This is a genomic window from Longimicrobium sp. (genome assembly GCA_036377595.1).
Taxonomy (GTDB): domain Bacteria; phylum Gemmatimonadota; class Gemmatimonadetes; order Longimicrobiales; family Longimicrobiaceae; genus Longimicrobium.
Map to the genome: position 1 here is coordinate 1 of DASUYB010000120.1, position 51,867 is coordinate 51,867.

Sequence of the window (51,867 nt, forward strand, 5' to 3'; positions counted from 1 at the left end):
AGCGTCACGAAGCGCATCCGCTCCGTCTCCGGGTCCGAATGATTCCACGGCATTTCTCCCCCTGGGGCTCGGGTACACTTCGTTCTGCCGTGTCAATCATCCTCCCGGTCTGATCTGTCAACAATCTACCCGGTCCGGACCTTCCCGGCCCTCCGGGCGCGCATCCCTCATGCAAGGTGCTCACCCGCAGAAAAAGCGAGACGAACCATCGCCTCGCTTTCCCATTGACCGAATCCAACCCGTGCGCACCGACGCCGCCGCGGGAGTCCGCGAAGGCGGACTTTGGGCGTTGTTGCCGCGAATTCCATTCGCCCGTCCCCGAGGTTCAAACCCGCAGCTCCGGCGCGGCCTCCGCGGCGGCCTCGGGGTAGCGGGCGAGGGCGGGGGCGACCCACTCGGCCAGGAACTCGTCGACCTGCTCGGGGGCGCGGCCCACGTACAGCTCGGGGCGCAGGTCCTCGTCCAGCTCCGCGCGGGTGATGCCGAACGCCGGGTCCGCGGCGATGCGGTCCATCAGGTCGTTGGGGCGGCCGTGCTGCTTCACCTGGCGGCCGGCCTCGATGCTGTGCACGCGCACGCGCTCGTGCAGGTCCTGCCGGTCGCCGCCCTTCTTCACCGCGCGCATCATCAGGTTCTCGGTGGCCATGAACGGCAGCTCGTCCATCAGCCGCCGCCGGATCATCTCCGGATAGACCACCATCCCCCCGGCCACGTTGTGCATCAGCAGGAGCACGCTGTCGATCGCGAGATAGGCCTCGGGAACGGCGATGCGCTTGTTGGCGCTGTCGTCCAGCGTGCGCTCGAACCACTGCTGCGCGGCGGTGAAGGCCGGGTCCAGCGACAGCACGATGGCGTGGCGGGCCAGCGCGTTGATCCGTTCGCAGCGCATGGGGTTGCGCTTGTATGGCATCGCGCTGCTGCCGATCTGGTGCTCCTCGAACGGCTCCTCGACCTCCTTCAGGTGCGAGAGGAGCCGCACGTCGTTGGCGAACTTGCTGGCGCTCTGGCCGACGCCGGCGAGCGTCGCCAGGCAGGCGTAGTCCGTCTTGCGCGTGTACGTCTGCCCGGTGACGCCGTAGACCTGCTCGAATCCCATCTTCTTCGCCACGAGCCGGTTGAGCTGCTCCACCTTCGCGCCGTCGCCCTCGAACAGGTCCATGAAGCTGGCCTGCGTCCCCGTGGTCCCCCGCACCCCGCGGAAGCGCAGCGTGGCGATGCGGAACTCGACTTCCTCCAGGTCGAGGAGGAGATCCTGGATCCAGAGGGTGGCGCGCTTGCCGACGGTGGTGGGCTGCGCGGGCTGGAAGTGGGTGAAGCCGAGGGTAGGGAGATCGCGGTGCTCGCGCGCGAAGCTCGCCAGCGCGGCGACGACCGCGGCGATGCGTTGCGCGACCAGCTTCAGCGCCTCGCGGTGCTGAATAAGGTCGGTGTTGTCGCCCACGTAGGCGCTGGTGGCGCCCAGGTGGATGATGGCGCGCGCCTCGGGCGCCTGCTCGCCCAGGTGGTGCACGTGCGCCATCACGTCGTGGCGGAGCTGGCGCTCTAGCTCGGCGGCGCGCCGCAGGTCGAAGTCGTCCAGGTGCGCGCGGATGGCCTCGACCGCCTGGTCGGGGATGGGCAGCCCCAGCTCGCGCTCGGCCTCGGCCAGCGCCAGCCACAGCCGCCGCCAGGTGCCGAACTTGAAGTCGGACGAGAAGATGCGAGACATCTCCGCCGACGCGTACCGCTCCGTGAGCGGGTTGGAATAGCGATCCGAAGCCATTTCGCTGACCTGATCCTTGTGCGTTAGTCTGGTCGGAGGTTCGGCCATGTATCCCTATCGAATTCGGAGCTCAGCTCACGCATTCGCTGTCTAACTCGCTCGAACTTTGATTGATCATATGCCTCGAATGAATCAGCGACCGATCCAGTCAGATCATGAATCAAGCTCTCGTGGTCAGAGAAGCGGGAGCTCTGCGAAAGTAGCCAAGATCGGATCGATTGTTGTACCCAAACTGTCGCTGAATTGTAGTCGTAGTCGATTGCGAGTATTGGAAGTCTGAAACTGCGTGCCCACGACAAAACCTCTTCGAGTTCCACAAGGAGCTCAAATGGATTGTCACAACGGATATACTCCGGATCAGAAAAGCAGGAATCCAGTGTCAAATCACCGGGATTGGCTGGAAGTGCATCGAGAACATCTGTTCTCTCTCGTAGATCACCGCTTGACACTGTCCGACCCGTGCACAGATCCCACACGGGGTCGACGAATTCATTCCGTCGAAGAGCTAGGTTGATGGTGGCTACTATCTGCGAGAGTCTCGTTGGGTTTTCACCCGCCGGTATTTCCGTGGCATTGGATTCGAGAAAGCCCGCAAGGTCTGCCGCCCAGCGTTTGGGTGCTCCACTTAACGCGAGCATCGCTTCAGAAACACGCAGTAAATGAAGAGGCGATGATTCGGCGCGATGTACGGCGACCACTGCTCGCGGCCAATGGGGATCACTTAGAAAGAGAACAATGTGAGTGGCATTCCATTCGCTGCTAAACTCGGCACCCAAGTCGGTCACCGAGAACGCCTGCCGGTGTGTTCGTAAGCCACTCGGCAGAAGCGGGCGAAGTTCGCTAGGCATGGACGAAAGGTTCCATAGGTTGTTCACTCCACCAACCGCAGCCGCATACGTCGCGGCGGCTTGATCCCCGCGTCGGCCGGTAGGCGACGGCGGAGCAAGAGGCCCGCGGGCATCGCGGGCGGGCTCATCTCCAGCCCCGGCGTGCCGTCCAGTGAGGATGCTCTCCGGAATGAACGGTGGACGATCATCTGTCGCCGCTTACGACAGATTGAGCTGCCACGACACGCCGAAGCGGTCGTTGACCCACGCGAACATGCGGCTGAACCCGTAGTTGCCGAGCGGCATGAGCTCGGCGCCGCCCTCGGCCAGCGCGGTGGCGAGGCGGCGGACCTCCTCCTCGCTCTCGCACTCCACGAACAGCGAGGACGAGGGGGTGAAGGTGAATCCGTGCTTCACGAAGCTGTCGGAGCACATCACCGCCTGCCCGGCGACGGTGAAGGTGGCGACCATCACCGAGCCTTCCGGGCCGGGCTGCCCCGGGCCGTAGCGGGAGATTGAGGTGATCTCGCCACCGGGGATGAGGGAGACGTAGAAGTTCATCGCCTCTTCCGCCTTCCCCTCGAACATCAGGAACGGCCGTACGCTCTTCGCCACGATCCATCCTCCGTTGAACCGTCGTGAATCCGTCTGGAGACGCTTACCCCCCGCACGTCATCACTCCAGCGTAGATGCGGGGGATCGAACCAGCCGCAGCGTCTCCAGCATGGCGCGGACATCGGCGTCGTCGCGGCCGGCGGCGGAGAGCGGGCAGGTGTAGGTCACGTCGAGCGGAAGGCCGTCGCACTCGAGCATCCACCCGCGCAGCCAGCGGTCGTCGTCGCCAGGCGGATCGCTTCCACCCAGCGATCCGAACTCGGTCCGATACCCGCTGAAGTCACCGCAGCGCACTTCGACCAGCGGCCTTCCCTTCGGTGGATGCACGCTCGCGGCCATCTCCACCCACTGGCGCGCCGTCAAGCCGGTCGTGGCCGGATGGAACGCCGTCAGCCGCAGCAGGGTGCCGGGATTCGCGTTCAGCACCGCCACGTGGTCGCCGCGCTGCTCCGCGCGCCATCCGTCCGCCAGCCGCATGGTCCAGAACGGAGCGGCCGACTCCATCTCCATCACTCCACCAGCCGCAGCCGCGTTCTTCGCGGCGGCTTCGTCCCCGCGTCGGCGGGGTAGGCGACGGAGGAGAGGAAGAGGCCCTCGGGCGGCGCCGGGGGCGAAGTCTCCAGCCCCGGCGCGCCGTCCAGCAGGTCGGCGACGTGGTCGGCCGGGCGCTCGCCGAGCCCCACGTCCACCATCGTCCCCACGAGATAGCGGACCATGTGGTGGAGGAAGCGGTTGGCGGTGACGTGGAACTCCAGCCCCAGCCCCTCCCACGGCGCCCACTGCGCCTCGGTGACGGTGCAGCGGTCGCCGCGCTCTTCCTGCCCCGCCTTGGCGAACGCCTTGAACGAGTGGTCGCCGACGATCATCTCCGCCGCGCGCGACATCTCGCCCAAGTCGACGGGGCGGAGGAGCGGCCAGCACCAGGGCGCGTGGAAGGGCGAGTCGGCGTGCTGCGCCAGCCCCACGCGGTAGACGTAGGAGCGGCTCGACGCGTCGTAGCGCGGATGGAAGTAGGGCGGCGCCAGCACCGCGTCGGCCACCCACACGTCGTCGGGGAGGAGGGCGTTCATCGCCCGGCGGAGCGCGTGCGCCGTCCACCGCTCGGGGACGTCGGTGGCCGCGACCTGGCCGGTGGCGTGCACGCCGGCGTCGGTGCGGCCGCTCCCGATCACCGTGGCGGGGCGGTTGGTGAGGCGCGAGACGACGCGCTCCAGCTCGCCCTGCACGGTGCGCTGCTCGGGCTGCACCTGCCAGCCGTGGAAGGCGCGCCCGTCGTAGTGGAGCGTGAGTCTGATGCGGTGGAGTCCGGGCTCGGTCACGCGCGACAACCTGCCCGGCGCCCCACGCGGTGTCAAGCGATTTCCGCGTCCCGAAAGGGCTTGGGCTGATTGACAGCGGGCGCGCAGGAGCGTACCCTTCAACCTCCGCCGACAACCAGAGTTGAGGGTCCGCAGTGGCGCCCGCCGCGCCACCGCACTCGCTGTCCCCTGTCCCCCGCAGTTCCAGATGAACCTGCTGGTCCGCCTGCACGACGCGGTCGACGACGAGACCGTGCTCCGCCGCCTCCTGCCCGTGCTGGCGCACGGCGGCCGCCGCGTGGCGTACGCCGCGTACGACGATGCCACCGCGGTGCTCGTCCACCGCTGGGCCAGCACCGACGACGGCGGGGTGGACGAGGCGCCGCTGGAGCTGGAGCCCGGGCGGCTGCACGCGCTGCTGGGCGACGATGCCGGCGGCGACCGCCCGCTGCGCCCGGTGGACAGCGCCGCCGCCTGGGTGCTGAAGGACCTCCTTCCCGGCCTGGAGCCGGAGAAGTACTGGGTGCGCGCCCGCGCCGTCGCGCACGACGGGCGCTGGCTGGGCGTGTTCGTGGTGGCCGAGCCGCGGCGGCGGATGCTGGCGCGGCGCAGCGACGACTCGATGGACGCCGGCGGCGACGTGCTGGAGCTCTGCCTTTCGCGCGCGCTGCTGCTGCGCGAGCGTGAGGCCGCCGAGGAGGCGCGCGCACAGGCCGTCCGCTCGCTGGCGATGGCCTCCGCCACGCAGCCGGCGCCCGCGGAGCGCCCCCTCCCGCACGAGGAGGAGACGGCGCTGGTGGAGGCGCGGCGCGACCTGGAGGGGATGCGCGCGCGGATGGAGGCGCTGGAGGCGGCCGCGGCCAGCGCCACGGAGATGCTGATGGAGGCGCACGTGGAGATCGACCGCCGCGCCCAGCGCCACCAGCGGCAGACGCGCGTCCTCTACCTCCTGCGCAAGCTGATGGAGCGCAGCGCGCAGGGGCTCCCCCCGGCGGAGCTGGCGGACGAGATCGTGAAGACCGTGTCCGAGGCGTTCGGCGGCAACCGCTGCTCGCTCCTGCTGATCGACGAGGGCGGCGACGGCCCCGAGCTGCGCCTGTGCGCCGCCGTGGGGCTGCCGCCGATGATCGAGTCGGACCGCGTGCGCGTGCCGATGGGGCGGGGGATCTCCGGCACCGTCGCCAGCTCGCGCATGCCGCTGGTGGTGCGCGACCCCGACGAGGGCGTCACCCACCCGCTGATGCGCGACGCGTGGTACACGGGCCCGGCCTTCGTCTCGCTCCCGCTCCTCTGCCGCGGGCGGCTGCTGGGCGTGCTGAACCTGAGCAACTTCCGCGCGGGCACGGTGGACGACTACGAGGTCGAGCAGCTCCGCCTCGTCGCCCTCTGCGTCGGCCTGCTGGCGGACCACGCGGGGCTCGGCGAGCGCCTGTTCGCGGGGCAGCCGGCGTGACCGTGGCCGGGGATGCGCCGGAGCTGGGCGCGCTGATCCGGCAGGCGGCGCTCCGCCCGCTCAGCGCGGCGGAGGCCGAGGCGGCGTTCAACGAGGTGATGGAGGGGCGCGCCACGCCGGTGCAGATGGCCGCGCTCCTGGTGGCCATCCGCGTGCGCGGCGCCGTCCCCGCCGAGGTGGCGGGCGGCGTGCGGGCGCTGCGCCGCGCGATGGTCCCCGTCCCCGCCGACGCGGCCGGGCTGGTGGACACCTGCGGCACCGGCGGCGGGGCGATGACCACCTTCAACATCTCCACCGCCGCGGCGCTGCTGGCCGCGGGCGCGGGGGTGCGGGTGGCCAAGCACGGCAACCGCTCGTTCACCAGCCAGTGCGGCAGCGCCGACGTGCTCGAGGCGCTGGGCGTGCGGCTGGAGCTGGCGCCCGACGAGGAGGCGCGGGTGCTGGAGCGGACGGGGATCGTGTTCATGTTCGCGCCGCTGCATCACCCCGCCATGAAGCACGTGGGCCCCATCCGCCGCGAGCTGGGGATGCCGACCATCATGAACGTGCTGGGCCCGGTGACGAACCCGGCGGGCGCGCGGCGGCAGGTGGTGGGCGTGAGCGATCCCGCGCTGCTGGAGCTGATCGCCGGCGCGCTGGCCGAGCTGGGGCACGAGCGCGCGCTCGTCGTCCACGGCCAGCCCGGGCTCGACGAGTTGAGCCCCATCGGCACGACGGAGGTCATCGAGGTGGCCGGCGGCCGCTGGGAGAGGCGGACGTTCGACGCGGCCGCGGAACTCGGCTGGGAGCGCTTCGAGCCCGGCGGCCTGGCCGGCGGCGACCGGCGCGAGAACGCGGAGAAGGTGGAAGGCGTGCTGCGCGGCCGGGTCGCCGGCGCCGCGCGCGCCGCGGTGGTGCTGAACGCCGGCGCCGCCATCTACTGCGCCGAGCTGGCTCCGACGCTCGTCGACGGCGTCCGCGCGGCGGAACAGGCGCTCGAGCAGGGCCGCGGCTGGACGAAGCTGGAGGAGCTGCGCGCGGCCGTGCATGCGGGGTGAACCACAAGAACCCGCAACAGATTTATCTCACGCAGAGTCAGCAGGGTCAGCAGAGAACTGCAGTTCCACTGCTCACTCTGCTGACCCTGCGTGAGACCCTTCTGTGATCAGTTCCCTCGGAATCGGACGCATCGCCGCGGTTGACCGTCGGAAGGCGGAACATCATATTCCGTGCGCCATTTCGTGCGTTTCCGGGCCCATAGCTCAGCGGTTAGAGCAGGGGACTCATAATCCCTTGGTCCCAGGTTCGAATCCTGGTGGGCCCACTCCGCCGGATCTCATCTCCCTGATGAGATCCGGCTTTTTCGTCTCTCTTGCGAATGCAAGGACCTTGAAGGGCGGCTCGCGGCCCGGTGTCACTTGCGCCGGGGCGGCGCTGTTCTTACATACCGTGCCGCCGCCGCCCGACCGGGTCCGGAGGGGGCGGACTGCTACCGGGTTCCGTTGCTGTTGAAGTAGTGTAAGTCGCGGATGGAACCTAACTTACGCAGTGGTGTCGAAAGGCCCGGAGTTCGCGCCGCCGACCGCCCCCGATCCGGGGCGGCCGGCGCAAGGTTTCGCATCCTGGTGGAGTAGGAACAGTGCAGAAGAGCACCCGCATCGCCGTTCTGGCCGCCGCCGCGCTGGCCCTTCCGGTCGCCGTGTCGGCGCAGACCACGCCGGCGCCGGCGCAGCCCGCCGCCCCCGCGGCCGCCGCCCCGCAGAACGAGGCCGCGCAGCTGCAGGCCAAGCTGGGCCAGCTGCAGCAGCAGGCGCTGCAGGACCCGGCGATCAAGGAGGCGCAGGCCACCCTGACCGCCGCAGTGAATGCCGGGATGGCGAAGCTGGACCCGGCCGCTCCGGCCAAGCTGGCGCGGGTGCAGGCGCTCCCCGCCGAGGAGCAGGCGGCGCGCACCGCCAACGACAACGCCAAGCTGAACGCGCTGGCCGCCGAGGCGCAGCAGCTGCAGGCGTACTTCGCCGGGCTGCAGCCGCGCGTGGTGGCGCTTCCCGAGGTGCAGGCCGCGCGTCAGGCGTTCACCGAGCAGCTGTTCGCGAAGATGAAGGAGCTCGATCCCAACGCCCAGCAGTACGTCGACCGCCTCACGCAGCTGCGCAGCGGCAGCGGCCGCTGAGCCGATCACCCGCTGACGAAAAAGACGCGCCGCCGAGGACCTTCCCCGGCGGCGCGCCTTCTTTCCCCTTCGCACTCGGCACTGAGCACCTTCATCACAGCATCACCTCGTCCACATAGCACCAGCTCCAGCTCTCCCCCGGCTCGGCGGAGCGCACGATCGGGTGCTGGGTCGCGTGGAAGTGCTTGGTGGCGTGCTTGTTGGGTGACGAGTCGCAGCAGCCCACGTGGCCGCAGGTGCGGCACATCCGCAGGTGCACCCACCAGCTGCCGGTCTTCAGGCACTCCTCGCACCCCTGCGTGTTCGGGTGGACGTCTCGGATCTGGTCGGTATGCGTGCACTGCGTCGCCATCTTCCCCTCCCGGGCTCTGAAAAAGCTGAGAAACTGCTTGTGATCTGGGCGTGTCCCTCCGCTGCGCTCCGGGCCGGGCTGCGCGCGCGGTAGGGCACGATACAACTGTGCCCAACCGCGCCGGGCCCCCGCCGCGCCCCGCCATCCCCGCGGACGCCTGGCGTCGGCGCGCGCGCGGCGGGTTCCCGGCCCTCCGGGCGCGCATCCCTCACGCGTCCGTCGCACTCGCCGAGTCTGCCACGGCTTCGAGGATTGCGCAACGCCGTCGCCCATGCGATGCCGATCGCGCGCGCCGAAGCGTCGCCGGCACCGGCGCCAGCAGTCCGCGAAGGCGGACTTCGTGTGGTTGTTGCCGCGGTTTCAACCGCCCTTTCCCAGCCCGATTCCGCGCCGATTCTCACCCGGCCGCGGGCGCCATCTCCTCCGCTCCCGCCGCGGGCTCGGCCGCTGCTGCCGCCGTCTCCTCGGCGGCCTCGGAGGCGGGGCAGGGGGCCAGCGCGTAGCGGGGGAGCTTCATCACCAGCGTCTGCAGCCCCTCGGCGAAGGTCGGGTGGATGAACTCGGTGTCGACCACCGCGCGCGCCGAGGCGCCGGCCTGCATCAGCACGGAAAAGACGTGCACCAGCTCGCCCGCCTGCGCGCCGACCAGGGAGACGCCTACGAAGCGCTCCGTCCTGCGGTCCACCATCACCCGCATCACTCCCGCGGGCACGTCGGCCTCCACCGCGCGGGCCACGTAGCCGAACGGCATCTCCGCGATCTCCACCTCCATCCCCTGCTCGCGCGCCTCGCGCTCCGTCAATCCCACGCGGCCGACCTGGGGATCGGTGAACATCGCGTAGGGCACCAGCCGCCCCTCGCGCCCGCCGCTGCGCCGCCCGGTGAGGATGTCGACCAGGATCCGCCCGTCGTCCCACGAGCGGTGGGTGAACTGCGGGCCGCCGGTGCAGTCGCCGATCGCGTACACCCCCTCCGCCGAGGCGCGGAACCCGTCGTCCACGGGGATGAAGCCGCGCTCGTCCAGCCGCACCCCGGCCGCGTCGCACCCCAGGTCGCCCGTGTTCGGCGTGCGCCCGGTGGCCACCAGCAGGTGCGATCCCTCGATCTCGCTGCCGTCCTCCAGCGCGACGACCACGCCGTCCCCGCGCCGCTCCACGCGCGCGGGGCGGACGCCCTTGTGCACCTCGATCCCCTCCGCCGCGAAAGCTTTTTCGATCTCCTCGGAAACCTGCGGGTCCTCGCGCGCCAGCAGCCGCTCGTTGGGGTCGACGATGGCCACCTCCGCGCCCAGCCGCCGGAACGCCTGCCCCAGCTCGCACCCGATGTAGCCGCCGCCGATGGCCACCAGGCGCCGCGGCAGCTCGCGCAGGCCGAACACCGAGCCGTTGGTCAGGAACGGCACCGCGTCCAGCCCGGCGATCTTCGGCACCGCGTGCCGCGTCCCCACGTTGATCACCACCACGTCCGCCTCGTGCGTCTCGCCGCCGACCTCCACCCGCCGCGGGGCGACGAAGCGCGCGTGAGCCTGGACCACCGTCAGCCGCTCACCCGCGCGCGCCAGGCGGCCGCGCACGCCGTCGCGCCACTGGTGGATGATGCCGTCCACCCGCTCCATCACCGCGCGGAAGTCCACCTCCACCGCCGCGCGCACGCCCAGCCGCCCGGCGCGTCGCGCGTCGTGCGCCGCCTGCGCGCTGGCGATCAGGCTCTTGCTGGGCGTGCAGCCGCGGTTCACGCAGGTGCCGCCCACCTCGCTGCGCTCCGCCAGCAGCACGCGCCGTCCGCCCTCGGCCAGCAGCGCCGCCAGCGGCACGCCGCCCTGCCCGGCGCCGATCACGATCACGTCGTATCTCATCGGGTCCACACTCGTCCGTCGTGCGGGGGGATGGATGGTGGAGCACAGGTGAGATGGTGGCCGGTTACGGGGGCGCGGACAAGACCCGCGTCCTCGCCGGCCGAAACTGTTGCACGCGCGCCACAATCCGCCTCTCCAAAGCCTGAATTCGCCGCGATTCCGGCGTCGCATGGCTCATTCGGAGTCCGTCGACGCGTCCGTTCCTGAAACTGCAACTCTCTCACGTATCACCATTTATAAAACTGCAACGTAGAATTGTATCAGGAACTCTTGCGCGATCCGGCGGGGAGGGCTTAGACTTTTGCCACGACGGAACCGGGGCAATTTCCGGCCACCCGTCCCGCCCCCCACCTCCGCAGGTCCCGATAAAGGCACCCCGGTCGCGAGGCCGGTCCGCAAAGCCCAGGGGTCTCCCCGAGACAGCCCGGCCGCCGAAGGATCGTCGTTCCGTCCCGAAAAAGGCACCCCGGCCGCGAGGCCGGTCCGCAAAGCCAGGGGTCTCACGCAGACAGCCCGGCCACCGAGGACGCCCCACGCGATCACAAAGCTTCGCGGCAAGGCGCCCATGTCTTCCAAGGCACTTCGGCGGTATCTCGCGCACACCCCGGCGCTGCTCGGCGCCGCGCTGGTCCTCGTCTCCGCGGCCTGCTCCGACACCGCCGTCTCCCCGTCGGCCACCTCCGCCGCCCGGGCCGCCTCGCGGCTCGCCCCGACGACGACCGGCTCCGCCTCCCGCCTCGTCTCCAACTCCGTCAAGTACCACGACGGCAGCGCCCCGCACGCCACCGGCCGCTCCGGCTCGGCGCGGCTCGAGGCGCTGGCGGTGACCGACGCGCACGGCATCACCACCCTCACCCTCACCACCGGCGACCTGGACCACCTGGATTCCGCGCCCGGCGAGATCGTGAAGGTGCAGCTCAAGGTGTTCGGCCCCGACGGCGAGCTGATCTCCAGCCGGAACTACAACCAGCTCCCACGCGGCGGCACGCAGACCTTCGAGCTGGCGGGGCTGCCGGCGGACAGCCGCATCCAGGTGCAGGCCAACGTGCGCGGCATTGACGGCCGCCGCACCGACGTGGTGACGCTGACCGAGACGGTGAAGTTCGGCCCCGCGCTCGACGTGGACGTCCACGTTCCCGACGGCGCGCTGGTCGGCGCCCCGGTGGTGATCACCGCGACGGTGACGGAGACGAACGGGCAGGTGGGCACCCGCACCGACTGCGTGCTCTACATCGACGGGCAGCCTGTGGACCGCGCCGACGACATCTGGGTGGACGCGGGCGACGCCGTGAGCTGCGCCTTCACGTACACCTTCCAGCGCACGGGCACCTACCAGGTGGAGGTCCGCGCCGGTGCCGGCAGCGGCGGCGGCGCGCTCCTGGCCAACGTGGGCGACAGCGAGCTCCTGGAGGTGACCGGCGCGCACCGCGCCGCCTGGACCGCCTCGGTCGAGGACCGGTCGCCCAGCACCACCACGGTGCTCGACTACACCTGGACCCGGTCCGACGGCAGCCACAAGGAGTACTCGAACACCGAGACCACCACCACGCGCGCGCAGACCATCACCCTGCAGGGCACGCTGGAGAGCGCCGCCACCTTCCCGCTGGCGGCGGTCGGCTTCTCAGTGCAGTCCAGCGGCGTGCGCTGGGAGGAGGAGAGCTGGACCGGCCTGGCGTCGGCGACGGACGCGAACGGGCAGGAGTGCGCGAGCCGGATGAGCGGCCAGGGCGCGATGTTCTTCCTCTGCAACGGCCGGCTGGGCGGCGCCACTTACGGCTACACGCGCTTCGCGGGGACGGTCACGTACCACGGCGAGGGCTTCTCGAACGTGTTCGACGGCCCCACCGCCACGCAGAGCGTGTACTCGTGGAACGACAGCTACGGCACCTGGGCCAGCGACTTCCAGGTCCGTCCCCTCGGCACCCAGGTGACGGTGACGCTGGGTGTGAGCGACGCGCGGGGCAGCTGGACGATCAACCCCACGGTGGCGCTGTCGTCGTACAGCAACGCGGTCGAGGTGACGCAGCCGCGCAGCTGCGAGACGACGAACCCGTACTGGCTGGACGGCGGCTCGATGACCGCCTGCACCACCGCCACCCGCACCGAGACCGGCTGGACGGGCACCGCGGCGGGTTGAAGCGGGTTCAGCAGGGAGAGACAGGAATCGCCCGTCCCCACATCATCGCGGGGACGGGCGATCTTTTGTCTCACGCAGAGTCAGCAGGGTCAGCAGAGAACTGCGATTCAACTGCTGACCATGCTGACTCTGCGTGAGCCTTGTCATCCCAGCTGTTCGCACCACGCCAGCACCTCGGCGAAGCGGCGGTCCTCCAGCGCGCCGAAGAGCGGGTTGCGGCCCAGGCGCGCGCGGCTGACCGCCGGGCTGGTGAGGCCGCACAGGAAGCGCGCGAGCTGGCGCGGCGCGCCGAGCGCCTCCGCCTGCTCGTCGCGCAGGCGCCGCACCGCGGCCGCGTCCACCCGCCGCTCGACCGGCGCCGGCGCGGGCGGGGCGGGGAAGACGGTGGCGCGGCCCGTCTCGCAATACGTGCAGTGCCCGCACGGCTCGTCGCGCGCCTCGCCGAAGTGCGCCAGCAGGCCATTGGTGATGCACCCGTCGCGGCCGGCCAGCGCCACCACGTCGCCCACGCGCGCGACCTCCTGCGCCTCGCGCCGCTCGAACCGCTCCATCAGCTCGCGCACCAGCGCGTCCGCGTCGACGTGGGTGGCGGTGCGCGTGAAGCGCAGCCGCGCGTCGCTGGCCTGCACTTCCGCCAGATCCTGCTCGCCGAGGTACTCCACCGCGCGGCAGACGCGCCCGCGGTCCGAGCCCAGACGCAGCGCCACTTCCTCGGGGTTCATCGTGTACAACGTGCGTCCGAACGACGCCTCGCGGAAGATCCCGTCCACGAAGTGCCGCCGCTCGCCGGTGAAGCGGTCCAGGATGTCGCGCAGCCCGGTCTTCAGCCGGATGCGGTAGCCGGCGTAGAACGGCGTCCCCTGGCGCACGACGCCCAGCAGCTCCAGGTAGGTCAGCGCCGTCTTCACCACCAGCTGCCGGATGTCGTGGCGGCTGGACAGGTCGAAGATCGAGACGTCGAACGCCGCGCCCGCGCCCAGCAGCTCGGCGACGAACGAGCGCACGGCCCCCTCCGTCGGCGTGTCGCCGAAAGCGAAGTTCTCCAGCGTCGCCACGTCGTCCATCCCGCCCAGCATCTCCACCACCGATGGCTGGCCGTCGCGCCCCGCGCGGCCGATCTCCTGGCTGTAGCTCTCCAGCCCCTTCGGCAGGTTGTAGTGGTAGACGTAGCGCACGTCCGCCTTGTCGATCCCCATCCCGAAGGCGATGGTGGCCACCACGGTGCCGTGGTCCGACGCCTTCCACCACTCCTGCACCTGCGCGCGCACGTCGTCGTTCATCCCCGCGTGGTAGGCGCGCGCGGGGATCCCCGCCTCGTCCAGCAGCTTCGCCACGCGCTCGGCGGTGCGCTGGAGCGTGACGTAGACGATTCCCGGCCCGGGCGGCCGCGATCGCATCCGCCGCACCAGCTCGGCGTCGCGCTCCTCCGGCCGCGTGGGGTGGACGGAGAGGAAGAGGTTGGGGCGATGGAACCCCGTCACCACCGCGCAGTCGCGCGGGATGCGGAAGCTCTCGCAGACGTCCACCACCACCTGGGGCGTCGCCGTCGCGGTGAGCGTCAGGACGCGCTCGGCGCCCATCTCGCGCGCGGTGTCGGCCAGCTTCAGGTAGTCGGGGCGGAAGTTGTGGCCCCACTCGGAGATGCAGTGCGCCTCGTCGACCGCGAACAGCGCCACGTGCACGCGGCCGAGAAGCTGGAGGAAGCGCTCGTTGTTGAACCGCTCTGGCGAGACGTAGAGAAGGCGCAGCTCGCCGGAGAGGAGCCGCTTCTCCACCGACTTGGTCTCGTCGAAGGTGAGCGAGCTGTCCAGCCGGGCGGCATCGATCCCCAGCGCGCGGAGGGCGTCGATCTGGTCCTTCATCAGCGCGATCAGCGGGCTGACGACGAGGGTGACGCCGTCCAGCAGCAGCGCGGGAAGCTGGTAGCACAGGCTCTTCCCGCCGCCGGTGGGGAACACCGCCAGCGCGGCGCCGTGCTCCAGGATGGCCCGGATCACCCGCTCCTGCCCCGGCCGGAACGCGCCCAGCCCGAACCGCTCGCGTAGCACCGCGCCGATATCCGCCTTCCCGCTCGCGGAATCGCGCCCCGCTTCCGCCGCAATCGTCATCGAGACGCCCCGGATCGAATCGTTTCCTCTGTCTAAGTTCAGCGGAAGCTATACGAGCTCACGCTGCCGGGCAAGCTCCGGCGGCGTCCATTTCTCGTCCAGAGTCGTATCCCTCGAACTCGCTCGCCTAACGTGATCCGGCCGTGGCGGAAACGGACCGGGGTCGCGATCGCGTAGACTCCGCGCCGGATCTCGCCGAATCGCGTGCCCGGTGGGTTCGCTCTGCGTCTGTTTGTCCACCCTCGAGCAGCGATGGCCGTTTTCACGCGGCCGGCGCTCGACGTGGGCTACGCCGCCTCGAAGAGCGCCAGCTGGCCGCGGGCGTCGTGGGGGCGGCGAAAGTGCGCGGTGGAGAGCGCCGGCATCTCGCCGCCGAGGCCGGCCTTGCGGCGGGCGGCCTGCCAGAGCGTGCGCAGCTGCTCCGCGTACTGTCCCTCGCCGCGCATCCGCGAACCGAAGCTGGGGTCGTTCAGCTTCCCGCCGCGGATCTCGCGGACGCGGTGCAGCACCTTCTCCTTCCGCTCCGGGAAGTGCGTCTCCAGCCAGGTCTCGAACAGCTCCTTCAGCACGAACGGCAGACGCAGCGGGATGTAGTGCACGTCGCGCGCGCCCGCGTCGGCCGAGGCCTGGATGATGGCCGGCAGCTCGTGGTCGTTCAGCCCGGGGATCATCGGCGCGGCCAGGACGCGGACCGGAACTCCGGCCTTCGCCAGCGTCTCGACGGCGGCGAGGCGGCGCTTGGGCGTGGAGGTGCGCGGCTCCATCACCCGCTGCAGCTTCTCGTCGAGCGAGGTGATGGAGACGTTGACCGCGGCCCCGTTCCACGCCGCCATCTCCGCGAGAATGTCCACGTCGCGGGTGACGAGGTGGTTCTTCGTGATGAGCGCCGTGGGATTCCGGAACTCCGCCAGCACCTCCAGGCAGCCGCGGGTGAGCCGCAGCTTGCGCTCGACCGGCTGGTAGCAGTCGGTCACGCCGCTCATCGCGATCACCTCGGGCTCGTAGCGCGGCGAAGCCAGGGCGCGGCGGAGGAGCTCCGGCGCGTCCTCCTTCACGAAGATCTTCGTCTCGAAGTCCAGCCCGGCGGAGAGGCCGAAGTACTCGTGCGTGGGCCGAGCGAAGCAGTAGATACAGCCGTGCTCGCAGCCGCGGTACGGGTTCACGCTGGCGTCGAATCCCACGTCCGGGCTGTCGTTGCGGGCGATGATGCTGCGCGTGTGGTCGCGCAGGAACACCGTCCGCGGCGCCGGCTCCTCGTCCGGATCCAGGTGCTCGTAGTCCGGCACGAAGTCCATCTGCACGAAGCGGTTGGGCGGGTTGTGCGCCGCCCCGCGCCCGTGGATCTGGATCAGCGGCCGGATCTCCGTCTCCTCCATCTTGCTCTCCCGCTCGGTTCCCGCGTCTCGGACCGGTGAAAATAAAACCGAATGAATTCCGAAGCAACCTTCGCGCCGTGGACCGGGTGAATCCGGCGCATCGTCCAACTCCGTATCTCCGTGACGATGAAGACGATTCGCATGCGCTCCTTGCCCGCGCTCCGGCGCGGTGGTATTCGCTGCTGTGCGGCGCTGGCGGCGATCTTCGCCGCCACCGCCTGCGCGGGCCAGCGGACGAGCGAGGGAGGGCGGGTGAGCGAGGGGATGCGGTACCTGGCGCTGGGGGATTCGTACACGATCGGCGAGGGCGTGGCGCCGGAGGAGCGGTGGCCGGCTCGGCTCGCGGTCATGCTGCGCGAGCGCGGCCTCGACGTGGCGGACCCGGTGATCATCGCGACGACTGGGTGGACCACGGACGAGCTGGACGCGGGGATCGGCGCGGCGGCGCCGAAGGGGCCGTATGCACTCGTTTCGCTGCTGATCGGCGTGAACAACCAGTACCGCGGCCGCCCGGCGGACGAGTACCGCGAGCAGTTCACCGCGCTGCTGCGGCGCGCCATCGGCTTCGCGGGGGGCGATGCGTCGCGCGTCGTCGTCGTCTCTATCCCCGACTGGGGGGTGACGCCGTTCGCGGAGGGTCGGGACCGCGCGCAGGTGGCGCGGGAGATCGATGCCTTCAACGCGATCAACCGCGACGTCGCCCGCGAGCTCGGCGCACGGTGGGTGGACGTGGCGCCTTCGTCGCGCCGCGCGCCCGCCGCCGTCGTCGCGGACGGGCTGCATCCGTCGGGCGAGCAGTACCGCGAATGGGCGGCGCTGGTGCTTCCGGAGGCGCTGGCGGCGCTGGGCGCGCCATCCAACTGATCGTCATCCACTGGAACGAAGAAGGCGCCTCCGGAGCGGGGGCGCCTTCCTCGTTCTGGCGATGGCGAGAGCCGTCAGTGGCTCGCGGCCGTGTCGATCTGCGCGCGGCTGCCGTTCACCTTCAGCGGCACGTGCTCGCCCACGCGGTGGCCTGTGAACTGGTCGAGCGGCACCTCGGGCGAGTACGAGTCGCCGTCGCCGTCGCGGAAGGTGATGACGTAGCGCTGCTTCTTTTCGCCCTCGCGCGTGGTGTCGTCCACCTCCGTCGCCGGCCAGCGCGGCTGCGTGGTGTCGCCGCGCTCGGTCAGCAGCTGGTCCGGCACCCAGCGCTTGATGCGGTACTCGTACTTGGTGTCCCAGATGGGCTCGCGGCGGTAGATCGGCTCCTGGTACGTCTCCGTGTGGTAGCGCGTCTCGTACACGGGGCGCGTGCAGGTGCGGTCCTCGAAGTAGCCGTTGCCGCGGTCCACCGAGCCGCAGGTGTACGATTCCGTCCCCGTCTGCACGCGGTCGCTGACCTGGCGCGTGCGCGTCTCGTAGTGGTCGAGCACGCGGCGGTAGTCGCGGATGGCGCGGTACGAGCGGACGAGGCGGCCGCCCTGCGGCAGGTCCCACCCCTCCTCGGTGACGGTGCGGTAGGCCTCCACCTGCACCGACCGCTCCCACTGCTTGGCCGTGACCACGCCTTCCACGTGGCGCGTACGGTTCGACCACCCGAACCACCCCAGCACCGCCACGAGCAGCGTTAGGAAGACGTTGCGCCCGAAGTGCGACCGTCTGGCCGGGCGCGTGGTGGAGGGCGGCGGCTGCATGGCGCGGCGCGGCGCGTCCGCCGGTGGGCCGCCCGCGCGGGGGATGTCGGCGGTGTCGTACTCGTGCACCTGCCGCTCGGCGCTGGAGCCGCGCGGGGCGCCGCAGCCCGGGCAGTCCACGTCGGTCGCGCGCGCGCTCCCGCCGCAGTGCTCGCAGACCCAGTCCGCGCCGGCGGCGGCCTGCGCGAGCTGGCCGGCGTCGGTCACCGCCTCCGCGTCTTCGGGAAGGTAGAAGCGGATTTCCTTGGGGCGCGGCGCGCCGCACCCGATGCAGTAGACGTGGCGTCCGAGCTGGGCCTTCGAGCCGCAGCTCGGGCAGTCCCACCGTCCTTCGCGAATGGCCATGTGCGGGGCAGGGTATCGATTCGATTCGGCAGATGCGGCGCGGGGCCGCCGGCGTGGCGAGTGCACGTAAGATGTGCAATCGCAACGCTTCAGGCAACAGGTCACATGGAAAATCGAACACAAATAGACGATCTTTACAATCGGAGCTTCGTTACGCTATTTTTGATCTCCCGCCCTCGTTCCAGCGCTGGAGGGAGCGCGATGAAGGCCGAGGACGTGTTTGCGCGGATCAATGCCGATCACCCGGAGATCGCCGAGATCGCCCACGAGGTTGATCCGCCATTCATCCTTGCCGGGAATGTCATCCGAACCTGTACGTTGCGTGGGCTCACCCCGGAGCAACTGGCGGAACGCACGGGTCTCACGCTGCGGCAGATCCGGCGGATCCAGTGTGGCGACTCGAACCCTCGACTGCTTACGATCGCGAAGATCGCTCACGTCCTGGGGTTGACTTTGCCCGAACTGCTGGGGGAGCAGCCCTGAACCGAAGCGGCCGGAACGCTTCGGCCACCCGGGAGGAAAGATGAACTGGCGCGATCATATCAGCGTTGACCCCGAGATCTTGGCGGGGAAGCCCGTCGTGCGCGGCACACGGCTCGGCGTCGATCTTCTGCTCGAGCTCTTCGCGGCCGGCTGGACCGTCGAACAGGTGCTGACGAACTATCCCGTCCTGACGCCTGACGCGGTCAAGGCGGTGTTCGCGTATGCGAGCAGCAGCGGGTCCTCGTCACGCTCGATCGTGATTTCGGCGAGCTGATCTACCGCGATCTCGCCCCCGTACCGCCCGGCGTGCTGTACCTCCGCATCTTTTCCTCTCCCGAAGCTCCCGCGGAAATCCTCATTCGACTGCTGGGTGATCCGGGGTTTGTCATCGAAGGCCGGTTCTCTGTCATCTCTCGCGACGGCGTGCGCCAGCGTCCACTGCCGTAGAAGCCCGCCGCGGTTGACGCCGGGCGCGCGGACGGCGTATCGTGCCGGCGCATCCTCCCCTCTCCATCTCCTCACCTGGCGAAGCAGATGAACCGCCGAGAGTTCCTTGCGCGCGGCGCCGCCACGGCCGCGGGGGTGTCGCTCCTGCCGGGCGTCGCGCACGCGGCGCGGCTGCCGCTGGACGACCCCGAGTACCGCGAGCTGGCCCTGCGCGCGCTCGACGCCGCCCGCACCGCCGGCGCCACCTACGCCGACGTGCGCATCGTGCGCAACCGCAGCCAGTCCGTCTCCACGCGCGAGCAGCGGGTCACCGGCTTCCAGGACGGTGAGACCTTCGGCTTCGGCGTGCGCGTGCTGGCCGGCGGCGCCTGGGGGTTCGCCGCCAGCCGCGAGCTGAGCCTGGACGAGGTGCAGCGCGTGGCCCGCGAGGCGGTGGCGCAGGCCCGCGCCAACGCGGCCATGCGGCGCCAGCCGGTGCAGCTGGCCCCGGCGGAGCGCGTGGCCGAGGGCACCTGGCGCTCGCCCATCCGCACCGACCCGTTCGACGTGGCGGTGGAGGAGAAGGTGGCGCTGCTGCTGGCGGCCAACGACGCGGCCATGAAGGCCGGCGCGCGCTTCGCCACCTCGTCGATGTTCTTCCTGAAGGAGGAGAAGACCTTCGCCAGCAGCGAGGGGTCGTTCATCACCCAGACGGTGTTCCGCTCGTATCCGCAGATGACCGTCACCGCGGTGCGCGACAACGACTTCCAGAGCCGCATGTCCACCCCGGTGCAGCCGATGGGCCTCGGCTACGAGCACGTGCGCGACGCGCGCCTGGTGGAGAACGCGGCCGTCTGGGCGCGCGAGGCGGTGGAGAAGCTGTCGGCCAGGCCGGTGCAGCCCGGGCGCTACGACCTGGTGCTCCTCCCCTCGCACCTGTTCCTGACCATCCACGAGTCCATCGCGCACCCCACGGAGCTCGACCGCATCCTGGGCGAGGAGGCCAACTTCGCGGGAACGTCGTTCATCTCCCCCATCCAGGACTACCTGGGGAAGTTCCGCTACGGGCCCGAGATCTTCAACATCCAGGCGGAGCGCTCGGCGCCGGGGAGCCTGGCCACGGTGGGGTGGGACGACGAGGGGGTGCGGCCGGAGGAGTACCTGATCGTCCGCAACGGGATCCTGAACGACCTGCAGACCACCCGCGAGCAGGCGCCCATGCTGGCCGACTGGTACCGCAGCCAGGGCCGCCCCGTGCGCAGCCACGGCAACAGCTACGCGGAGAGCTGGTCGGCGGTGCAGTTCCAGCGCATGCCGAACGTGAACCTGCTGCCGCACCCCTCGCGCGACGTGACGCTGGAGGAGCTGGTGGCGGACGTGAAGGACGGGATCATGATCGAGGGGCGCGGCTCGTACTCGATCGACCAGCAGCGCTACAACGCGCAGTTCGGCGGGCAGGTGTTCCACGAGATCAGGAACGGGAAGGTCGGGGGGATGCTGAAGGACGTGGCGTACCAGATGCGCACCCCCGAGTTCTGGAACTCGCTGGACCTCCTCGGCGGGCGGAGCAGCTACTACGTGGGCGGATCGTTCAACGACGGCAAGGGCCAGCCCTCGCAGTCCAACGCCGTGTCCCACGGCTGCCCGCCGGCGCGCTTCCGCCAGGTGAACGTGATCAACACCGGGCGCACGGGCGGCTGATCCGCACGGCATCAATCACGTGGAGGCTCGCGGAGGTGGATGGAGATCCCCTCCGCGAGCCTCCGCGTTCTCCGTGTCCTCCGCGTGAGGTTTGTCCCCCTCGGCACGCCGCGCGACGGCGTCCATCGCACGCTCTCCACGAAGCAGGCGACGATGCGGGATCTTCTTTCCATAGAGCGGTTTACAAGCAGAAGCCCACCCCGCCGCCGATGGCCCGCAGAGCACCCGAAAGGGGGCCGCGCGCGGTTGACAACCCCCGGTGCGGGGGGATAGCTTTGCAAGTTTCCGTAAGACAACCTGTTCCGTCTTCTCGGGCCCTCTCAACCCCTCTCCGGGAGTTCTCGGCTTCCGATGTTCCAGAACCTCAAGGTCCGCCTGGGCCTGATCGCAGGACTCACCGTCCTCAGTATTCTCGCGCTCATCTACAAGCCGATCACCCTCGGCCTGGACCTCCAGGGCGGGGCGCACTACGCCATGGAGATCGACGAGTCGCGCACGGTGCTCACGCCCGAGGCGCGGCGCGACGCCATCGACCGCGCGCTCAAGGTGGTGCGCATCCGCGTGGACGAGCTGGGCGTGTCGGAGCCCGTGGTGCAGAAGGCCGGCGAGGACCGCATCATCGTGGAGCTGGCCGGGCGCACCGACCAGTCGCGGGCCAAGGAGGTGCTGCAGAAGTCGGCCTTCCTGGAGTTCAAGATCGTGCGCCCCACGAGCGAGCTGCAGGGTCTGCTGCCGCGCATGGAGGCCGCCGTCGCCGCCGCCTTCCCCAACGAGGCGCGGCCGGCCGGCACCCCGGCGGGGAACGCCGCGGGTGGGCTGCTGCAGACCAAGACGGGGCAGGACTCCACCCGCCCGGCCGACTCGCTGACCACGGCGCGCCCGCTGGAGAGCAAGTTCGCCGGCGTGGGGTCGGGGCAGCAGATCCTGATCGACACCGCGAACGTGGCCACGGTGCAGAAGTACCTGGCGCTGCCGCAGGTGCAGGCGCTTCTTCCGCGCGGCGCCCAGTTCCTGTGGGGAATGCCCTCGGCCGAGGAGCAGAAGGGCTTTGCCAGCCTCTGGTACGTGAACCGCGACGCCATCATGACCGGCGAGCACCTGCAGAACGCGCAGGCGCAGACCGACCAGTTCAACCGCCCGATCGTGGCGTTCGAGCTGTCGCGCCGGGCCGGCCGCCGCTTCGAGAAGGCCACCAGCGACCACCTGCACGAGCAGATGGCCATCGTGCTGGACGACCGCGTGTACACCGCGCCGGTGATCAACGGCGCCATCAACACGCGCGGCCAGATCGAGCTGGGCAAGGCCAGCATGGAGGACGCGTCGGACCTGGCGCTGGTGCTGCGCGCCGGCGCGCTTCCCGCGCCGCTGCACATCGTGGAGGAGCGCAGCGTGGGCCCCTCGCTGGGCGAGGACTCCATCAAGAACGGCCAGATCGCGGCCATCGTGGGGATCGGCGCGGTGATCCTGATGATGATCGCCATCTACCACTTCTCGGGCGTGCTGGCCGTGATGGCGCTGGCGATCTACGTGGTCCTGTCGCTGGGGATGCTGGCGGCGCTCGACGCCACGCTCACCTTCCCCGGCATCGCGGGCCTGATCCTCTCCGTCGGCATGGCGGTGGACGCCAACGTGCTGATCTTCGAGCGCATCCGCGAGGAGCTCGACCACGGCCGCAGCATCCGCGCGGCGGTGAACGAGGGCTTCCACCACGCCATGCGCGCGATCGTGGACTCCAACGTCTCCACGCTGATCACCTGCGCGATCCTGTTCTACACCGGCACCGGCCCCATCCGCGGCTTCGCGGTGACGCTGGCCATGGGCGTGATCGCCTCGTTCTTCACGGCCGTGTTCACCACGCGGACGTTCATGCAGCTTTACCTCGAGCGCCGGCGGGCGCAGAGCCTCTCGATCTGAGGGACGGGACCATGAGATTCTTCCAGAACGCCAACTACCCGTTCCTGCAGTGGCGCAAGCGCGCCTACCTGGTGACCGCCGCGCTGCTGGTGATGGGGATCGGTTCGATGATCTACCACTCGCTCAAGGGCGAGGGGTGGCTGAACTACGGGGTCGACTTCACCGGCGGCACGGTGGTGCAGGTGCACTTCAACCAGCCGGTGACCGCCCAGCACCTGCGCGACGCCACCAGCGCGGCGGGGCACAGCGACTGGGAGATCACCCAGTTCGGCGGCGAGAACGACTACACCGTGCGCACCCCGCGCTTCGGCCAGGAGGCGGGGCAGGACGCGCAGTCGCGCGTGCGGCAGGCGCTGTCGACGCGCTTCCAGCCGGCGCAGTACACCATCGTGCGCACCGAGGCGGTGGGCCCCAAGGCGGGCGCCGAGCTCGAGCAGCGCGCGCTGATCGCCATCCTGCTGTCGTTCGCGGCCATCCTGGTGTACCTGGCGGCGCGCTTCGAGTGGCGCTTCGCGCTGGCGGCGGTGATCGCCACGGTGCACGACATCGTGGTGACGCTGGGCTTCCTGGCGCTGACCCGCACCGAGATCTCGCTGGGCACGGTGGCAGCGGTGCTGACGGTGGTGGGCTACTCGATGCACGACACCATCATCGTGTTCGACCGGGTGCGCGAGGACCTGGGCAAGCCGCGGCACGGGCGCACCTTCCTCGATATCCTGAACAAGGCCATCAACGAGACGCTGCCGCGCACCACGCTGACCGTGGCCACGGTGATGGCCACGCTGCTGGCGCTGCTGGCGTTCGGCGGCCCGGTGATCTTCGGGTTCGCGCTGGTGCTGGTGCTGGGCATCGCCATCGGGACCTTCTCGTCGATCTTCGTGGCCAGCCCGGTGCTGTACGAGATCGAGCGGCATTTCCCGCGCAAGGAGAAGAAGGAGCAGGCGGTGCGCTCGCACTCGGCGCGCCGGCCCAACGGCAACCGCCCGCCCACCGCGCGCCGCGCCGAGGTGCCGCGCTGAACCACGGTGCGAGAGTGCGAAGGTGCGAGAGTGCGAAGGTGCGAGAGTGCGTGATCGCTCACGCCGCGCGCCGCCGGCGCTAACACGATGCAGTTGCGAAGCGAGCCGCCGCGGATACCTTCCGCGGCGGCTCGCGTTTGCAGGTGCGCTGTACGCATCGGAGATGGGGACGATGCGAGTGAACTCGCGGCTACAACGACACGCAGTCCGCCTTCGCGGACTTCTCCGGACGATGTGTCGGCGCTGATTCCAACGCACTGACGCACTTTCGCACTGACGCACTCACGCACTTTCGCACTTTCGCACTTTCGCACTTTCGCACTCACTCCGATGCAGCTGATCGACTCGCACGCGCACCTGGCCGACGAGCGCATCCTCCCCGACGTCGACGCGGTGGTGGAGCGCGCGCGGGCGGCGGGGCTGGCCGGCGTCGTCACCATCGCCACCGACGCGGAGGACGCGCGGACGAACCTGGCGCTGACGGAGCGCTTCGACTGCGTCTGGTCCACCGCCGGCATCCATCCCCATTCCGCCAGCACCTCGTCGGAGGAGACGCTGGCGGCGGTGCGCGAGCTGATCGCCCATCCCCGCGTCGTCGCGCTCGGCGAGACGGGGCTGGACTACCACTACGACTTCTCGCCGCGCGCGGCGCAGCGCGCCAACTTCGCGCGGCACCTGGAGATGGCGCGCGAGACGGGGCTGCCGGTGATCGTCCACTCGCGCGAGTCGGACGACGACCTGCGCGCCATCCTCCGCGAGGCGGGGCAGGGCACCGTGGGCGTGCTGCACTCCTTCTCCAGCGGCCGCGAGCTGCTCGATGACGCGCTGGCGATGGGATGGTACGCCTCGTTCTCGGGGATGATCACCTTCAAGAAGTTCGACGGGCTCGACTTCGTCCGCATGGTCCCCGCCGACCGCATCATGGTGGAGACCGACACGCCCTACCTCGCCCCCGTCCCCCATCGCGGGAAGACGAACGAGCCCGCCTTCGTCACCCACGTCGCGATCCGGGCCGCCGAGATCCGCGGCGAGGACCCCGCCGGGTTCGCCGCGCGGACGCTGGAGAACACCCGCCGGTTCTATGGGAAGATCGGATAGGGAAACTTCCGTTTTCGATCGATTGTGGATATTTTGCGACGAATTTTCTGCGGTCGGTCGATCCCCATCAACCCCGGAGGGCAGGATGAAGAAGCTGCACCTGGAGATCGCGGAGCTGAGCGTCGAGTCGTTCGATCCGGTGCGGGACCCCGCCTCGCCGCGAGGCACCGTGGCCGCGCGCGAGTTCACCGAGTCGACGTGCAACCAGTTCACCTGCGGCCAGACCTGCGACATCAACGACTTCAGCTGCAACAACCAGTTGACCTGCTACGGGCCGCGGTGCCCGGCCAGCCAGTATGCCACCTGCTTCCCCGTGTGCCAGACGGGCTCCATCTGCTAGGCCGGACCGGCCGGGGCGGCGGCGCGCACCGCCGCCCCGGCATCCCGCTCGACGGAATGTCGAGGCGCACTGTCGGGGCCATCGGGAGATCCACTTGCTCCTCCGGCGCGTAATGGGAGCGGCCGATCGCGATCGGGCCGCAACCCACAACGCCTGGAGGAGACGATGAAGAAGCTGAGGCTGGACCCCGAGTCGCTGCGCGTGGATTCGTTCGCCCCGCGCGCGGACGAGGACGGGCGCGGAGGGACGGTGGTGGGGCACCTCCTGCTGACCGTGGCGGAGACGTGCTACCGGCAGTACACCTGCGGCAAGACGTGCTTCGACGCGCAGACGTGCCGCATCGAGTGCCAGAGCGGCGGATACGCGTGCCCGGACACCTACTACGTCACCTGCATCCCCGTCTGCAACACCGGCGAATTCTGCTGACGGTCCGACGGGAGGCAGCCGCTGGTGGCCGCCTCCCGTCTCCAATTTTTCCTATCGCGTGATACCAACCCCCGGTGGAGTATTGGTGCCTCCAGCGAATATCGAGCTGCCGCGATGATAGATCCTTCGGCCTGCAACTGCTTGCACAGACGCTGATTACGGTCTGGCCGGCCTCGGGATGACGTCAGCGTGGAATCCGTCAGGGTGCATCAACCTCATTCGAGAGTGTGTCGGACGCCTGTGAACACGCGCCGGTTCTACGCGCCGGCGCCGGGGTGACGCCCGGCGGGGGCGAACTCGCAGCGGAAGCAGGGGATCGGCGCCCGCACGCTCTTCACGGCCACCTCGCCGGCGGCCACCAGCCCGTAGCGCTGCGGCACGCGGAGCGCGGCCACGGCGTGCGCGCTCAGCAGCACGCGGCCGGCGCCGGCGGCCGCCTCGAGGCGCGAGGCGATGCTGAGGGTGTCGCCCACGATGTCGCCGTCGCGGCCGCGCGCCACCACGCCACGGTGCACGCCCACCTGGATCTCGGGCGGCGCGATCCCCACCGCCCCGGCGGCCTGGTGGAAACGGCTGCGCAGCTCGGCCGCCGCCTCGAGCGCCTCGTCGGCGGCGGCGAAGGCCAGCACCGCCCCGTCGCCCACCGCCTTCAGCAGCTGCCCGCCGTGGTGCTCGGCGGCGCGCCGCGCCGAGGCGTGGAACACCGACGCCAGCGTGAGCGCCGCCGACTCGTCCACCGCGCGAATGCGCGTGTAGCCGAAGATGTCGGCGAACACCACCACCGCCTCGCCCTCGGCCAGCGCGGACGCGGGGATCAGCCGGTCCAGCACCCGGTCGCTGCGCGCCTCCACCCGCCGCCACACCGGCCCGCAGGCCACCGCCACCGCCGTTCCCGCCAGCCACCCGCCCAGGTTCTCGGGGAGGTGCAGCATCCCCATCAGCGCCGACGAAGCCACCCCTTCCACGGCCACGAAGAGGGAGAGGAGGATGAGCCCCACCACGCCGTAGACGGTGGCCGCGCGGATGGCCAGCCGCGGGTCGAGCGCGCCGGCGTAGAAGACTCCCACCGCCAGGCACACCGGCAGCAGCAGCACGCCGATGGAGATGAGCGACAGGAACACGATGTCGGTGACGGCCTCGGGAACGCTGGCGAACAGCGAGCCGGCCGCGTAGATCGCCACCCCCGCGGGAAACGCGAGCACCAGCGTCCAGAAAAGCGCGTAGAAGCCGGCGACCAGCCAGAGGATGCGCCGCCGCTGGACGGGTGCCGTCCGGCGGTACGCCGCGCGCAGGTTGAGCACGGCCAGCCCGATGCCGCCCAGCAGCGGCAGCAGCGTGGTCACTTCGGCGCCCACCAGCGGCAGGAGGAGCAGGGCCCAGGCGGTAAAGGCGATGGCGATGGCGGCCAGCGGCAGCGGCTGGTGCAGGGCGCGCAGCCACTCCGGCGGCCACCCGGGCGCGCGCGGGGGGATCGGCTCGGGGAAGAGCACGGTGAAGCGGAGGAGCACCGCGATGGCGGCCGGGATCAGCAGCGCCGAGAAGGTGTCCGCCGCCTGCGGCGACAATCCCATTCCGGCCGGCCAGCTGGCGCCCGCCACCGCCAGGAACAGCGCCAGCACCCGGCTCGCCGGGCGGTCCCACGCGCGCCAGACGATGCAGAGCCCGACCACCGCGATGACCAGGTCCATGACCGTGCCGAGCGCCACCGGCACCATCGCCAGCCCGCCCACGCCGTCCAGGTAGCGCGGGTTCGCGGCGAGCTCGCTGGCGTACCACTCCCTGGTGGCCCGGGCGGGGTGGGCGAAGAAGGCGATCTCCTCGAGGGTGCCGGCCAGCAGGAGGGCGGCGACGGCGGCGCGGGCGGGTCCGCGGGTGGAGAGCATGGCTGGCTCCGGGCTGAAGCGGGGCCGGACGGGGGTGGCTACACGAGAACGATGCGCCCGCGCGGCCGCGGCGGCAAGCGTTTCCGCCGCGCCCGCGGGCGGTTGCTGCGCCGGTGCGGGAACCGTAGCTTGCGACCGGTAAAACCGAATCTCGCCCGAACACGCGCCGGACCGAATGCCACGCCGTATCCACATCCTCCCCGAGAAGCTCGCGAACCAGATCGCCGCCGGGGAGGTGGTGGAGCGGCCCGCGTCGGTCGTGAAGGAGCTGGTGGAGAACGCGCTCGACGCGGGGGCGACGCGCATCGAGATCACCGTGCGCAACGGCGGGAAGACGGAGATCCGCGTGGCCGACGACGGGCACGGGATGGGGCGCGAGGACGCGCTCCTCTCCGTCGACCGGCACGCCACGAGCAAGATCCGCAGCGAGGCGGACCTGGCCGCCATCCGCACCCTCGGCTTTCGCGGCGAGGCGCTCCCCTCCATCGCCTCCGTCTCGCGCTTCGCGGTGGAGACGGCGGAGCGCGACGGCGACGGCACGCGGGTGATGGTCACCGGCGGCCAGGTCGCCGGCGTGGAGGAGTGCGCGCGGCGCCGGGGGACGACGGTCTCCGTCCGCTCGCTCTTCTTCAACGTTCCCGCGCGTGCCAAGTTCCTGCGCTCCACCGCCGCCGAGAACCGCGCCATCGGCGAGGTCGTGACCATGCTGGCGCTGGCGCAGCCGCACGTGGCCTTCACGCTGGACTCGGGCACGCGCGACGTCCTGGCCCTCCCCGCCGCGGCCACGGTGGCGGAGCGCATCGCCGCGCTGTGGGGCGGCGACGCGGCGGACGAGCTGATCCCCGTGGCCCACCGCGACGGGAGCGTCGCCGTCACGGGCCTCGTCCAGCGGCCGCACAACTCGCGGCCGGGCGGGCGCAAATCCTATCTCTTCGTCAACGGCCGCGCCTTCACCGACCGCTACCTGGTGAAGGCGGTGGACCGCGCCTACCGGACGACGATCCCGCAGGGCGTCTATCCCTCGCTCTTCCTCTTCCTCGAGGTGCCCGACGGCGAGGTGGACGTGAACGTGCACCCCGCCAAGGCCGAGGTGCGCTTCCGCGACCGAATCGGCGTGGAGCGCGCCATCGAGGAGGGGGTGCGCGCCGCGCTCGCCGGGCTGGAGAGCACGCCGGCGATCGGCCGCCGCGCCGTCGCCGAGCCGGAGCCGGGCGGCTACGGGGTCGCCCCCGGCTACGGCGTGAAGCACCTGCGCGAGGCGCGGGCGGCGTTCGGCGCCGCGCCGGCGTCGGTGCCGTCTGATGGGGACGGGGGGGTGGCGCCGGCCGAGCCGTTCGAGCCGCAGATGGCGCTGTTCGTCACCGGCGGCGGCGCGCCCGCGGCTCCGGCGTCTCCCGAGGCGACGTCCCCCTCCGCGCCGGCCGAGCTGATCGGGCCCGCGGCGATGATGTGGCAGGTGCACAACACCTACATCCTCGCGGAGACGCGCTCCGGGCTCATTCTCGTCGACCAGCACTCGGCGCACGAGCGGGTGCTGTACGAGGAGATCGTGCGCGGCTTCGACCGCGGCGAAGCGGCCAGCCAGCGCCTCCTCTTCCCCATCACCCTGCGCCTGTCGCCGGCGGAGTATGCGATGGTGGAGCAGGTGCGCGGCGTCCTCGAGCGCGCCGGGTTCGAGGTGGAGCCGTTCGGCGGGCGGGCGATCATCGTGCACTCCGTTCCCAATCCCCACCCGTACTTCGACGCGGAGCGCTGCCTGCGCGAGATGATCGCGGAGCTGACCGGCGGCTCGCCGCTGGTGGACAGCGCGCGGACGCAGCACCAGCGGATCGCGCTGACGATGGCGTGCAAGGGCGCCATCAAGGCCGGGCAGAAGCTGACGCAGCGGGAGATGACGGAGCTGTTCGACCGCCTGTTCGCCACCGAGCTGCCGTACCACGACATCCACGGCCGCCCCACGGTGATCCAGCTCTCCATCGCCGAACTGCACCGCCGGTTCGGGCGAAGCGGGTGAGGGGAGCGATGTCGATCCGGGCGAGATTTCGGTGCAACCTGTCGAATCGCGTGCGGGGCCGGCTATAGATCCTTCGGCCTGCAACCTATTGCGCGGACGCTGGTTACGGTCTGGCCGGCCTCAGGATGACGTCGAAGGAACTTCGAGTGGAAGGGTGATTGGTGAACGAGGCGACGGAGCGGCCGCAGGCGCTGGCCATCGTCGGCCCCACGTCGTCGGGGAAGACGGCGCTGTCGATCGAGGTCGCCGCGCGGCTGGATGGCGAGGTGATCTCGATGGACTCGCGCGCCGTGTACCGCGGGATGGACATCGGCACCGCCAAGCCGTCGCCGGAGGAGCGCGGCGCGGTGCCGCACCACGGGATCGACATCGCCGAGCCGTCGGAGCGCTTCAACGCCGGGCGCTGGGCCCGCTACGCGCGCGAAAAGATCGCGGAGATCCGCGGCCGCGGGCGCGTGCCGATGCTGGTGGGCGGCACCGGCTTCTTCCTGCGCGCGCTGACGGACCCCATCTTCCGTGAGCCGGAGATGGACCCCGCGCGCCGCGCCGAGGTCGCGCGCGAGCTGGCGGAACTGCCGGACGCGGAGCTGCATCGCCGGCTGGCCGAGAAGGACCCGGAGACGGCGGGGCGGCTGCGCGAGTGGGGCGGGCGGCAGCGCCTGCTGCGCGCGCTGGAGGTGCCGCTGCTGACGGGAAAGCCGCTGTCGTGGTGGCACCGCAACTCGCCGCCCGAGGCGCCGGGCGTGCCGGTGCTGGCGTTCGCGCTGGACGTCCCCCGCGAGCGCGTGTACGCCACCGTCGACGCGCGCGTGGACGCGATGGTGCGCGCCGGGCTGGTGGACGAGGTGCGGTCGCTCGTTTTGCGCTACGGCGAGGACGCGCCGGGGCTGAACGCGCACGGCTATGCGGAGCTGATCCCCCATCTCCGAGGGGAGCGGACGCTGGATGAGGCGCTGGAGCTGGTGCGCCGCAACACGCGCGCGTACACGAAGCGCCAGCAGACCTGGAACCGCCGCCAGCTCCCCGCCAGCGCCGTCCACCTCGACGCCACGCGCCCCCGCGCCGAGCTGGTCGACGAGATCGCCGCCGCCTGGCGTGCCGCCGTGGGGACCTGATCGCGCCACGCCGGGTACGCGGGCAGACCGGCAGGTCAGCCGGCGCCACGATCCGACGCTGGATGATGAGCCGAACAGCCTCGCGCAGTCTGCGAGGCTTCCCGTGAGTCGTAGCCGCGGCTTCAGGCGCCTGTTTGAGGTCGGCGCGGATGTCTTTCTGCAGGACTGGGCACTGGGCACTCGGCACTGGGCACTCTTGATGAAAATCGGCATCACCTGCTACCCGACGTACGGCGGCTCGGGCGCCATCGCCACGGAGCTGGGGATCGAGCTCGCCGAGCGCGGGCACGAGATCCATTTCATCTCCTACGCCCAGCCCTTCCGCCTTCCCCACTTCATGGAGCGCGTCTTCTTCCACGAGGTGGAGATGGTCCACTATCCCCTCTTCGAGCACAACAACTACTCGCTGGCGCTGGCCGCGGTGATGCACGAGGTGTCGCTGCGCGAGGGGCTCGACGTGCTGCACGTGCACTACGCTATCCCCCACGCCACCAGCGCGTGGATCGCCAAGGAGATGCTGGGCCCGCAGCACCCGGTGAAGCTCGTCACCACGCTGCACGGCACCGACATCACCCTGGTGGGCCAGGAGCGCAACTTCTGGGAGATCACCCGCTTCTCCATCCAGAAGTCCGACGGGATCACCGCCGTCTCCGACTACCTCAAGCGCGAGACGGTAGATGCCTTCCGCCTCCCCGACGACTCGATCGAGGTGATCCCCAACTTCGTCGACCCGGAGCTCTATACGCGCCAGCGCTATCCCTGCTGGAAGACGGCGTTTCTCCGCGACGGCGAGAAGCTGGTGCTGCACGTCTCCAACTTCCGCGCGGTCAAGCGCGTGCGCGACGTGGTGCGCACCTTCGCGCGGCTCACGCGCGAGGTCCCCAGTCGCCTGGTCTTCGTCGGCGACGGGCCCGAGCGCCCCGAAGCGGCCGACGAGGCGCGGCAGCAGGGGATCACCGACCGCGTGGTCTTCCTGGGGAAGCAGGACTCCGTCGCCGAGATCATGGCCTGCGCCGACCTGCTGATCCTGCCCTCGCAGAACGAGTCGTTCGGCCTGGTCGCGCTCGAGGCGATGGCCAGCGGCGTGCCGGTGATCGCGTCGCGCGTGGGCGGGCTGCCGGAGGTGGTGGACCACGGCGAGAACGGCTTCCTGGCCCCCGTGGGCGACGTGGAGGCGATGGCCGACGGCGCCGCGCAGATCCTGCGCGACGAGGAGACCTGGCGCCGCTTCAGCGAGGCCGCGCGCCGGAGCGCGGTGGAGCGCTACAGCGTCGAGAAGGTCATCCCCCACTACGAGCGCTACTACGAGCGCATCGTGAACGGCGCGAAGCCGAAGGAGCCCGCGATCGCGCTCGCCGGGGCGGGGGAGGGGTGATGGAGATCGGTTCGGCGGATGCATTTACCGATCTGCGCCATGGTGATGCGACGACGCTGCCGGGCGAGGCGCTGTGGCTGATCGAGGCGGCGCTGGCGGAGGACGTCGGGCCTGGCGACTTCACCACGCTGTGGACCGTGCCCGCGGAGCGCCGGGCCGTGGCGCGCATCGTGGCCAAGGCGCCGGGGGTGATCGCGGGAAGCGAGGTGGCGGTGGAGGTGTTCCGCCGCGTCGATCCCTCGCTCGCCGTCAAGGTCGTGGCGGGCGACGGGACCGCCGTCTCGGCGGGGGACGAGGTGATGCGCATCTCCGGCCCGGCGCGGTCGATCCTGACGGCGGAGCGGACGGCGCTCAACTTCCTGCAGCAGCTCTCCGGCGTGGCGACGGTGACGCGCCGCTACGTCGACGCCATCGCGGGCACGGGCGCGCGGGTGATCGACACGCGCAAGACCACGCCGGGGATGCGGTGGCTGGAAAAGGCCGCGGTGGTCGCGGGTGGCGGGGCCAACCACCGCGGCGGCCTGTACGACATGGTGATGATCAAGGACAACCACATTGCCGCGGCGGGCGGGATCACCGCGGCGGTCGAGGCCGTGCGCGCGGGGAACGACCGCCGCCTGCGCGTGGAGGTGGAGACGACGGATCTCGCCGAGGTGCGCGAGGCGCTGGCCGCGGGCGTGGACCGCATCATGTTCGACAACATGACGCCGGAGGCGATGCGCGAGGCGGTCGATCTCGTCCGGTCCGTCGACGTTGCGCGGCCGGAGACGGAGGCGTCGGGCGGGATCACGCTGGAGACGATCCGCGGCTACGCGGAGACGGGCGTGGACTTCATCTCCGTGGGCGCGCTGACGCACTCGGCGCCGGCGCTGGACCTGTCGCTGCGGCTGGAGGCGGCCCGGGCGTGATCGAGCTGCGCGCCGACCGCTGGGAAGGCGCCACCGCCGGCGAGCTGGCGGCGCGCTGGGGACTTCCCGCGGTGCACCTCTTCGCCCGCGCCGGCTCCACCAACGACGTGGCCCGCGCCTTGGCGGAAGAGGGCGCGCCCGCGGGGACGGCGGTGCTGGCGGAGGAGCAGGTCGCGGGGCGGGGACGAGGCGGGAAGGGATGGCAGTCGCCGCCGGGGCTGGGGATCTGGCTGTCGGTGATCCTGCGCCCGGGCGCGCTGGCCGCGCCGGGGCTGCTGCCGATCCTGGTCGGCCTGGCCGCGGCGGAGGCGCTCGATCCCTTCCTCCGCCCCGCGCGCGTGGCCATCAAGTGGCCGAACGACCTCCATCTCGCCGGCCGCAAGCTGGCGGGGATCCTGTGCGAGGGAAGCTGGGACTCCGGCGTCCCCGGCCACGTGGTCGCGGGGATCGGCATCAACGTCCTCCACTCCCTCGGCGACTTCCCCCCCGAGCTGCGCGAGACGGCGACCTCGATGCGCATCGCCGCGGGGTGGATGCCGCCGCGCGCCGACGTGGCGGGCGCCGTGGCCCACGCGATCGTCCGCCGCGTCGCGGAGCCGCCGCCGGAGCTCGGCGGCGCCCTGCTCGACGCGCTGCGCGAGCGCGACGCGCTGCTCGGCCGGCGCGTGCGCGTCACCGGCGCGGAAGCCATCTCCGGCACCGCCATGGGCGTCACCCCCGCCGGCGCGCTCCTCGTCCGCACCTCCGCCGGCGCGCTGAAGACGGTCCGCTCCGGCACCGTCCGCCTGGCGGAGACGGCCGCGGCACCCGAGTAGCGCCGCGGATCTCCCCGCCGCATCCCCCGTCTCCCCTCAGCCGGTGCAGGTCGTGCCGGTGCACTGCGGCGCGAACACCGTCTCGCACAGCAGCGGCACGGTGGCGCAGAACTGGGTCGGGCAGCCGTTGTGCGTCGCGTCGCACGGCAGGCCCGAGGCGCCGTGCGCGTGCATCGTCCCGCGCAGCGCGTGCGTCTCGCGCCCGGTCGCGAACGAATCCACACTCACCGAATCGAGCTCCAGCCTCAGCTTCCTCATCGTCTCCTCCTCGTCTTCGTCGGGTCGCCGTGATGCGGGCGGAGCCCGTCGCGCCGCAAACCGGGGGCCGGGCGCGGGCGGCTGGCACCCGGCCTGCGTAGGTTCGCGCGCAAAACCACGCGGACGGAGACGGAGAATGGCGGAGCACGCGCGGAAGAATCACCGGCCCCAGCGGACGCCCCGGCAGGAGCGCTCGGGAAAGGCGCTGGTCGACGGCTCCAACGTGGCGCACAGCAGCGAGGGCGGGCAGGGGCGCCTGCGCAACATCGAGCTGGTGGTGGAGAAGCTGAAGGAAGACGGCTTCGAGCCCATCGTGGTTGCCGATGCGGCGCTCCGCCACCAGATCGACGACACCGCGCGCTACGAGGCGCTGATCGACGCCGGCGAGATCCGGCAGGCGCCCGCGGGGACGGACGCGGATTTCTTCATCCTCTCCTTCGCCCGCGAGCTGGACGCCAACATCGTGTCCAACGACCGCTTCCGCGACCGGCTGGAGAGTTTCCCCGACGCGCGCGACCGCATCATCCGCTACATGATCGTGGAGGACGAGGTCGTGTTCGAGAAGCGCAACCGCCGCCGCCGCAAGCAGTAACAGAATCTGGCCCACGCAGAGCAGCAGAGGCAGCAGAGATGAGTTCTCCGCTGCCTCTGCTGCTCTGCGTGAGCCCTGTTTTCTTCCGTTGCTTCGCGATCAGACCGGCACGGCCGAGCCGCGGAAGGCGGCCAGGCGCTGCTCCACCTCGGCGCGGTCGGGCGCGGAGGGCATCAGCTCGAGGTAGCGCTCCAGGTCGCACGCGGCGTCGTCGGCGCGCTCCAGGTCGGCCAGCGCGGCCGCGCGGTTGCGGTACAGCACCGGGTTCGACGGCTCCAGCGCCACGGCGCGGTCCAGGTCGGCCAGCGACTCGGCCAGGCGCCCGGCGCGGTAGAGGAGCGCCGCCCGGTTCGAGAGGAGCACCGCCTGCGCCGGATCGAGCGCGAGCGCGGCGTCGTACTCCTCCAGCGCCTCGTCGGTGCGGCCCAGCACGTCCAGCGCGTGCGCCCGGCCGGCGTGCGCCAGCTTCACCCCCGGGTCCAGGTCGATCGCCCGCGCGTAGGCCGCCTCGGCCTCCTGCATGCGCCCCAGCCGGCGGAAGCACTGGCCCAGGTTGGTCCACACCTCGGCGTAGGGCGGGCTCAGGCGGATGGCCTCGTGGTAGTCGCGGATCGCCTCGTCGTACCGGCCCAGCTTCAGGAGCACGTTCCCCCGCTCGTTGAAGTACTCCGAGTAGTTGGGGTCCATCTCCATGGCGCCGCGGAAGTACTCGATCGCCTTCTCGTAGTCGCGGGTGGCGGTGTAGACCTGGGCGATGTTGTAGAGCAGCACCGAGCGGTGCAGCCGGTGCCGGTCGCCCGGGACGTACTCCTCGAGCTGGTCGAACCCCGCGCGGCAGAGCTCCACGGCCTCGGCGGGGCGGCCCTGCCGGTGGCGGACCAGCGCCAGCCCGTTGTTCAGGAAGACGCGCAGGAAGTGCCGGGTCTCGGGAACGATGGAGGGTGCGTCGAGCAGCGCCAGCGCCTCGAGGAGGTAGTGCTCGGCCTTGTCGGGGTCGCGCTCGGGAAGGAAGCGGGCGTGCAGCATGGCCATGATGTAGCAGACCCGCGCACGGTCGGTGGGGTCGGTGATCTTCTCCAGGGCCTCGCTCCGCACCACCTCGTGGGCGCGCTCGGGCTGCCCCGCGGCCACCAGGCAGCCGAAGATGCTCCCCACCAGGTTCCAGCGCGTGTAGTACCCGACGCCCGTTCCCAGCGTGGCCAGGTTCGCCAGCACCGGGTCGGCGAAGCGCAGCGCGTCTTCGTAGAAGCCGCGATGGTTGTAGCGCCCCAGGGCGAACGCCTGCCAGGTCGGCGCGTTCTCGGGGAACTCGCTCTCCAGCCAGTACCGGATCAGCTCCGGGATGCGGTCCTCCATCTCCTCGAAGTTCCGCTTGATCTGCTCCTCGAGCTCCCGTGCCAGGCGCGTCATCTCCGCGGGCGTGCGCGGAACCACCCGGTCCGGGGCAAGGTCCAGGCGCACCACGCTGGCCGGGAGGCGGTCGCCGATCTGCTCGAGCGCCTCGGCCGCGCCGCCGGGCTCCACGGCCAGCAGCAGGGTCAGCCCGAACTCGCGCCCGCGGCGGCGCACCAGCTCGCGGAAGAAGCGGCGCACCAGCGCGCCGGCACGGTCGTAGTCGTCGCACGCCAGCACCCGCGCCGGGTGCGACGGGGCCACGCGCGAGAGGGTGTCGAGCAGGTCGATGATCCCGTGCGGGATGCGGTAGGCGCGGTCCATCGCGTAGTTCCGCACCGCCTCGACGCCCACGGCCGATTCGGTGAGGGTGGACTCGACGCCCAGCGTTCGCTTCAGCGTGGGGAGAACCGCCGCGATCTCGCGTGCGTGCTTCTCCAGCAGCGCGGGGTCGTGCGCCTCGGCCAGGGGAAGCACGCCGCCCAGCAGGGTGTTGACCCCCGCCCAGAGCCCGTTCTCGCTGACGTCGCAGGGGAGGAGCCGGGCGCCGCCGGCCTCTCCGCCGGCGCGGCCGATCCACTCCGTCAGGACCCGGCGGCGGCTGCTGCCGCGGGGCGCTTCCAGCACGATCACGCGGCCGGCGGCGGCCGTGGGGGCGGGCAGCTCTCGCTCCACTTGCATCTTGGGCTCTTCTCCGTCGGACGGTGGCCGGCATGGCCGGCGGGTGGAGGTGGAGGGTGGCCGGCCGCGGGGTGCGCGGCCGGCCTGTTACGGCTCAGGCGGTCGGGGGCGGCAGGGTGCTCTGTCCCTGGCACCACGGCGCCTCGGGGCACTCCCAGCAGTCGTACGTGGCGGCGCTGGTGTTGAGCGTGTCACTGCCGTAGGGGTCGAGCGTGAACATCTCTCCTCCTCCGTGAAGTGGGATAGGAAACAACTGGCGGGATGATCATATGCGTAGAATCATTATCAGTCAAGATATGTGTAAACGTACGATTCCACGCACTCGGTGCGGAGAATGTCGCGATGAGTAAAAAAACCAGTGAGAATGCTGGTTTTCGTGTGCTTCGCTTCGATTCAAGATTGCAAACTGGGGGATAGCGTCTTGTAGAAGCGTGATTCAGCAGCCCTCGCGATCTGCAAACGCATCCAGGGTGACGTGGAGATCGTCCGAGTCGGCGTGGTTGCCCGCGCTCGTCCGCGAGGCTACCTTTCCGCCGCCAATCCCCTCCGCAGTTTCCGCGAGAGCCAACCCCCGCAGCACGCTTCGGGTCCTTGAGAGACGTCACGCTCTACCAGGGCGACGGCCAGGGCTGGGTCGAGGTCATCACCGGCGTGATGTTCTCGGGCAAGTCCGAGGAGCTGATCCGCCGCGTACGCCGCGCGCTGATCGCGCGCCGCCGCGTGCAGGTGTTCAAGTCCGCCCTCGACGACCGCTATCACGGCATCGGCCACGTCAGCTCGCACGACGGCACCGGCGTGGACGCCGTGCCCGTGCGCTCCAGCCTGGAGGTGGCGCAGCGGGTCCATCCGCAGACGCAGGTCATCGCCATCGACGAGGCGCAGTTCCTGGACGACGGGATCGTCGACGTGATCAGCGCGCTGGCCGACCGCGGCGCGCGGGTGATCGTGGCGGGGATCGACATGGACTTCCGCGGCGAGCCGTTCGGGCCCATGCCGCGCATCCTGGCGCTGGCCGAGGCGGTGGACAAGCTGCACGCCATCTGCATGGTCTGCGGGGCGTCGGCTACGCGCAACCAGCGGCTGGTGAACGGCGAGCCGGCGCCGTACGAGGGCCCGGTGGTGCAGGTGGGCGGGCACGAGAGCTACGAGGCGCGCTGCCGTCGGTGCCACCAGGTGCCGAGCGCCGGCCGCTACCAGATGGACCTGCTCGAGGCCATCGAGGCCGAGCCCGTGGAGGCGCGCGTGCTGACCATCGACAGCCTGCGCAAGCGCGCATAGCGCATCCTCAGGCGTCCCGAAGAGAACGGCCGCGCACCGGAGCCCGGTTGCGCGGCCGTCTTACTTGATCCCAGGCTCCGCATCAGGTGGGCGTTCGTCGATACCCGCGCGGAACTCCGCTGTCACCAACGGCGCGTGCGTGGAGCACGAAGAACGCAGCACTTTCGCCGCTCTGGTTACGGTTTCGGAACGTCGCTCGCGGAGCCGACGGCTGACGGATGGGTTGTATCTCTAGAAAATATTGTCCTAAATCTGTCGATACTGATATGCTGCCCCGTTCATCTCCAGCAATTTCATCCAAATGGCTTTGCGAGTTCTGTCGCAGAATGTAGCAGCGATCAAACCACTCCCCTTTTTGGCCGTTTGCCGTTATCAATAGTGCACGTTCCGCCACCACCGGGAACGCGCTGGCCCGATCTTCGCGTTGGGCGCGCGCCGTTAGCCCGGTAAACAAACGATGTGCAGAGGACCTCGCGCGCCCAATGAGGCGCGCCGCAGCCCATGAGGCAACCCAGGGAGCCGTGAGATGGCGAAGCGTTACGAAGTGGAGATCACCTTCCAGCAGACGGTGCGCTACGCCGTCGATGCCGTGACCCGCAAGGCCGCGGAAGACCTGGCGCTGGAGCAATGGCGCGAGGGCGACGAGGCCAACGCCGTGGGAAGCGAGTGCTGCGACCTGGTGGCGGTGTGCTCGGCCGAGGTGCCGAACGGCGAAGGGTGCGCGCGCGACGCCGACAAGGCGTTCCGCTACCTGCGGGACCGCGAGCTGGTGATCGAGATGCTGGACGACGACGCGTTCAACCCCAGCGTCCACGACGCGGTGAGCGCCGAGGACGTGGCCATCCACCTGGGGTGGCGCCGGAAAGACCGCATCCCCGACACCGCCCGCGCCGGCCGCGCGCTGGACGCCCTCTGCAGGTCACGCCGCGTCGTCTGCTTCACCCGCCCCAGGGTCCGCGCCGGAGAGCGCGGCGAGATTCGCCTCTTCTGCACTCCCCAACATCTCGAAAAGCTGACCAACCTCCTCGAGCCGGAGCTCGCGGGGGTGTAGCCGCTTCCCGGGTGGGCGATACTCGACGCGAACGGCCGCCGATCCGGCGGCCTTTTGCTTTTCTGGCGATGAAAAAGCAGGCCGGAGCATTCCCGCTCCGGCCTGCCGCGTCCCGTGACCGTGATGGAGATCAGTCGCCCATCTCCGACGCCACCCGCAGCGGGCGCTTGCCGCGGCGCGCGCGGCCCATCAGCTCGAAAACCATCACGGGGACTGCCAGAAGCATCGACAGGATCAGCGCCACGTCGGCCACGTTGCCGGGCGGCAGCCAGAGGCCGGCCCAGTGGATCGACAGGTAGTCGGTCACGCCCCAGTGCACCACGCGCTCGCCCAGGTTCCCCAGCATCCCGCCCATCATCAGTCCCGCGAAGGCCCACGCCCACCCGCGCTGGCCACGCGGCAGGCGATGCCCGCGCTGCACGATCTCCAGCAGCAGCACGGCGCCCAGCACCGCCGCGCCCGCCGCGATCACCATCCGCGAGGCCAGCGGCAGGTTGCCCCAAAGCCCCAGCACCATGGCCGGGTTGCGCACGTGCCAGAACGCCACGCGGTTGGGGACGACCTCGCGCAGCACGCCGAGCGGGACGCTGCGCGCGACGAGGTACTTTACCGCCCAGTCGAGCAGCGCCACGGCGAGCGCGATCAATCCGGCGGGGATCCAGCCGCGCATCGGCTCGCGGTCGGCCGCGCGACGGTTCGGCCGGGCGTCGCGTGGGGTGAGGCGGAAATGTCGGTGAACGGGGGAGATCGGGTGGGTCGAATCGGCCACGGATCAAGGCTCCACGGGTGATGGTGTCCGCTCCGTCGGACCGGCCTTTTCCTCAAGATGCGCACCGATGCGGCAACCGGATTGTCTCCATCTCCGGAAATGCTGGAATATCAGGAACTTGCCGCGAAGATGGTGAACGAAGGCATACGGCTGGTCACGAGATTCCGTGCGCACTACATGTGTTCTCCGTGCCACAGGTGTACCAGCGCTGTCCCGCGCATCTCCGCACTTTGTCGCGGAGACGCGAAAACGCCGCGACGTCCTGCCGTCGCGGCGTCCCCTGCTGCGTTCGCGATGTCGCTCAGTCGCCCGTAGCCGCCTCCACCGCCGCGGGCTCGGCGAGCGGGTCCTTGCCGCGGCGCGAGCGGCCGATCAGCTCGAACAGGATCACGGGGATGGAGAGCGGCATCGACAGGAAGAGCGCGATGTCGGCCAGGTTCCCCGGCGGCAGCCAGTAGTCGCCCCAGCGCAGGGAGATGTAGTCCGTGACGCCCCAGTGCACCACGCGCTCGCCCAGGTTCCCCAGCATCCCGCCCAGCACCAGCCCGATGAACACCCACGCCCACGCCCGGTGCCGGCGCGGGAAGCGGTGGCCGCGTCCCAGGATCTGCAGCAGCACGACGGCGCCCAGCACCGCGGCCACGACGGCGATCACCTTGCGCGTGCCCAGCGGGAAGTTCTCCCACAGCCCCAGCACCATGGCGGGGTTGCGCACGTGCCAGAACGCCAGCCGCCCGGGGATCACCTCGCGCAGGTCGTCGAGCGGAATGTTGAGGGCGATGAGGAACTTGGTCGTCCAGTCCAGCAGCGCCACGCCCAGCGCGATCAGCGCGGTGGGAATCCAGCCGCGCATCGGCTCGCGGTCCGCCGCGCGCCGCCCGGGCGAGCGCTCGGGCTCGACCCGCGCCCGGCGATGCCCCAGCGCCCGCCTCGCGGCTCTGCGGATCGGGTGGTTCGAAGGGCTCACGTGATGGTGCTCCACCGGTTTACGTGTATCGTCTCACCACCCGTGCAGATTCAAGATGCGGGCCGATGGTGGATCTCACCCGCGAATTCTTACCAGATTTGAAAACAGCAAGGTTCACGCAGAGTCAGCAGAGTCAGCGGAGAACAGCAGCCGGCTGCAGCCGTTCTCTCTGCTGACCCTGCTGACTCTGCGTGACAAAATTCTTTCTGGTATTCCGCTTATGGGCAGGGGCAGCGCTGGGGGATGTCGCTGCCGAAGCTCTGGCAGAAGCCGCAGGTGTCGTCGGCGAGGTTGACCGTGTAGTCCTGCGTGGTGCAGCCCACGCAGCTCAGCGCGTTGTTGTTGGTGGGGCAGGTCGTTCCGGTGCCGCCGGTGCCGCCCGTTCCGCAGGTACCGGTGGCGGGGCAGTCCATCGGGTCGCCGGTCTCGAACACGCAGATCAGCTGGCCGCAGGTCTGCGGGCCGCAGGTGTTCTCGGGGCCGCAGGTGCTGCCGCGGAAGGTGCCGTATCCCCGCACGGTGCCCGTCTCGGGCAGGCGCGCGGCGGTGGTGAACGACTCCACGGCCAGCTCGCCGACGTCCAGCTTCAGCTTCCTCATCGGATCTCCTCTTGCGGGGGATGGGGTCGAACGCGCGAGATGCGTCATTCGTGGGATTGATCATTGAAGGAATCCGCAGGTAAACGCAATCTCCATCCATCCCACCACCTCCGTTTTACGCCATTTCCGATCCGGTGCCGATCTCGTAGGACGGCGGCGCTTCCCACGCCCGTCTTCGCTTGCATTCGCGCGCATCCTCCGCCAAACTACCGGCTTACGCTCAGGCCACCCCGCGCGAGTGACGCGGCGCGGGCAACGATGTGAACCGACTCCGGACCGGGACCCTGTTCGAGTTCGAGGTACAGGCGACGGAAGGCGCCGCGCGCGCCGGCGTGCTCACGCTGCCGCACGGGCAGGTGCGCACGCCGGTGTTCATGCCCGTGGGCACGCAGGCCACGGTCAAGACGCTGACCCCCGAAGAGGTGGAGGCGCTCGGCGCGCAGATCATCCTGGGGAACACCTACCACCTCTATCTCCGCCCCGGGCACGAGGTGGTGCGCGAGATGGGCGGGCTGCACCGCTTCCAGGGGTGGACGAAGCCGATCCTGACCGACTCGGGCGGCTTCCAGGTGTTCAGCTTGAGCGACATCAGCACCATCGCCGAGGACGGGGTGGAGTTCCAGAGCCACATCGACGGCTCGCGCCACCTGTTCACCCCCGAGCGGGTGATGGAGATCGAGCGGGCGCTGGGGGCCGACATCATCATGGCCTTCGACCAGTGCCCGCCCGGCCAGTCGAGCCGCGAGGTGGCCACGGAGGCGTACGAGCGCACGCTGCGCTGGCTGGCGCGCTGCCGCACGGCGTTCGAGCGCATCACCGCGGAGGACGACGAGCCGCGGCAGACGCTCTTCCCGATCGTGCAGGGCGGCATCCACCCGGAGCTGCGCATCGCCTCGGCGCGGGGGACGCTGGACAGCGGCGACTGGCACGGAATTGCCATCGGCGGGCTGAGCGTGGGCGAGCCGAAGCCGGTGATGTACGAGATGATCGACGTGGTGCGCCCCGAGCTGCCGGACCGGCTCCCGCGCTACCTGATGGGCGTGGGGTACCCGGACGACCTGCTCGAGGCGATCGGGCGCGGCATCGACATGTTCGACTGCGTGGCGCCCACGCGGAACGGGCGCAACGGCGCGGTGTGGATCACCGCCGAGGGGCAGGTGAACATCAAGCAGCGCCGCTTCCTGACCGACGCGGGGCCGCTGGACCCCGACTGCGGCTGCTACACCTGCACGCGCTACACCCGGGCGTATCTCCGCCACCTGTTCGTGGCGGGCGAGGCGCTGAGCATGCGGCTGCTGTCGATCCACAACCTGCACTTCCTGGTGAACCTGGCCACGCAGGCGCGCGAGCACATCCTGGCGGGCGACTACGGGAGCTGGAGCCGCGCCTGGCTGGACCGGTTCAGCGCCGGGAAAGCGGCGTCGATGGCGCGGGGGTAGAAAGAACGAGCTGGCATTCGCGCCGTGCCCGGTTCGTGCACGCCACGAGCGAAGCGAGCCCGTCCCTCCCCCAGTCGGTTTTGGGGGAGGGACAGGCGCGAAGCGCCAGGGAGAGGGCGGGACAGCGGCGGATCGCGAGGAATCGGATACCGTGCAGGAACCGCCGGGGTACAATCGAGCAGAGCCAACCGAATACCGATCACGGAGACGGATAGATGGACATCGCGACGCTGATGCTGGCGCAGTCACAGGGAGCCAACCCGCTGGGGACGCTCATCTTCCCCATCGCCATCCTCGCCATCTTCTACTTCATCCTGATCGTCCCCCAGCGGCGGCAGCTGAAGGAGCACCAGAACCTGGTGGCCGCGCTGCAGAAGGGCGACCAGGTGGTCACCGCGGGCGGGCTGGTGGGCGAGATCACGGGGATCAAGGACGACGTGGTGCAGCTGCGCACCGGCTCGTCGACCGTGCTGGTGGAGAAGAGCCGCATCGTCAAGCGCACCGGGGGCGCCGGGGCCGACAAGCCGGCCGCGGGGAACTGACGACATGCCGCTGCTGAAGATCGAGCTGCTGGGCTCGGACGTGCTGCGCCGCCGCGCCGACGAGGTGGAGGCGGCGGGGACCGACGCCGAGCTCGACAGGCTCATCGACGACATGTTCGAGACCATGTACGACGCCCGGGGGATCGGCCTGGCGGCGCCGCAGATCGGCCTGTCCAGGCGCCTGATCGTGGTGGACGTGGGCGACGAGTCGGGGAAGGACGTGGGCCCGTTCGCGCTCTTCAACCCGCGCATCCTCGAATCCAGCGCCGACACCGAGAAGCAGGAGGAGGGGTGCCTCAGCATCCCCGGCGTCACCGGCTCGGTCGAGCGGCCGTACAGCGTGGTGGTGGAGGGGCTGGACCGGAAGGGCGAGCCGGTCCGCATCGAGGCCGAGGCCATGCTGGCGCGCTGCCTCCAGCACGAGATCGACCACCTCGACGGCGTGCTGTTCATCGACCGGATGTCGCCGCTCAAGCGCAACATGGTGCTGCGCAAGTACCGCAAGCAGGCCGCCTCGTGAGGATCGTCTTCTGGGGGACCCCGGAGTTCGCGCTTCCCGCGCTGCGTGCCCTCGGAGACGAGGGGCACGACGTGGCCGCGGTGGTCACCCAGCCCGACCGTCCGGCCGGACGCGGCCGCGCGGTCACCCCGTCGTGCGTGAAGGAGGAGGCGGAGCGCGAGGGCATTCCCGTCCTCCAGCCCGAGAAGGCGCGGGGGGACGATTTCATCGCCGAGCTGCGCGCGCTCGACGCGGACCTCTCGGTCGTGGTCGCCTACGGGCAGATCCTGAGGCCCGAGGTGCTGGCGGTGCCGCGGCTGGGATCGATCAACATCCACGGGTCGCTCCTTCCCGAGCTGCGGGGCGCGGCGCCGGTGCAGTGGGCCATCATCCGAGGGCTGGAGACCACCGGCGTCACCATCATGCGCATGGACGCGGGGCTGGACTCCGGCCCCATGCTGCTGCGCGTGGAGGAGCCCATCGAGCCCGACGAGAGCGCGTGCGAGCTGGCCGGGCGGCTGGCGGAGATCGGCGCCGAGGCGCTGGTCGAGGCGCTGGCGCTGCTCGAGGCCGGGCAGCTGGTGCAGGAGCTCCAGGACGACGCGAAGGCTACCTATGCGCCCAAGCTCACGCGCGAGATGGCGCGCATCGACTGGGCGAAGCCGGCGGCCGAGGTGTCGCGCTGGATCCGCGGGCTCGACGACGTCCCCGGCGCGTGGAGCCCGCTCGGCAGCCGCGGCCCGGTGAAGCTCTTCCGCCCGCGCGTCGAGGGCGCCGGCGGCGAGCCGGGAACGGTGCTGGAGGCGGACGACAACGAGGCGGGCGTGCTGATCGCCTGCGGCGACGGCGCGGTGCGCGTGCGCGAGGTGCAGCCGCCCGGCAAGCGGCGGATGAACGCCGCCGAGTGGGTACGCGGGCGCGGCGTGGCCGCGGGCGACCGCTTCGGCGTTGAGGCCTGACCGCATCCCCCCGCTCCACGCCGTCACCGACGACGAGGTGGCCGCGCGGGGGGATTTCCTCGCCAGGGCGGGGGAGGTGCTCGCCGCCGGCGGCCGGGACGTCGCCCTGCATCTCCGCGCGCCGGGGATGGCGGGGGCGCGGATGTTCGACCTCGCGGAGCGGCTGAGGAAGATGGCGCGCGCGTCCGGCTCGCTGCTGATCGTCAACGACCGCGTGGACGTGGCGATGGCGGCCGGCGCGGACGGCGTCCAGCTCGGTGCACGCAGCCTCGCCGTCGCCGACGCGCGGAGGATCGCGGCGGAGATGCAAATCATCGGCGCCTCCGTGCACTCGCTCGACGAGGCGCGCAGGGCGATGGAGGACGGCGCCGACTGGCTGCTCGCAGGGACGATCTACGCGACCGCCTCGCACCCGGGCCGCGGCGGGGCAGGGATCGGGCTGATCGAGGAGATCGCCGCGCTCGGACGGCCGGTCATCGCCATCGGCGGGGTGACGCCGGCGCGGGTGCCGGAACTGCGCCGGGCGGGCGCGGCCGGCATCGCGGCCATCCGCGGCATCTGGAACGACCCGTCGCCCGGCGAGGCGACACGACGATACATCGACGCATGGCAGAGCTAGATACGGCCGCCGCGATCGCGGTGCGCGTGAACGGCGACGAGCGCGAGGTGCCCGCAGGGCTGAGCGTGGCCGGGCTGCTGGAGCACCTGGGCCTGCATCCGCGCATGGTGGTGGTGGAGCGCAACGGCGACATCCTCCGCCGCGACGCCCTCGACGGCGTGCCCGTGGAGCCGGGCGACCGCTTCGAGCTGGTGCACTTCGTCGGCGGAGGGTGAGGCATCCCCCGATGCCGGTGTAGCCGGGCGAATGAATTCGCGGCAACAACGGCACAAAGTCCCTGCGGGACTGCGGCCGCGGCATCCGCGTGACGCACCGACATTCGTCCCGCGCTGAGTTCTCCCCCGCCCCTGCGAAGCGGGGGAGGGGGCCGCTCGCGGCCGCGCGAATGTGGGTGATTGGGCTCCGAACCAAGCCCACGCTGAGTATCACCCTCCCCCCAGTCGGGTTTGGGGGGAGGGTCGCGCGAAGCGCGGGGAGGGGGGCCTCCGCGCCGCGGGCCGCGCCGGGATCTGGTTGTCCGGCAACGATCTAGAATTTTCTGGAGGGGATACATGGCAACGCTGGTCGCCGAGCCGCAGGTGGGAGAGGCGCCGCTGGTCATCGCCGGACGGGCGCTGCGCTCGCGGCTGATGGTGGGCACGGGGAAGTACCGCACGAACGAGCTGATGGTGCGCGCCATCGAGGCGTCCAGCGCCGAGGTCGTCACCGTCGCCGTGCGGCGGGTCGATCTCGATCGGACGAAGGAGGAGGGCGTCCTCTTCCATCTCGATCCCGCGCACTATCTCCTCCTCCCCAACACCGCCGGCTGCTACACGGCGGAGGACGCGGTCCGTTACGCGCGCCTGGCCCGCGCCGCCGGCTTCACCGACTGGGTGAAGCTGGAGGTGATCGGCGACCAGGAGACCCTCCTCCCCGACGCCGACGCCACGCTGCGCGCCGCGAAGGAGCTCGTCGCCGACGGCTTCACCGTGCTCGCCTACACGAACGACGACCTGATCACCGCGCTGCGGCTGGAGGATGCCGGGTGCGCCGCGGTGATGCCGCTCGCCTCGCCCATCGGCAGCGGCCTGGGCCTCGTCAATCCCTACAACGTGCGGACGATCAAGTCACGCCTCTCCGTCCCCGTCATCGTCGACGCGGGCGTGGGGACGGCGTCGGACGCGGCGGTGACGATGGAGCAGGGGGTGGACGGGATCCTGATGAACACCGCGCTGGCCGAGGCGCAGGACCCCGTCCGGATGGCGCGCGCGATGGCGCTGGCAACGGAGGCGGGGCGGCTGGCGTACCTGGCCGGGCGGATGCCGCGGCGCGAGCGGGCGGTGCCCTCGTCGCCGTCGGCGGGGATGCTGGACTGACGCGCGCCGTGGCCGCCGGCCGGGTCACCGCGTCGCGCCAGGCTGCGCTGGCCGTCCTCCAGCGCGTGCGCGGCGGCGACCTGGCCGACCGCGCGCTGGATTACGAGGCGCAGCGGCTCGATCCGCGCGACCGCGGGTGGACGCAGGAGCTCGTCTATGGCACCCTGCGGCTGCGCGGCCGCATCGACCACATGCTGGGCGCGCTGGTCCGCGACGGCCTGGGCTCGCTCGACCCCGAGGTGCTGGACGTGCTCCGCCTGGGCGCCTACCAGCTGCTGGAGATGGAGAGCGTGCCGCCGTACGCCGCCGTCTCGCAGTCCGTCGAGCTGGCGCGCTCCGCCGGCGCGGCGCGCGTGGCGGGGCTGGTGAACGGCGTGCTGCAGAACCTCCAGCGGCGGCGGGACTCGATCCGCTTCCCCGACTTCGCGCGCGACCCCGCGGCGCACCTGGAGACGTGGGGATCGCACCCGCGCTGGCTGGTGGAGCGGTGGATCGCCCGCTGGGGCGCGGACGGCGCGCGGGCGCTGGTCGAGGCCGACAACCGCCGCCCCGAGCTGTACCTCCGCCCGCTCGGCGTCTCGGTCGACGACGCCCGCGCGCGGCTGGGCGAGGCGGAGATCGCGTCCGAGCCGGTGGAGTTCGCGCCCGACTCGGTCCGCATCCTCCCGCCCGCGACGGCGGCGGAGGCGCTGGCGGCGGTTCCCGCGGTGGTGCAGGACCCCGCGGCCGCGCTCGTCGTCCGCTACGCCGCGGTCCCCGCGGGCGCGACGGTGCTCGACCTCGCCGCCGCACCGGGGGGGAAGGCGCTGGGGATGGCCGAGCGCGCGGCGCGCGTGGCGGCGGCGGACCTGTCGCCGCGGCGGATCGCGCGGGTGGCCCAGAACGCGGCGCGGATCGGCTGGGGCGGGCGCATCGGCCCCGTGGTGGCGGACGGGAGGAATCCCCCGTTCCGCGCGGCCGACGCGGTGCTGCTGGACGCGCCGTGCACGGGGACCGGCACCTTCCGCCGCCACCCCGACGGGCGCTGGCGGGTGACGCCCGACGACCTGGCCGCGCTGGCGGCGTTGCAGCGCGAGCTGCTGGAGGCCGCCGCGCCGCTGGTGAAGCCGGGCGGCGTGCTGGTGTATTCGACGTGCTCGCTGGAGCGCGAGGAGAACGAGGAGCGAGTGGAGGCTTTCCTGGCGGAGCACCCCGAGTTCGAGCCGAGGCCGGAGCCCGGCGCCGTCCCCGCGGACGTCGTCGACGCGGCCGGGCGGCTGTGCGTGCTGCCGCAGCGCCACGGCGTCGACGGCGCCTTCGCCGCTCGGCTGGGGAGGCGCGGGTGAGGTCGGTGATCCGCCCCAGGCAGCCCGCCCGGCCCGGCGGGCGCACGGTCCGCCAGCGGGTGAAGGCGTACTTCGACGAGCGCAGGCTGCTGAAGTACATCATCTACTGCGGCCTGGGCGGGTTCTTCCTCGGCTACCTCTTCATCACCATCCTCTTTTTCCCGGGCTTCGGGCGCTCGGCCATCGTCACCGTCCCCGACGTGCGCGGGAAGCCGATGTCCACCGCGCGGCGGGAGCTGGACCGTGCCGGGCTGGAGGTGCAGCGCGGGCCCACGCTGAACCATCCGCACATCCCCGCGGGGCGCGTGCTGAGCCAGGTGCCGCTCCCCGGGCAGGAGGCGGCGCGGGGGAGCGCGGTGCGGCTGATCGTGAGCGCCGGCCCGGACCGCCGCGCCATCCCCTCGATCGCGGGGATGGACAGGGACGAGGCGATCGGGCTGCTGCAGCGGATGGGGTTCCAGGTGCGGCTGCGCACCGTGCAGAACATGAAGGAAGAGGGAACGATCCTGGGGATGGAGCCGCGCGCCGGCGCGCAGGTGCCGATGCCGGGGATCGTGGTGCTGACGCTGAGCGCCGGCCCGCCGAAGATCGTCACCCCGGGCGTGCTGGGGATCACGCAGGACGAGGCGGCGGCGCGGCTCGAGGCGGCGGGGCTCAGGCTCGGCCGGATCACGTACGACCCCGCCTCCACCGCGCCGCTGGGCGACATCGTGGCGCAGAGCCCGGAGGCGGGCGACAGCATCCGGATGGGCGGATCGGTGCGGATCACGCTCTCGGGCGTGGACCCGAACCCCGCCCCGCCCCCCGCGCCCGTCGACTCCGCGGAGGCGACGCCCGACACCATCTTCCTGGGCGAAGAGCAGAAGGCCGAGCCGGCACCCTCCCCACCGCCCACCCCGCCGCCGGGCGACGGGGCGGGGAAGGGGACGGGCGCGGGTACGGGAGGGTAGGGCCGGCGCGGACGGGGTTCCCCCCACCCCCGGCCCCTCCCCCACGAGGGGGGAGGGATGGGGGAGGGGAGACCCCAGTGCGGACGCTGGCTTCGGCGCTGAGTGCTCCCCCGCCCCTGCGAAGCGGGGGAGGGGGCCGGGGGGAGGGGGCCGCCCGCGGCCGCGAATGCGCTCGCCTGACGGATCGGGGATCACCCCGTGTTTCCCGGCGGAAGATCAGGTTGATCTAAACGAAGAGACGATGAGCAACAGCAATCGCCGGCAGTGGATCATCGTGGGGGCCGTGGTGGCCCTGCTGGCCGTGCTCGTGGGCGTCGGCTGGATGGCGCGCGGCCGCTTCCTCCCCGTGGAGGTGGGCTCGTCCGCGCCCGAGGTGCACGCCACCGACCTCCGCGGCCGCCCCGTCAAGCTGAGCGACCTGCGCGGCCAGGTGGTGCTGCTGAACATCTGGGCCACCTGGTGCGGCCCCTGCCGCCAGGAGATGCCGTCGATGGAGCGCCTCTACACGCAGCTGCGCGGCGAGGGGCTGAAGATCATCGCCGTCAGCATCGACGCGGGCGAGGGGCAGGTCGATCCCGACGGCCACGCCGGCGGCGACGTGGCGGGCTTCGTGAGCGACTACGGGCTGACGTTCGACATCTGGCGCGATCCCTCGGCCCGGATCGGGCGCGACTACCGCACCACCGGGGTGCCCGAGAGCTTCCTGGTGGACCGCGACGGGAGGATCGTGAAGAAGGTGATCGGGGCCACGGAATGGGACGACCCGGCCAACGTGGACCTCATCCGCCGGCTGCTGAAGGGGTGACGGGGTGCGGCTCTCGCTGCGGCGGCTGACGGCGCGCTGGAAGCTCAAGCTGACCGCGCTGGCGCTCGCGATCCTCCTCTGGGTCGTGGTCAGCGCGGAGCAGACGGCCACGCAGTGGATCCCCGTGCGCGTCGATCCCGTCGTGCGCGACCCCGAGTACGTCCTCGCGGGCGGGCCGGACCCCGCCGTGGTCCGCGTGCGCTTCCGCGGCCCCGGGCGCGAGCTGTGGGAGCTGGCGCTGGAGCGCCCCGTCCTCGTCCTCCCCCTGCGCCAGGTGGGGAACGCGCGCTCGTTCGCCGTGGACCCGGCGATGGTGAACATCCCCGAGGGGATCCGGAACGTGCAGGCCATCGACGTCCGCCCCGCCGTGGTCCGCCTCGAGCTGCAGCGCCTGGCCACCCGCACCGTCCCCATCCGCCCGCACGTCGGCGCGCGCTCGCTGCAGCGCTACATCGTCGGCCCGTCGCCCGAGGTCATCCCCGCCACCGTGCGGCTGACCGGGCCGGAGGACGCGCTGGCGCGCATCGACCACGTCCCCACCCGCTCGTTCGAGATCGTCCCCGACGACAGCGCGTTCAGCCAGCGCGTGGGCCTCGACACCACCGGGCTGCGCGGGATCACCCTCTCCACGCAGGAGGTGCGGGTGCGCGGGCGGGTGGAGCGGCGCATCGACCGCGTCTTCACCGTCGTTCCCGTCACCGTGCCGGAGGGGACGGCGAGCGACGTCTCCCAGGTGCAGGTGCGCATCGCCGGGCCCGACCGCGTGGTGCGGGAGATCGCGCCGCCGTCGCTGCACGCCGTGGTCCGCCGCGACTCGCTTCCCGCGCGCCTCCCGCCCGAGGGGATGCTGGCGCCGCTCGTGGTCGAGGGCCTTCCCGCCGGCGTCCACGCGGCGACGGTGCCTCGCCACGTCCGCGTCTTCCCCGCGTCCGCCGCCACGGCCACGCCGCCGACCGTCGCTCCGCCGCCGGCCGCCCCGTCTCCGCAGCCCGCGGCGGCGCCGGGCGCCCTCCCGCCGCCCGCTCCCGCCGCGCCGCCGAGGCCGCGGTGAGCGGGCCGCTGGTGCTGGGGATCGAGACGTCGTGCGACGAGACGTCCGCCGCGGTGCTGCGCGGCGACGACGAGCTGCTGGGGCACGTGATCTTCACGCAGGACATCCACCGGCTCTATGGCGGAGTCGTTCCCGAGCTGGCCAGCCGCGCGCATCTCCGCACGCTGGACGACGTTGTAGACGGCGCGCTGCGCGAGGCGGGCGTGGGGCTGGGGGACGTCGACGCCTTCGCGGTGACGGCCGGACCGGGGCTGATCGGCGCGCTCCTGGTCGGCGTCGCCTGGGCCAAGGCGGCGGCGTGGGCCGAGGGGAAGCCGGTGGTCGGCGTGCACCACATGGAGGCGCACCTCTTCGCCACGGAGTTGGAGAACCCGGGCGCCCGGCCGCCGTTCGTCGCGCTCCTCGTCTCCGGCGGGCACACGATGCTGCTGTGGGTGCCTGCTTGGGGCGAGTACCATCTTCTCGGAGCGACGCGGGACGACGCGGCGGGCGAGGCGTTCGACAAGGCGGCCAAGCTGCTCGGCCTCCCCTATCCCGGTGGCCCGTCGATCCAGAAGGCGGCGATGGAGGGCGATCCGAAGCGCCACCCGCTCCCGCGCCCGCTCCTCAACCGCGGCCAGCGTCCGGGCGACGCCGAGTACTACGACATGTCGTTCAGCGGGCTGAAGAACGCGCTCCGCCTCCTCGTCCGCGACCTGGAGAAGGAAGGGAGATTGGCGGACGAACTCCCCCACGTCGCCGCGTCGTTCCAGGCCGCGGTGGTGGACGTGCTGGCGAGCAAGACGCTGCGCGCGGTGAAGGAGACGGGATGCCGCCGCGTCGTCCTCGGCGGCGGCGTCGCGAACAGCCGCGCGTTGCGTGAGGAGATCAAGCGCCGCTTGGGGAAGGACGGCGAGCTGTACGCTCCCTCGCCGCGCCTGTCCACGGACAACGCCGCGATGATCGCCCGCGCCGGCCTCTTCCGCCTGCAGCGCGGCGAGACGTCGGGGCTGGAGCTCAACGCCCGCGCGGATCTACCGTTCCCGGGGATGGTGAAGGGGATGTAGCGCGGCTCGCCCCGGTCTTCGGCGGGGCGAATGAAACGCTTGGTGGGAATCTAAACAAAGTGATAGACGAAGGTGCCTGTGCACGGTAAAGTTCGCCAAGGCAAAGACCTATCCCCGCAAGGACAGGAGCGAACCTATGCTGTGCACAGACACCTTCGTGGTTGAACTGTACTGCTTGGTGGATGACTTCTGCAAGGGAACGCCACCCAGCTTCGTC

Annotated in this window: 49 protein-coding genes, 1 tRNA gene and 2 riboswitches; of the genes, 34 read left to right on the plus strand and 16 right to left on the minus strand. The window is 71.0% G+C overall.

Annotated features, from left to right (window positions below; genetic code table 11):
• Positions 1 to 325: 325 nt before the first annotated feature.
• The 4 genes from purB to truA all read right to left on the minus strand — a co-directional run bounded on the left by purB (position 326) and on the right by truA (position 4,523).
• Positions 326 to 1,810 (minus strand): adenylosuccinate lyase, encoded by a 1,485-nt coding sequence (gene purB / locus VF092_20790; GenBank protein HEX6749742.1) that lies wholly within the window; start codon positions 1,808 to 1,810, stop codon positions 326 to 328.
• A 998-nt stretch (positions 1,811 to 2,808) separates the two neighbouring features.
• Positions 2,809 to 3,204, minus strand: coding sequence for a VOC family protein (locus VF092_20795; GenBank protein ID HEX6749743.1), 396 nt, complete (start codon positions 3,202 to 3,204; stop codon positions 2,809 to 2,811).
• Positions 3,205 to 3,264: 60 nt separating this feature from the next.
• Positions 3,265 to 3,714, minus strand: coding sequence for a hypothetical protein (locus VF092_20800; GenBank protein HEX6749744.1), 450 nt, complete (start codon positions 3,712 to 3,714; stop codon positions 3,265 to 3,267).
• Positions 3,714 to 4,523: a tRNA pseudouridine(38-40) synthase TruA gene (gene truA / locus VF092_20805; protein ID HEX6749745.1), complete on the minus strand. Its 810-nt coding sequence runs from the start codon at positions 4,521 to 4,523 to the stop codon at positions 3,714 to 3,716. Before truA ends, VF092_20800 begins: the two co-directional genes overlap by 1 nt.
• Positions 4,524 to 4,710: 187 nt before the next feature.
• Between truA and VF092_20810 the strand changes: the two genes are divergently transcribed.
• From VF092_20810 to VF092_20825, 4 genes are all read left to right on the plus strand, one after another.
• Positions 4,711 to 5,955, plus strand: coding sequence for a GAF domain-containing protein (locus VF092_20810; protein HEX6749746.1), 1,245 nt, complete (start codon positions 4,711 to 4,713; stop codon positions 5,953 to 5,955).
• Positions 5,952 to 6,992: an anthranilate phosphoribosyltransferase gene (gene trpD / locus VF092_20815; GenBank protein ID HEX6749747.1), complete on the plus strand. Its 1,041-nt coding sequence runs from the start codon at positions 5,952 to 5,954 to the stop codon at positions 6,990 to 6,992. The genes VF092_20810 and trpD overlap by 4 nt, the downstream gene beginning before the upstream one ends.
• A gap of 193 nt (positions 6,993 to 7,185) precedes the next feature.
• Positions 7,186 to 7,258, plus strand: a tRNA-Ile gene (locus VF092_20820).
• Between the two features lie 315 nt (positions 7,259 to 7,573).
• Complete coding sequence (locus VF092_20825; protein ID HEX6749748.1) at positions 7,574 to 8,107, plus strand: hypothetical protein; 534 nt, start codon at positions 7,574 to 7,576, stop codon at positions 8,105 to 8,107.
• Positions 8,108 to 8,201: 94 nt separating this feature from the next.
• Here the strand turns inward: VF092_20825 and VF092_20830 are convergent, their stop codons facing one another.
• Positions 8,202 to 8,459, minus strand: a complete 258-nt coding sequence (locus tag VF092_20830) for a UBP-type zinc finger domain-containing protein (GenBank protein HEX6749749.1) — start codon at positions 8,457 to 8,459, stop codon at positions 8,202 to 8,204.
• Positions 8,460 to 8,856: 397 nt separating this feature from the next.
• Entirely contained in the window at positions 8,857 to 10,314 is a 1,458-nt protein-coding gene (locus VF092_20835) for a mercuric reductase (protein HEX6749750.1), read from the minus strand.
• A 360-nt stretch (positions 10,315 to 10,674) separates the two neighbouring features.
• A riboswitch (cyclic di-GMP riboswitch) is annotated at positions 10,675 to 10,750 on the plus strand.
• A 14-nt stretch (positions 10,751 to 10,764) separates the two neighbouring features.
• Positions 10,765 to 10,839: riboswitch (cyclic di-GMP riboswitch) on the plus strand.
• Positions 10,840 to 10,879: 40 nt separating this feature from the next.
• On the opposite strand from VF092_20835, the gene VF092_20840 reads away from it, so the two are divergent.
• The gene (locus tag VF092_20840; GenBank protein ID HEX6749751.1) at positions 10,880 to 12,451 is read left to right on the plus strand and encodes a hypothetical protein; all 1,572 of its coding nucleotides are present in this window, start codon (positions 10,880 to 10,882) and stop codon (positions 12,449 to 12,451) included.
• A gap of 143 nt (positions 12,452 to 12,594) precedes the next feature.
• Here VF092_20840 and VF092_20845 read toward each other — a convergent pair whose 3' ends face one another.
• Both VF092_20845 and VF092_20850 read right to left on the minus strand, forming a co-directional pair.
• Entirely contained in the window at positions 12,595 to 14,559 is a 1,965-nt protein-coding gene (locus tag VF092_20845) for an ATP-dependent DNA helicase RecQ (GenBank protein HEX6749752.1), read from the minus strand.
• A gap of 287 nt (positions 14,560 to 14,846) precedes the next feature.
• The gene (locus tag VF092_20850; GenBank protein ID HEX6749753.1) at positions 14,847 to 15,935 is read right to left on the minus strand and encodes a PA0069 family radical SAM protein; all 1,089 of its coding nucleotides are present in this window, start codon (positions 15,933 to 15,935) and stop codon (positions 14,847 to 14,849) included.
• A 126-nt stretch (positions 15,936 to 16,061) separates the two neighbouring features.
• On the opposite strand from VF092_20850, the gene VF092_20855 reads away from it, so the two are divergent.
• Complete coding sequence (locus VF092_20855) at positions 16,062 to 16,799, plus strand: SGNH/GDSL hydrolase family protein (protein ID HEX6749754.1); 738 nt, start codon at positions 16,062 to 16,064, stop codon at positions 16,797 to 16,799.
• Positions 16,800 to 16,873: 74 nt separating this feature from the next.
• Here the strand turns inward: VF092_20855 and VF092_20860 are convergent, their stop codons facing one another.
• Positions 16,874 to 17,956, minus strand: coding sequence for a Ran-binding zinc finger domain-containing protein (locus VF092_20860; protein HEX6749755.1), 1,083 nt, complete (start codon positions 17,954 to 17,956; stop codon positions 16,874 to 16,876).
• 201 nt (positions 17,957 to 18,157) lie between these two features.
• On the opposite strand from VF092_20860, the gene VF092_20865 reads away from it, so the two are divergent.
• The 8 genes from VF092_20865 (at position 18,158) to VF092_20900 (ending at position 25,363) form a co-directional block, all read left to right on the plus strand.
• Positions 18,158 to 18,439 (plus strand): helix-turn-helix transcriptional regulator, encoded by a 282-nt coding sequence (locus tag VF092_20865; GenBank protein HEX6749756.1) that lies wholly within the window; start codon positions 18,158 to 18,160, stop codon positions 18,437 to 18,439.
• A gap of 40 nt (positions 18,440 to 18,479) precedes the next feature.
• Positions 18,480 to 18,713 carry a DUF433 domain-containing protein gene (locus VF092_20870; GenBank protein HEX6749757.1) on the plus strand — a complete coding sequence of 78 codons (234 nt, stop codon included), beginning with the start codon at positions 18,480 to 18,482 and terminating at the stop codon, positions 18,711 to 18,713.
• Positions 18,714 to 18,973: 260 nt separating this feature from the next.
• The gene (locus tag VF092_20875) at positions 18,974 to 20,566 is read left to right on the plus strand and encodes a TldD/PmbA family protein (GenBank protein HEX6749758.1); all 1,593 of its coding nucleotides are present in this window, start codon (positions 18,974 to 18,976) and stop codon (positions 20,564 to 20,566) included.
• 351 nt (positions 20,567 to 20,917) lie between these two features.
• A complete protein-coding gene (secD, locus tag VF092_20880) occupies positions 20,918 to 22,480 on the plus strand; it encodes a protein translocase subunit SecD (GenBank protein ID HEX6749759.1) in 1,563 nt (520 codons plus the stop codon).
• Positions 22,481 to 22,491: 11 nt separating this feature from the next.
• Positions 22,492 to 23,499 carry a protein translocase subunit SecF gene (gene secF, locus VF092_20885; GenBank protein HEX6749760.1) on the plus strand — a complete coding sequence of 336 codons (1,008 nt, stop codon included), beginning with the start codon at positions 22,492 to 22,494 and terminating at the stop codon, positions 23,497 to 23,499.
• A 330-nt stretch (positions 23,500 to 23,829) separates the two neighbouring features.
• Complete coding sequence (locus VF092_20890; protein HEX6749761.1) at positions 23,830 to 24,597, plus strand: TatD family hydrolase; 768 nt, start codon at positions 23,830 to 23,832, stop codon at positions 24,595 to 24,597.
• A gap of 85 nt (positions 24,598 to 24,682) precedes the next feature.
• Complete coding sequence (locus tag VF092_20895; protein HEX6749762.1) at positions 24,683 to 24,937, plus strand: hypothetical protein; 255 nt, start codon at positions 24,683 to 24,685, stop codon at positions 24,935 to 24,937.
• 165 nt (positions 24,938 to 25,102) lie between these two features.
• Positions 25,103 to 25,363 (plus strand): hypothetical protein, encoded by a 261-nt coding sequence (locus VF092_20900; protein HEX6749763.1) that lies wholly within the window; start codon positions 25,103 to 25,105, stop codon positions 25,361 to 25,363.
• A 257-nt stretch (positions 25,364 to 25,620) separates the two neighbouring features.
• Here VF092_20900 and VF092_20905 read toward each other — a convergent pair whose 3' ends face one another.
• Positions 25,621 to 27,246 carry an adenylate/guanylate cyclase domain-containing protein gene (locus tag VF092_20905; protein HEX6749764.1) on the minus strand — a complete coding sequence of 542 codons (1,626 nt, stop codon included), beginning with the start codon at positions 27,244 to 27,246 and terminating at the stop codon, positions 25,621 to 25,623.
• A gap of 175 nt (positions 27,247 to 27,421) precedes the next feature.
• On the opposite strand from VF092_20905, the gene mutL reads away from it, so the two are divergent.
• From mutL to VF092_20930, 5 genes are all read left to right on the plus strand, one after another.
• On the plus strand, positions 27,422 to 29,260 hold the full coding sequence (mutL, locus tag VF092_20910; GenBank protein ID HEX6749765.1) for a DNA mismatch repair endonuclease MutL: 1,839 nt from the start codon (positions 27,422 to 27,424) through the stop codon (positions 29,258 to 29,260).
• 161 nt (positions 29,261 to 29,421) lie between these two features.
• Complete coding sequence (miaA, locus tag VF092_20915; protein HEX6749766.1) at positions 29,422 to 30,375, plus strand: tRNA (adenosine(37)-N6)-dimethylallyltransferase MiaA; 954 nt, start codon at positions 29,422 to 29,424, stop codon at positions 30,373 to 30,375.
• Between the two features lie 199 nt (positions 30,376 to 30,574).
• On the plus strand, positions 30,575 to 31,750 hold the full coding sequence (gene bshA / locus VF092_20920) for an N-acetyl-alpha-D-glucosaminyl L-malate synthase BshA (GenBank protein HEX6749767.1): 1,176 nt from the start codon (positions 30,575 to 30,577) through the stop codon (positions 31,748 to 31,750).
• Positions 31,750 to 32,658, plus strand: coding sequence for a carboxylating nicotinate-nucleotide diphosphorylase (gene nadC, locus VF092_20925; protein ID HEX6749768.1), 909 nt, complete (start codon positions 31,750 to 31,752; stop codon positions 32,656 to 32,658). Before bshA ends, nadC begins: the two co-directional genes overlap by 1 nt.
• Entirely contained in the window at positions 32,655 to 33,473 is an 819-nt protein-coding gene (locus VF092_20930) for a biotin--[acetyl-CoA-carboxylase] ligase (protein HEX6749769.1), read from the plus strand. The genes nadC and VF092_20930 overlap by 4 nt, the downstream gene beginning before the upstream one ends.
• A gap of 36 nt (positions 33,474 to 33,509) precedes the next feature.
• Here VF092_20930 and VF092_20935 read toward each other — a convergent pair whose 3' ends face one another.
• Positions 33,510 to 33,731, minus strand: a complete 222-nt coding sequence (locus VF092_20935) for a hypothetical protein (protein ID HEX6749770.1) — start codon at positions 33,729 to 33,731, stop codon at positions 33,510 to 33,512.
• Positions 33,732 to 33,867: 136 nt separating this feature from the next.
• Between VF092_20935 and VF092_20940 the strand changes: the two genes are divergently transcribed.
• A complete protein-coding gene (locus VF092_20940; protein HEX6749771.1) occupies positions 33,868 to 34,323 on the plus strand; it encodes a hypothetical protein in 456 nt (151 codons plus the stop codon).
• A 99-nt stretch (positions 34,324 to 34,422) separates the two neighbouring features.
• On the opposite strand, the gene VF092_20945 is transcribed toward VF092_20940, so the two are convergent.
• Together VF092_20945 and VF092_20950 are read right to left on the minus strand one after the other, a co-directional pair.
• Positions 34,423 to 36,396 carry a tetratricopeptide repeat protein gene (locus VF092_20945; protein ID HEX6749772.1) on the minus strand — a complete coding sequence of 658 codons (1,974 nt, stop codon included), beginning with the start codon at positions 36,394 to 36,396 and terminating at the stop codon, positions 34,423 to 34,425.
• Positions 36,397 to 36,490: 94 nt separating this feature from the next.
• Positions 36,491 to 36,616: a hypothetical protein gene (locus tag VF092_20950; protein ID HEX6749773.1), complete on the minus strand. Its 126-nt coding sequence runs from the start codon at positions 36,614 to 36,616 to the stop codon at positions 36,491 to 36,493.
• Between the two features lie 371 nt (positions 36,617 to 36,987).
• Here VF092_20950 and VF092_20955 point away from each other — a divergent pair, with 371 nt between their 5' ends.
• Complete coding sequence (locus tag VF092_20955) at positions 36,988 to 37,674, plus strand: thymidine kinase (protein ID HEX6749774.1); 687 nt, start codon at positions 36,988 to 36,990, stop codon at positions 37,672 to 37,674.
• Between the two features lie 526 nt (positions 37,675 to 38,200).
• Entirely contained in the window at positions 38,201 to 38,725 is a 525-nt protein-coding gene (locus VF092_20960; GenBank protein HEX6749775.1) for a hypothetical protein, read from the plus strand.
• Between the two features lie 130 nt (positions 38,726 to 38,855).
• Here the strand turns inward: VF092_20960 and VF092_20965 are convergent, their stop codons facing one another.
• The 3 genes from VF092_20965 to VF092_20975 all read right to left on the minus strand — a co-directional run bounded on the left by VF092_20965 (position 38,856) and on the right by VF092_20975 (position 41,060).
• The gene (locus VF092_20965) at positions 38,856 to 39,494 is read right to left on the minus strand and encodes a signal peptidase II (GenBank protein ID HEX6749776.1); all 639 of its coding nucleotides are present in this window, start codon (positions 39,492 to 39,494) and stop codon (positions 38,856 to 38,858) included.
• Positions 39,495 to 39,795: 301 nt separating this feature from the next.
• On the minus strand, positions 39,796 to 40,461 hold the full coding sequence (locus VF092_20970; GenBank protein ID HEX6749777.1) for a signal peptidase II: 666 nt from the start codon (positions 40,459 to 40,461) through the stop codon (positions 39,796 to 39,798).
• 218 nt (positions 40,462 to 40,679) lie between these two features.
• A complete protein-coding gene (locus VF092_20975; protein HEX6749778.1) occupies positions 40,680 to 41,060 on the minus strand; it encodes a hypothetical protein in 381 nt (126 codons plus the stop codon).
• Positions 41,061 to 41,320: 260 nt separating this feature from the next.
• Here VF092_20975 and tgt point away from each other — a divergent pair, with 260 nt between their 5' ends.
• The 12 genes from tgt to tsaD all read left to right on the plus strand — a co-directional run bounded on the left by tgt (position 41,321) and on the right by tsaD (position 51,650).
• Positions 41,321 to 42,499: a tRNA guanosine(34) transglycosylase Tgt gene (gene tgt / locus VF092_20980; GenBank protein ID HEX6749779.1), complete on the plus strand. Its 1,179-nt coding sequence runs from the start codon at positions 41,321 to 41,323 to the stop codon at positions 42,497 to 42,499.
• Positions 42,500 to 42,714: 215 nt separating this feature from the next.
• Positions 42,715 to 43,041, plus strand: coding sequence for a preprotein translocase subunit YajC (gene yajC, locus VF092_20985; GenBank protein HEX6749780.1), 327 nt, complete (start codon positions 42,715 to 42,717; stop codon positions 43,039 to 43,041).
• A gap of 4 nt (positions 43,042 to 43,045) precedes the next feature.
• A complete protein-coding gene (gene def / locus VF092_20990) occupies positions 43,046 to 43,561 on the plus strand; it encodes a peptide deformylase (GenBank protein HEX6749781.1) in 516 nt (171 codons plus the stop codon).
• Positions 43,558 to 44,499, plus strand: coding sequence for a methionyl-tRNA formyltransferase (gene fmt / locus VF092_20995; protein ID HEX6749782.1), 942 nt, complete (start codon positions 43,558 to 43,560; stop codon positions 44,497 to 44,499). Before def ends, fmt begins: the two co-directional genes overlap by 4 nt.
• Entirely contained in the window at positions 44,489 to 45,118 is a 630-nt protein-coding gene (locus tag VF092_21000; GenBank protein HEX6749783.1) for a thiamine phosphate synthase, read from the plus strand. The genes fmt and VF092_21000 overlap by 11 nt, the downstream gene beginning before the upstream one ends.
• On the plus strand, positions 45,106 to 45,333 hold the full coding sequence (gene thiS / locus VF092_21005) for a sulfur carrier protein ThiS (GenBank protein ID HEX6749784.1): 228 nt from the start codon (positions 45,106 to 45,108) through the stop codon (positions 45,331 to 45,333). The genes VF092_21000 and thiS overlap by 13 nt, the downstream gene beginning before the upstream one ends.
• Positions 45,334 to 45,669: 336 nt before the next feature.
• Positions 45,670 to 46,473, plus strand: coding sequence for a thiazole synthase (locus VF092_21010; protein ID HEX6749785.1), 804 nt, complete (start codon positions 45,670 to 45,672; stop codon positions 46,471 to 46,473).
• Between the two features lie 8 nt (positions 46,474 to 46,481).
• Complete coding sequence (gene rsmB, locus VF092_21015; GenBank protein HEX6749786.1) at positions 46,482 to 47,798, plus strand: 16S rRNA (cytosine(967)-C(5))-methyltransferase RsmB; 1,317 nt, start codon at positions 46,482 to 46,484, stop codon at positions 47,796 to 47,798.
• Positions 47,795 to 48,748, plus strand: coding sequence for a PASTA domain-containing protein (locus tag VF092_21020; GenBank protein ID HEX6749787.1), 954 nt, complete (start codon positions 47,795 to 47,797; stop codon positions 48,746 to 48,748). Before rsmB ends, VF092_21020 begins: the two co-directional genes overlap by 4 nt.
• A 241-nt stretch (positions 48,749 to 48,989) precedes the next feature.
• Positions 48,990 to 49,553: a TlpA disulfide reductase family protein gene (locus VF092_21025; GenBank protein HEX6749788.1), complete on the plus strand. Its 564-nt coding sequence runs from the start codon at positions 48,990 to 48,992 to the stop codon at positions 49,551 to 49,553.
• A 4-nt stretch (positions 49,554 to 49,557) separates the two neighbouring features.
• Entirely contained in the window at positions 49,558 to 50,604 is a 1,047-nt protein-coding gene (locus VF092_21030; protein HEX6749789.1) for a hypothetical protein, read from the plus strand.
• Entirely contained in the window at positions 50,601 to 51,650 is a 1,050-nt protein-coding gene (gene tsaD, locus VF092_21035; protein HEX6749790.1) for a tRNA (adenosine(37)-N6)-threonylcarbamoyltransferase complex transferase subunit TsaD, read from the plus strand. Before VF092_21030 ends, tsaD begins: the two co-directional genes overlap by 4 nt.
• The last annotated feature ends 217 nt before the right edge of the window (positions 51,651 to 51,867 follow it).

Bases quoted from the DNA above. Each gene is read 5' to 3' on its own strand.
- VF092_20865 (HEX6749756.1), top strand. From the start codon at position 18,158: ATGAAGGCCGAGGACGTGTTTGCGCGGATCAATGCCGATCACCCGGAG.
- nadC (HEX6749768.1), top strand. From the start codon at position 31,750: ATGGAGATCGGTTCGGCGGATGCATTTACCGATCTGCGCCATGGTGAT.
- VF092_21010 (HEX6749785.1), top strand. From the start codon at position 45,670: ATGGCAACGCTGGTCGCCGAGCCGCAGGTGGGAGAGGCGCCGCTGGTC.
- VF092_20860 (HEX6749755.1), bottom strand. From the start codon at position 17,956: ATGGCCATTCGCGAAGGACGGTGGGACTGCCCGAGCTGCGGCTCGAAG.
- VF092_20960 (HEX6749775.1), top strand. From the start codon at position 38,201: ATGGCGAAGCGTTACGAAGTGGAGATCACCTTCCAGCAGACGGTGCGC.
- VF092_20870 (HEX6749757.1), top strand. From the start codon at position 18,480: ATGAACTGGCGCGATCATATCAGCGTTGACCCCGAGATCTTGGCGGGG.
- mutL (HEX6749765.1), top strand. From the start codon at position 27,422: ATGCCACGCCGTATCCACATCCTCCCCGAGAAGCTCGCGAACCAGATC.
- VF092_20875 (HEX6749758.1), top strand. From the start codon at position 18,974: ATGAACCGCCGAGAGTTCCTTGCGCGCGGCGCCGCCACGGCCGCGGGG.
- VF092_20950 (HEX6749773.1), bottom strand. From the start codon at position 36,616: ATGTTCACGCTCGACCCCTACGGCAGTGACACGCTCAACACCAGCGCC.
- bshA (HEX6749767.1), top strand. From the start codon at position 30,575: ATGAAAATCGGCATCACCTGCTACCCGACGTACGGCGGCTCGGGCGCC.
- VF092_20935 (HEX6749770.1), bottom strand. From the start codon at position 33,731: ATGAGGAAGCTGAGGCTGGAGCTCGATTCGGTGAGTGTGGATTCGTTC.
- purB (HEX6749742.1), bottom strand. From the start codon at position 1,810: ATGGCCGAACCTCCGACCAGACTAACGCACAAGGATCAGGTCAGCGAA.
- VF092_20840 (HEX6749751.1), top strand. From the start codon at position 10,880: ATGTCTTCCAAGGCACTTCGGCGGTATCTCGCGCACACCCCGGCGCTG.
- VF092_20945 (HEX6749772.1), bottom strand. From the start codon at position 36,396: ATGCAAGTGGAGCGAGAGCTGCCCGCCCCCACGGCCGCCGCCGGCCGC.
- VF092_20800 (HEX6749744.1), bottom strand. From the start codon at position 3,714: ATGGAGATGGAGTCGGCCGCTCCGTTCTGGACCATGCGGCTGGCGGAC.
- VF092_20830 (HEX6749749.1), bottom strand. From the start codon at position 8,459: ATGGCGACGCAGTGCACGCATACCGACCAGATCCGAGACGTCCACCCG.
- def (HEX6749781.1), top strand. From the start codon at position 43,046: ATGCCGCTGCTGAAGATCGAGCTGCTGGGCTCGGACGTGCTGCGCCGC.
- thiS (HEX6749784.1), top strand. From the start codon at position 45,106: ATGGCAGAGCTAGATACGGCCGCCGCGATCGCGGTGCGCGTGAACGGC.
- VF092_20810 (HEX6749746.1), top strand. From the start codon at position 4,711: ATGAACCTGCTGGTCCGCCTGCACGACGCGGTCGACGACGAGACCGTG.
- secF (HEX6749760.1), top strand. From the start codon at position 22,492: ATGAGATTCTTCCAGAACGCCAACTACCCGTTCCTGCAGTGGCGCAAG.
- VF092_20845 (HEX6749752.1), bottom strand. From the start codon at position 14,559: ATGACGATTGCGGCGGAAGCGGGGCGCGATTCCGCGAGCGGGAAGGCG.
- VF092_21025 (HEX6749788.1), top strand. From the start codon at position 48,990: ATGAGCAACAGCAATCGCCGGCAGTGGATCATCGTGGGGGCCGTGGTG.
- secD (HEX6749759.1), top strand. From the start codon at position 20,918: ATGTTCCAGAACCTCAAGGTCCGCCTGGGCCTGATCGCAGGACTCACC.
- VF092_20940 (HEX6749771.1), top strand. From the start codon at position 33,868: ATGGCGGAGCACGCGCGGAAGAATCACCGGCCCCAGCGGACGCCCCGG.
- VF092_20905 (HEX6749764.1), bottom strand. From the start codon at position 27,246: ATGCTCTCCACCCGCGGACCCGCCCGCGCCGCCGTCGCCGCCCTCCTG.
- VF092_20975 (HEX6749778.1), bottom strand. From the start codon at position 41,060: ATGAGGAAGCTGAAGCTGGACGTCGGCGAGCTGGCCGTGGAGTCGTTC.
- yajC (HEX6749780.1), top strand. From the start codon at position 42,715: ATGGACATCGCGACGCTGATGCTGGCGCAGTCACAGGGAGCCAACCCG.
- VF092_20850 (HEX6749753.1), bottom strand. From the start codon at position 15,935: ATGGAGGAGACGGAGATCCGGCCGCTGATCCAGATCCACGGGCGCGGG.
- VF092_20890 (HEX6749761.1), top strand. From the start codon at position 23,830: ATGCAGCTGATCGACTCGCACGCGCACCTGGCCGACGAGCGCATCCTC.
- VF092_20835 (HEX6749750.1), bottom strand. From the start codon at position 10,314: ATGAGATACGACGTGATCGTGATCGGCGCCGGGCAGGGCGGCGTGCCG.
- VF092_20855 (HEX6749754.1), top strand. From the start codon at position 16,062: ATGAAGACGATTCGCATGCGCTCCTTGCCCGCGCTCCGGCGCGGTGGT.
- VF092_20895 (HEX6749762.1), top strand. From the start codon at position 24,683: ATGAAGAAGCTGCACCTGGAGATCGCGGAGCTGAGCGTCGAGTCGTTC.
- VF092_20900 (HEX6749763.1), top strand. From the start codon at position 25,103: ATGAAGAAGCTGAGGCTGGACCCCGAGTCGCTGCGCGTGGATTCGTTC.